Source organism: Vescimonas sp. (assembly GCF_057856985.1).
In genome coordinates, this window is sequence record NZ_DBLZXX010000009.1 from 1 (window position 1) to 55,717 (window position 55,717).

The window sequence follows — 55,717 nt, forward strand, 5'->3', positions numbered from 1 at the left end:
GCACAGCTTGAGGCGACGCAGTATTTCGCCGCCGTCTGCAAGGGAACACTGCTGAATTTTGCGATGGATAGTAAGGAAACCGGCAGCATCGCGCTTTAAGGAGCGGGGGAGGTTCACCTATCTTCGCAGGACCGTGCGGAGTGAGCAGGCCATGAGTATTTTCCCCAAAATGAAGGATATGCCGCCGGAGGAGCAAGCCAAGGCGCGGCATGACCTGCTGAAATACTGCGAGTTGGACACCTTTGCGATGGTAAAGGCGTGGCAGGCACTGTGCGAGGCAGCGGAATGAATTAGAAGGAGAGGACGATAACGTAATACATTCCCTTTCGCGGGAAAATCAGCTGCTTTAATATGGAAATGCAAGCGGCTGCTTGCCTTTGGCTCCACAGGCCTGTCCTTTAATTATGGCTCTGCTGCTGAGCAATTTTGCGATAAGCTGCCGGCGTGCAAAGAAACTGCTTATGGAAGCAATGAATAAAATAAGAGATGTTGTTAAAGCCACAATTTAAGGCGACTTCTGTAACACTTTGAGATGACTCCTGCAGTAGTTTTGTGGCATAGTCGAGACGATGCTGTAGAATAAACTGGTTACAGGTAATGCCTGTGTTCTGTTTAAACACCTTCATAAAATGGCTGGGACTGTATTTGCTGATTGCCGCCAGCTTTTCGATGGACAAATTCTCGGATAGATGGTCGGAAATGTAATCCAATACATTTCGGATCACTTCTTCGTTTTTTGGGTCGCTATCACCCTCTCCGGGAGTTTGCAAATAATTGTTATCCAGCAAAAGATAAAATAGGTATAGCATGTGTTTTTTAAAAAGGATTTCCCAATAGCGAATACGATTATTATAGCAGCTGATCGCGGAGGAAACACAAGAGAATATCTGCGCATAGGCAGGATCTCCCGGTCGAATCAGGGTCTTAAACCGGCGCTTCTGTGCAATAATTGGCAGAAACAACTGATAGATGGCACCCTCAGTAGCAGCGGAACAGAACATGTGCAAATCACAAACAATGCTCTCTGTCTTGCAGGCTACCCTCGGCAACTTTCTGGCTCCATGCAGCACGCATGGGGAAATAATGAGAATATCACCTTCATGCGCCAAAAATTCAATACCGCCAACTTGATATGAAGTTTTTCCGCTGCAAATCAATGTAACTTCAATCTCTTGATGCCAGTGCGAAAGAATACTTGTCAACTTCTCTGAAAAGCTGCAGGAATAAATCTTAACCGGCATTTGCCCCTCGCTGTGACGGACATTTTCTCTTAACTGCTGTTCTTCTTCCTTGCGGTGATACATATTGCAATACCCCAATCCGCTAAATAGAATTTTGTTATTATGTGCGTGTCTTTATGTTAGAATTATCCGTAATTAAATATTATATTAATGTTAAAGGAATTGCAAGAGGTTGTCGATCAGATTAGAGTCCTACGAATAACAGCCAAAAGCAGAAAAACGCCCCGTAAATCTAACGAGGCTGAAAAGGGTACGGTATCTCAAGCCAGAGCGGGGGCAGCTTACCCGCCGGAATAGATATAAGTTGTTAAGAATTTGGGATGAAAAAAGGTGTGGCTGGCTGCCACGTCTTACATCATAGCTTTACCGTAGGAGGAATTCGCATGCACAAACAATGGTGGAAAGAGGCAGTTGTATATCAGATTTATCCGCAGAGCTTTCAGGATTCAAACGGCGATGGTTTTGGTGATTTGAACGGAATCATAACCAGACTGGATTACTTAAAAGAACTCGGTGTGGATGTTCTCTGGCTGTGTCCCATTTTCGACTCCCCTATGTTCGACAACGGGTATGATGTCAAGGACTACTATGGCATTATGGAGAAGTTCGGCACGCTGGAAGATTTTGAGAGACTGCTGTGCCGCGCCCACGAAAAAGGGCTGCGCGTGGTTCTGGACGCCGTATTCAACCACACCTCCGATCAGCATCCGTGGTTTGTGGAGAGTCGTAGGCGAGATAGTAAATATCGGGACTATTATGTGTGGGCTGATCCTGTAGATGGACATGAGCCAAACAATTGGATGAGTATTTTCGGCGGTTCTGCGTGGGAGCATGATTCGGTCTCAGACGCGTACTATATGCATCTCTTCTTCAAACAACAGCCCGATTTGAACTGGGAAAACCCTGCCGTGCGCCGGGAATTGCGGAAAATTTTGGAGTTTTGGTGCGAAAAGGGCGTGGATGGTTTTCGGTTTGATGCCATTAATCTATTCTCCAAGCCAGAGGATATGTCCGACTGGCCTGACCCTTATCGCATCGGAGATTATGCAAACGGAAAACATACCCACCCCTATCTTCAGGAGCTGCTCAAAGGATTAGACGATAAATACAATATCATGCTGGTTGGCCAGACCGACAATGTTCGCCCAGAGGACGCCCTATTGTTCGCTGGCTTTGATCGGGGCGAGTTTCAGATGATTTTCCAGTATGAATTGGACAACTACCGAAACAACGGCCCCACTTTTAAGTGGCATACCCAAGTGCCTTCTGTACTGGAAATCAAGGAGATTTTCACCAAGTGGCAGCAAGTGCTGGCAGACAAAGCGTGGAATACAGTTTGCCTTGGCAGCCACGATATGCCCCGATCTGTCTCCCGATACGGAAATGACCAGATATTTCATAAGGAGTCAGCCAAAATGCTGGCCACGTTCCAAATGTCGTTACAAGGAACACCTTTCCTCTATCAGGGAGATGAGTTGGGTATGACTAACACAGTGTTTGACACTGTGGACGATTTTTTAGATGATGAAGCAAGAAACTTCTATCATGATTTTGTGGACTCCGGAAAAATATCAAATGATGAGTTTATGAAGGCGGCCAGATTCCGGGCACGTGATAATGCCAGAACACCCATGCAGTGGGATGCTACGGAAAACGCTGGTTTTACCAACGGTATTCCTTGGATGCGGGTAAATCCAAACTACCTCACCATCAATGCAGCGGCACAGATGGCGGACGAAAACTCGATTTTGTCATATTATAAGCAGCTGCTTTCCATCCGTAAGCAGCATGATGTTTTCGTTTATGGGCGCTATGAATTAACAGACGCATCCAACCCCGCAGTCTACTCGTTCCTCCGGATACTCGAGGATGAGGAACTGCTGGTCCTGTGCAATTTCACTGCCCAAGAGGCAAAAGTGGCTGTGCCAGCGGATTTTCTGAAATCCGGCGTTTCACTGCTGCTGGGCAATTATTCAACACATCCCGAGCCACTGAAGGCAGAAATATCTATCCGCCCCTATGAAGCCCGGATTTATCTGCGCAAAAAAGACATCGAGAAGGAAGAAACATCTGTATCGAAAAATGGAGCTTCCGTATGAAAACGAACAAACCACGACTCTGGGTTCACGGGCTCTTTTTAGGCCCATCAATATTGGTATTTTCTATTGGTATCGTTGCACCATTTCTCGTCAGCTGCTTCTATTCACTGACGGATTGGAATGGCGTTTCCCGTAAGTTGACTTTTATTGGGCTGCAGAACTTCGTGGATATTTTTACCGGAAAGACCTCGTTTCTCGATGCTCTTTCGTTCACGGTAACGCTCTCTGTGTTCAACATCATCCTGGTGGTGGTCTTGGGAACTTTGGTCGCGTTGTTGGTAACTTCCAAAATCCCATTACGTAACGTCACCAAAACCATCTTCTATCTCCCTTATACCATTGGTGGTATGGTGCTTGGTTTTGTATGGCAGTATGTGTTTTTGGAAGCACTGCCTTCCATCGGTAAACTGCTTCATATTTCAGCCTTAACCATTCCTTGGCTGGGATATGAGAATACCGCCTTTTTTGCGCTGGGAATCGTATTTGTCTGGCAGAATTTGGGTTATGTGATGGTTATTATCTCATCCGGCCTGATTTCTATCTCGAAGGAAGTGCTGGAATCTGCTAAAATTGACGGAGCCGGTTCTATCACAACGTTTTTCAAGATCAAGGTACCACAGATCATCCCCTATATATCTACCTGTGTTTTCTGGACGACGGCCTGTGCGTTTAAAATGTTTGAACTTAGTCTGGCTATGACAAAAGGCGGTCCCTACGGATCAACACGGACACTGGCGCTCAACATTTATTATGAAGCCTTTTCGAATAATATGTACGGGATGGCAACGGCAGAATCTCTTATTTTCATCCTGATCATGTCGGTGATTGTGCTCACGCAGCGCATTGTGACAAACAGATTGGAGAAAAAATGGTTATGAGAAATAGAAGAACTATAATCAGAACTATTTTGCTTGCTATTGCCTTGCTTCTCCTGCTTGCAATCTTTGTCTACCCTATCATCATAGTTTTCATCAATTCCATAAAGCCTGTTGGAGAAATTCTCGGCGCACCTTTAAGTTTGCCAAAGACAGTGCAGCTGTCAAATTTTATTCAGGCATGGAAAATCACATCCATGGGAAAGCTTCTGCGCAACTCGGCAATTCTAACCATCTGCAGTGTGTCTGCCGTTGTGGTGTTTTCTGCAATGAGTGCCTACTGGTGCCACCGTTACCGGAACGCTGTAACGCGGACATTCACCGCACTTCTTATGGTGTCTATGCTGATCCCCTTCGCATCCCTGATGATTCCGTTGGTGAAAATCACAACCGTTCTGCACATCAACAATACGCTTCCCGGTGCAATAATCGTTTTTGCCGGCGTAGGTCTTGCCTTTGGTTTCTTTATGATGCAAAGCGCTGTAAAAACATTGCCCCGGGAACTGGAAGAAGCTGCGGCGCTGGATGGTTGTGGGCCGGTTCGAACATTTTTCTGCATTGTGTTTCCGCTCATGAAAAATACGGTATTTAGTTTGATCGCCATGGATTTGTTCTGGGTATGGAATGACTTCATGATACCGCAAACGCTCCTAAATAGCACGAAATATGACACGATTCAAGTTGGCATCAATAAGCTGTTCGGTATGTATGCCAGCAAGTGGGATATTGCCCTAGCCGCGCTTGTCATGTCAATGATCCCCACGATTATCGCGTTTTTGTTACTGCAAAAACAGATTTTAGGTGGTGTGTCAGACGGCGCAACTAAGGGTTAATATAATCAAAATTTGAGGAGGGCCACCAATGAAAAAAAGTAAGAAGTTTTTGCCGTTGATCATTGCACTTGCACTGATGTTTAGCTTGTGCGCCTGCGGGAATCGTGAAGACTCCGCATCTGACAATGAGGAAGATGCCGTCAAGGTCACGATCCTGAATAACAAAATCGAAATTGAGTCTGGGTTGCTCAATGCCACAAAGGCTTACCAAAATACACACCCGAATGTGGAATTTGAAATTGTCTCCTTGGTAGCCGAGCCCTACAACGCGGAATTGAAAACGCGTTTCGCCGGCGGTGAGAAACCGGATATTTTTGCCCTGAGCGGTTACTCTGACATGGTACTTTGGAAGGATTAGCTGGAAGATCTTTCCGATCAGCCTTGGACAAACGACATGGTCGACATCGCCTACAACAGCATCGACTTGGGCGGTATTTATGGTATGCCGCTCTGTGTAGAGGGCGGTGCTTATATGTACAACAAGACCATGTTTGAAAATGCTGGTATTGAGAGCGTTCCGACCACCTATTCGGAACTGCTTGCCTGCATGAAAAAGTTAGAGGCAGCCGGCTATACGCCTCTGATCAATGACGGCAGCTCGTATGGCCGCGCTTACTATGGCGTAAATTATGTCATCGCGATGCAGAAAGATCCTCTCGCGTTTATGGCCGGTCTCGCTGATGGAACGACCTCGTTTGCCACTGCACCACTGGCTAAGGAAATTATGGAATATTGGCAGTGGGAGAGCACGCAGATCGAGAATATGCTGTCAATTGACTTTTTAACGCAGGTCTCCAAGTTTGCCAATGAGGAGGTTGCAATTACCTTCGGCGGCAACTGGAATCAAGCATCCTTTGATGAGCTTAATCCCAATCTCAAAGTAGGCATGTTCCCTGTACCTATGTTCGAAGATGCATCAAAGAATGACTTTATGCTGGCGGGTGTTACCACCTATTGGGGTGTTAACAAAGAATCGGCGGTAAAGGATGTGGCGAAAGACTTCATGTCCTGGCTCGTGACCAGTGAGGAGGGGCAGAAGTTTATCACCAGCGAGATGCTGCTGATACCGGCCTTCACCAATTTCTCTGCTACAGCCGAGGAAATCGGGCCGTTGGGCTCCGACTTGGCTGAATATATTTCTGCGGGCAAGGTAAAAAATTTCTATGCAGCCTTTTATCCCGAAGGCGGTATGCAGACCTTTGGCGAGGATATGCAGAAGATGCTGGCAGGTGCTGCAACAGTGGATGAGTTGTTGGTTACTTTGGACAACGACTGGAAGCGTCTTGCAGGCTAAAATTCATGTGAGAGACGGACGCACAGGCTTCGGCTTGTGCGTCCGTTCTTTTGCTTGTCAAAGGTAAGCGTCAAACCTAACCGCGAAATCGGAGGATAATCTATAATTGTCGATAAATAAGGGACATTAAAGAAGGGCGCTGCCTGCGATTATCCCCTACTCCATTATCGCATCCCAATAAGGCTTTTAGCTCTTATTAATGACGGTAGTTTTAGGTATTGTGGAATTCAGCCACATAAGTTGGTATCCTACATCTGTACTTATTAGATCGTGATTCTTTTCAGGACTTTATGAAATGTGAGCCAGTAAGGTAAATAATAGTTACACGCCAAGAAGTGTAACCGGAATAAGAAGCGTTTTGATTTGACGGGTTCAAATCAGAACGCGCTTTTTTGTCCAAATACCATGTGAATGGGCTTGAGAATATTTTTGAAAGGTGGAATATCAAAATGACGGAAAGCAGAGTGTTTGCGGATAGTTACAGCCGCAAATTCAGCGATTTTAGGGAATTTCTCTCATTTTTGACTGAGCGAGAGCAAAACAGCCGGTGGGTAATGTCCTCATCAAAAAAACTCGAATTTGAGCCGATTGAGAAGGACTCACCCATGGGAAACCTGTACATGCAGATCTATGACGGTAATGGAAAGGCAGAGATACTGGAAGACACGATGGAGAATACCAGCTTGCTGATGCGGGTAAACGGAGAGACAATTCCCGTTCGGTCCTGTGCGATCAAGACAGCGCTGGAACGGGCGAGGATCTCGGGTAACGCTCTAAGTAAGGTGTCAAAAGCTGTCTTTGCCGAAATCCTGAATTACTGTATTCTAACGAGGCTGCAATCCCTTGTATAAACCATTTCACAAAAGGAAATACTTGGATTAAGGAGTGATTGCTATTATGGAAATCAATGTTGACAAGGAAAAGAAGATGGTTGACATCTGGCTTACCAAGGCCGAGAAGAATGACGAAAAACTCAAAGAATCCCTGAAGGAAGTATACAAGAAGTACAGCGAGCAAAAGTACATGGTTGCTGTCTTCATGTCGGGAGAGCAGGATCTGTATGAGAATACGCGAGACCTGCTGCTTTACAATCGACGTCGTATGGCGGAAAAGGAAGTGCAAGCCGAGCGCATCGCACGTAGTGCGGTGTAGGTGTAAAGCGACCGGAGAGGGCAATCATTGCCTTCTCCGGTTTTCTTTTTCGTGTTGCATTTTCAAAGCGTATGACGTACAATATTATCTGTGAATAGTTCTGCGCGAGAGAATGTAATTGGAAACGGAGGAATATATGGGAACTTGCTTCAATCGAGAGGTGGTGAGTCGGGATGACTGAACACATTGATATTGCCGGTTACTGCCGCATTTCAGTAGACGAAGAACTGGACCGGGATAATGTGTCCATTGAAAACCAAAAAGCGATCATCACCGACTTTGTTAAACATCGCTTTCCGGACAGTACATTGACATTCTACGAGGATCGCGATCGCTCCGGCTATACATTCGAGCAGCGGGAGGGCTATCAGGCCATGCGGCACGGACTGATGGATCACAGGTATGACGTTCTCATCGTCAAGGACTTCTCCCGATTCTCTCGCCGCAACAGTCGTGGCTTGGTGGAGCTGGAGGATCTGCGCGACGCAGGTGTCCGCATTATTTCCATCGGCGACGGCATTGACTTCCCCAATGATGACGATTGGCTGAAGATCCAATTTCAGTTCCTGATCAACGAGATGCCCGTGACGGATACCTCCAAAAAGGTTCGCAATGTTATCAAGCGGCGGCAGGCGGATGGTCAATGGATCTGTGCAGCACCGTATGGGTATCGTATCAACAAGTACAAGGAATTCGAGATCGTCCCTACGGAGGCAGACATTGTACGCCTTATCTTCAATCTCTACAACAACGAAGGGTGGGGCTACAAGCGAATCTCCAATTACCTCACAGAGCAGGGGGTCCCAACCCCCAGAATGTCCGAGCAGATGCGGAAAGAGGCCGAAGGCGAAGCGTGTAAGCGCATAGCGAAGGCGACTTGGGCGATTGTGACGGTACAGGGGATTTTGGACAATGACTTCTACATTGGTACCCTGCGCCAGGGAAAATACACGCGGGTGAAGATCAATGGAAAAGAGGTAAAGCGAAACGATGGAGAGCATGTGGTCATTGAAAACCACCATCAGGCCATCATTGATTACCGCACCTTTGCCACGACCCGCGCATTACGGGAAAAACGCACCCGTTCCCACTACCGCGGAATAAAAAAATACGACAATTTCTACTCAGGTTATCTTGTTTGCGGAGATTGCGGTGCGCCGATGTTCTCCATGAGCAGAAACGATTTGAAGCCTGCCTATACATGCGGCACATATCATCGCAGAGGGCTTGCCGGCTGCACATCTCACCATATTCGTGTGGACAAGCTGGATGAACTCCTGAAGAAATATGTGCGTAAGGTGAAGGAATGCTCCGCGGAAATGCTTGCAAAACTAAACGAGGATCTGCGCCAGGAGGAAAGCAATGTGGTGGAGACAGAGCAGTCTGCGGACCATCTCGCTGAAATCCTGGAGGATCTGCGGAAGGAATTAAAAGCAACGAAGCGTCAGAGGATCCGCGACATCCTGAAGCATCCCGATCAGGAGTCGTTGCTTGAGGAGACATATGACGAGTTGGAAAGTGACCTCCAGAAAAGAATTGAAGGACTGACACACCAGATCGATTTGCTATCTGACAAGCGAAATACCATTATTCAGGTAAATCGAGCAGCAAAGACGGCGATGGATGTTTTTGACGATATTCTGAACAAGGAGAAGCTGGAACGCAACGATCTGGAGCTGCTTGTAGATGAAATACGGGTCTTCGAAGACCGGCTTGAGTTAAAGCTACAGCCGGATGTTGACAGCATTCTTCAATGCAGCACGATGGAGCGCACCATAAATTTTCCTGATGGCACGGGAGATATCTCATCTATTTCTATTGTCCAGAGCGCAAAACAGCGCCCAGACAAGGTCTTCCGTGCCAATGTCATCAACAACGGGTCGCCCTCGCGGATACGCATGGTGCGGCGGATCTCCTTGGGGATGACAACGCGTCCCAGATCGTCGATCCGGCGCACGATCCCTGTTGCTTTCATCTATAATTTCCTCCAGTCAAAGCAAAATTTACAAAGGTAGTATCCGCGCGGCACCAAGTGAATATGCACATCCGCCGCGCCGCCATTTTTTACCGCCCACCATGGAAAAAGCGGAAACTGTAGCATTTATCACTGAAAAAATCCCGCAAAATGCATATACTGTCCGCAGGAGACCATAAGACTGAGAGGAGAGTATGACCATGAAACAGACGAAATACGCAGGTACTCAGACCGAGAAAAATCTGCTGGCGGCCTTTGCCGGCGAATCCGAGGCCCGCAACAAATACACTTTCTTCGCCTCCAAGGCCAGGAAGGAGGGCTACGAGCAGATCGCGGCCCTGTTCCTCAAAACGGCGGAGAACGAGAAGGAGCACGCCAAGCTCTGGTTCAAGGAGCTGGAGGGTATCGGCGACACCGCCGAGAATCTGCAGGCTGCCGCCGAGGGCGAGAACTACGAATGGACGGACATGTACGAGGACTTCGCCAAAACCGCCGAGGCCGAAGGCTTTACCGAACTGGCTCACCGCTTCCGTCTGGTGGCCGCCATCGAGAAGCACCACGAGGAGCGCTACCGCGCCCTGCTGCACAATGTGGAGATGGCGGAGGTGTTTGCCAAGAGTGAGGTGAAGGTGTGGGAGTGTCGAAACTGCGGCCACATCGTCATCGGCACCAGCGCGCCGGAGGTGTGTCCCACCTGCAACCACCCCCAGAGCTACTTCGAGGTCCGCGAGGAAAACTACTGAGCATAAAAAGAGACACCCGAGAGGGTGTCTCTTTTTATGCACGTTACACCTGCGTCAGCGCCCGGGCCTTCCGGATGCTGTACGCACCCTCAATGGCTACCAGCAGCACCCAGCCCGCTGCCACCGCCGTGCAGATGCCGTAGATGCCCCACACGGGGATCAGCAGGTAGGACAACACCACCCGCAGCAGCACCTGCAAAAGCGATGCCACCATGGTCAGCCGCAGCTGCCCCAGCCCGCGGAAGAAGCCCTGGATGACCTCTCCCAGATAGGCGAACACGTACAGATATGCCATGGTCCCCGTGTACTTCGCCCCTGCGGCGATGACCTGCGGGTTGTGGGAGAAGATGCCCACGATGCGCTCCGGCAGCAGGAAGCACACTGTGGCCAGCACGGCAATGAGCGCCAGCTCCGCGCAGACGCTGACCCGATAGAACCGGCGGGCCCGGGGCTTGTCGCCGTGCCCCAGATTCTGGGACAGGCACACCACCATGGCGGCGCTGATGCCCTGGGAGAAGCAGAACAGGAACTGCTCCGTGCGCAGCGACATGTTATAGCCCGTGACGGTGCTGGTGCCCAGCGGCGTCAGCATACCCTGCACCAGCAGCCGTCCGATGCACACCACAGCTTGCTGCAGCGCCGCCGCCCAGGCGTAGGACAGCACCATGCCGCCGGTCTGGCGGTGGAAGCGCAGGTCGCCGCGCCGCAGTACCAGCGGCGGGCAGCGCCGCTGGGCGTACACGATGCAGGCCGCCGCGGAGAAGGCCTGGCACAGCACCGTGGACAGCGCCACGCCCCGTATGCCCCAGCCCAGCACACCTGCAAACAGCAGATCCAGCGCGGCGTGGAGCGTGGAGGACAGCAGCAGGATGACGAACGGCGTGCGGGAGTTGCCACAGGAGCGGAGCATGGCGGCATAGTAGTTGTAGAGGAAACAGAAGATAAGCCCCGCGAACACCAGCTGGAGGTACACCGCCGCCTGCTGGCACACGGCTTCCTCCGTGCCCTGGGCCCGCAGCAGCAGGGGGGACAGAAGGATGCCCGCCGCAGAGATGAGCGCCGTCAGCACCGCGCCGCCGATAAGGGACGTGGCATTGAGCCGCCGCATCCGGTCCCAGTCCTCCGCGCCGCAGAAGTGGGCGCACAGCACACCGGCGCCGATCGTGCCGCCGATGATGAGTGCATTGGCCACGTCCACGATGGGGGAGGCCACGCTGATGCCGGACAGCGGCAGGTCGCCCAGAAATTTCCCCACCACCACGGCGTCCACGATGCTGTATAGCTGCTGAAAGATGTTGCCCAGAATGATGGGCAGCGCGAAGTAGAGCAGCGTCGGAAGCGGTGCGCCGGACAGCAGCGCCTCGTGGCTGCCGGACCTGTTGTACATCCTACCACCTGCTTTCCTGAATTTACCACCGGTAAGCCTACCACATATCCCGCCGTTTGTCCACATCCATTCCTGTTTGTCCGCGGGAGAGCAGCGGCGGAGACCGCGTGCTTCCACCACCGGCGGACGCTCCGCGGTTTGCCCGAATTCTGGACGCGGAGATCTGCCGGATTTGGCAAAAACTGCATTGACCGCGGGAAAAACGTCCTCTATAATAAGTCCCAGGAACAAATTAGCGCGAAGGAGAACTACGCATGAACGAGATCTATGTTACCGGACACCGCAATCCGGACACGGACTCCATCGTGGCCGCCATGTCCTATGCCGCCCTGAAAAACGCACTGGGCGAGAAGGAGTACGTGGCGGTACACCTGGGGACCATCAGCGATGAGACCAACCGTATGCTGGAGCGGTTCCATTTCAAGCCGCCCCGCTGCATCCAGAATGTCCGCACTCAGGTGCAGGATCTGGATTTCGACCGCCCGCCCTGCCTGGACGCCTCCGTCACCATGGACCGCGCCTGGAAGCTGATGCGGGACCAGAAGATATCCGCCATCCCCGTGGTCAATGAGGACGGTACACTCTATGGTATGCTGTCCGCCGGCGACATTGCCACCTTCAGCCTGAACACCGTGGGCGACCCGAAGGTGGAGGAGATCCCCCTTTTCAACCTGCTCAGCGTCATTGAGGGCCGCATTATGGGCGACGGCGGCGAGCTGGTGGACAGCGTCAGCGGCACCGTGTCCATCGCCCTGCCCCAGAACTGTGAGAACCTGCTGTTCGACAGCGCGGACAGCATCGTTCTCTGCGGCAGCCAGCCGGACATGATCCGCCGTGCTCTGGATAGACAGGTGGACTGCCTGATTTTGTGCCAGACCGATGTGGAGCCGGAGTGGCTGGAGAACGCGGGGAAGACCTGCGTCATCTCCACGCCGCTGGATGCCAGCCGCGTCCACCGCCTGATCTATCAGGCCACGCCCATCAGCCGCCCCTGCGCCACGGACGACCTGATCTCCTTCCACATGGACGATTATATCGACGATGTCCGCGAGGTGGTGCTGAAGAGCCGCTACCGCTGCTACCCCGTGCTGGACGCGGAGGAGAAGGTGGTGGGCACCCTGTCCCGCTATCACCTGCTGAAGCCTCGCCGCAAGCAGGTGGTACTGGTGGACCACAACGAGCTGGCCCAGACCGTCCCGGGCATCGAGCAGGCGGAGATCCTGGGCATCATCGACCACCACCGTCTGGCGGACATCCAGACCCGCCAGCCCATCTCTGTCCGCAACGAGCCGGTGGGCAGCACCAACACCATCATCACCTCCATGTACCAGGAGCACGGCGTCACGCCCTCGCCCCACATGGCGGGCCTGATGGCCTCGGCCATCCTGTCCGACACGGTCATGTTCAAGTCCCCCACCTGCACCAAGCGCGACATCGCCATGGCCGAGCGCCTGGCCCGCATCGCCAAGGTGTCTCTGAAGGATCTGGGCCGCGAGCTGTTCAGCGGCAGCAACGACAGCAAGTCCGCCGAGGAGCTGCTGCGCAGCGACTTTAAGGAGTTCCACATCTCCGAGCAGGTGCTGGGCGTGGGGCAGATCACCTGTATTGACTCCCAGAAGCTGATGGGGCGCAAGGAGGAGCTGCTGGACGCCATGCGCAAGGTCTGCCGTACCCACAGCTACGACATGGTGATTTTGATGCTCACCGACGTGCTGCAGGAGGGCAGCCAGCTGCTGTATATCGGCAGCGACGATACCATCCGCAACGCCTTCGCCGTGGAGCCCAAGGACAACACGGTGTTCCTGCCCGGCGTCATGTCCCGCAAGAAGCAGGTCATCCCCATGCTCACTACCCTGTGGGGCTGATTCGTCCCCAACCGTACATCGCAGTCCCTCCGGCCCTGTGCCGGAGGGACTGTTTTTCACAAAAAATATCCCACGCCCCACCGTGGGATATTTTTTGTGAAAAACAGGTGCGTTCCGCCGCGCCCTGTGGTATACTGCGCATAAAGGCGTCGCGGCGTGGCCGGACGCGGAGAGGAGCAACGCCATGGAATTCTGGAAGATGAACGGCGCGGGCAACGACTTTATCGTGGTGGATGACCGGCGGAACGCCGTGCCGGACCACCGCTGGCCGGAGCTGGCCCGCACCCTGTGCCAGCGGCATCTGTCCATCGGGGCCGACGGCCTCATGGTGGTGAAGCCGCCTGTCTGCGGCGGCGATTATCGGATGCTGTTCTTCAACTCCGACGGCTCCATGGGGGAGATGTGCGGCAACGGCGCCCGCTGTATCTGCCGCTACGGCTACGAAAACGGCCTGGCCGGCGATGTGCAGCGGGTGGAGACCACCGCGGGCCTTGTCACCGGCTGGCGCATGGATCAGCGGCAGTATCGGGTGCGGCTCAACGACCCCTGCCATATCCGCCTGGACGGCAGGGCGGAGGTGGATGGCCGCACCTACGACTATGCCTATCTGGAGCTGGGCGACCCGGGCATCCCCCACGCGGCGGTGCCCATGGCGGGCTTGCGGGGCTGCGATCAGGCGGCGCTGTTCCATCTGGGCCGTCAGCTCCGGTACTACAAGGACTTTCCCAAGGGCGCCAACGTCAACTTTTACGAGCTCATCGGCCCAGACCACGTGTACGAGCGCACCTACGAGCGGGGTGTGGAGGACTTCACCTACGCCTGCGGCACCGGCACCGGCTCCGTGGTGACGGTGCTGACGCTGCTGGGCAAGGTGTCCGGCAAAAACGTACAGGTGGACATGACCGGCGGGCGGCTCGTCATCGACGTGGAGCGCGACGCCGCGGGCCGCGTTGCCGACCTGTACCTCACCGGCCCCACCAACATCGTCTGCAAGGGCCGGGTCACCGATGAGACGCTGCCGCCGGACAGCGATACCTGATGCGGGCCGGCTGCCGTACTGTCATAGTGCCAAAGCCGCCAAACAGCCGTACTTTTCTGGATATAAAAACAGAGCAGTTCGCAGAACTGCCCTGTTTTTTGCGCTTTTTCAGCAGCTTTCCCCGTTCTGGGGATTGGGGATATTCACGGCGATGCCGTTGACCTCTACGCCCTCGTCGGCGGGGATGAGGATGTATTTCCGCCCATCGATGACCCGTGCCTCGATCATGGCACTGTACTCCGGCGACACGGAGATCTTCACCTCCGGCGTAGTGATCTGAAACTTGCCGCTTTCCATCAGGTTCCTGGCGTCCAGCGCCGCGTCGTCGCCGTACTGGCGGCGGCACTCCTCCTGAAAGGCCTCGGCCTGCCGGACGGTAGCGCCGCTGCCCGCCAGCATGTCACCCACCTCGTGGAGCGTCAGCGTCAGGGGCTGGGGGTCGCGGCTCTCCTTGTGCTCCACAATGCGCTGGCGCAGCTGCTCGTGGACGGACTGCACCACATCGTAGCTGCAATCCTGCTGCAGCGTGTCGCCCAGCGCCGTACCGAAGGCATTTTTCTGCTCCTCGGCGGACAGCGGCGGCGTCACGCGGAATACCGCGTCGATGACCTCCTGATGGATCTCAGCGGCGCTTTTGCTGTAAAACAGGGCGTTGTAGATGTTGGCGGCGCGGTCATCAAAGGCGGGGAACAGGAATCCCAGCTCCGGCGGCAGCGCGATGTGACCGGTGGACGCGCTGTGGAAGCCGCTGTTCTCATTGTTGTATTTCAGCTCCAGCGTCGGGGCTTTTACAGGACAGATGCTGCACAGAAAGTACTGGAACACCGTGTCGGAGCCGTCGGAAAACGTCTCGTCGTCGCGGCCCTTATAGGGCACATCGTAGGTGTCGGCAGCCAGTAGGATGAGATAGTTGGTCTCGCCCATGTCCATGGCGTCGATGATGCGGCGGTACAGGGCCTCCCGGGCGTCCTTATCCTGCGCGCTGCTCTGCCGCACGGCCTGAAGCAGGCGGTGCTCGTCGCTGCCGGCCACCTGCGCCGTGGAAAATTCGATGTTGATGAGGTTTCGGCCCAGCCCGCCGGACAGGGCCTTTTTCAGCAGCCCCAGGTACATCTCCTGCTCCTCCTGGGACATGAGTCCCATGGATTCGTCGATATAGGCGATGATCTCGCGGCTGCTGTTGACGTAGCAGCCGTAGATACGGCTGATGGAATTTTTATCCAGCTTGAAGCGCCGGCGTATCTCGTTGAGCTCTTTCTGATTCATAGATGCCTCCTTACCATCAGTTGACAAGGGCAAACGCGGTTTTGACGGGCCGAAATGCGCCCATACAGCGTCAAGCCCCTTGGCAATCCACCAGTATTCCCTGCGGGCCTTTTCTTGTCTGGACACATTTCTGCTCCGGCCAAACTGCTTCGCACCTGTCAGCGATGGTTTTTCGAGTGATTTTTGGTTTTTGAGACGCAGGCTTGCTGGCGCAAGCCAAGGCGAAAAGGGAAAAAAGCGCCGAAAAGGCGCGGTGACAGGCGTGTTTGCCCTTGTTAACTGATGGTACCGATGACGGGGGATATTGTACCACATCGCGGCGCGGCAGGCAACCGGCGGGAGATGTCTTTTTCACCCCACTCGAAATTCCGATCATACCAAACAAAGGAGCGGTGGAGCGGCTGCCGGCGGTGAACATACGGGAGAAGCGGGAGCTCCTCACCGTGGGAAAGAGGGAAGGCGGACAAGTGTATGTGCTGCCGCGTGTGACGTACATAAAAACAAAGACAGCCCCTTCGGCGCATGCCGGAGGGGCTGTCTGATATTGGTGTCAGGCTTCGCGGTAGCCCAGGGCGGCGGAGATCGTGGCGGCGGTGGCGCAGACCTGCTCCACTGCGCTGCGGAACTCGTCGGAATGGGTGCTGCGGAACATGCCGATAACGCCCACGGTGTAGCGCACGGTGCGGTCCACCGTGTAGACCGGCGCGGAGATGGACCGCAGGCCGATCTTGTACTCGCCGTTTTCGATGGCGAAGCCGTTGGTGCGGCAGGCGTCCACCTCCTGCAGCAGGGCGGATACGTCCGTGATGGTGTGGGGGGTGAACTGAGTCATGCTCTGGCGGCGCAGCAGCTTCTCCGCCTGGGCGCGGGGCATATGGGCCAGAAAGACCTTGCCCTGGGACGTACAGTAGATGGGCAGGCGGGCGCCGGCGTCCGACACGATGCGCAGCTTGTCCCGGGCTTCCACCTGGTCCAGGGTGATGACGCTGCCGCCCTCGCAGATGGAGAGCATCACCGATGCGCCGGTGCGCTGGGACAGATGCTCCATGTAGGGGCGGGCCACGCGGGAGATGTCCCACTTGCGCTCCACCTGGCGGCCGTACTCAAACAGGCGCAGGCCCAGGGCGTACTTGCCCTCCGGCGTCTGGGTGATGACATCATAGGCCCGCATGGTGGTCAGCAGGCCGAACACCGTGCTCTTGGGGTAGCCGGAGCACTCCGTCAGCTCCGTCAGGGTCAGGGGCTTTTCCGCCCGGCTCAGGGCCTGCAGCAGCTCCATGGCCTTGGCCACGGACAGTATGATGTTGCCGTCCACCATGATGCGTCACCTTCTTTCCCCTGTATCATAGCGCACGGCGGCGGAGGCTGTCAAGGCGGAAACGCGCTTGTCAAGGGGGGGAGGAGTGTGCTATATACTACGGATAACTTTCCAAGTAAGGAGAACGCACCATGGCGGAGATCATCATGGCCTTTGCGCCCCTTGTGTTCCTGATCGTCTATGCCCTCAAGACCCGCAAAATGGCGGACGCCATGATATTGGCCACGCTGCTGGCATGGTGCTGCTGCACCGGCAGCACTTTCTCACCGGCGCCATCGACGCGCTGTACGGTGCGCTGTCCAACTCGTCGTACCAGTTCGTGCTGTGCATCACCATCGGCTTCGGAGGCATGATCACCCTGTTTCAGGAGTCCGGCGCCCTCATGGGCTTCCGCGACCTGCTGCTGAAGGCGGCCAGAGGGCCCAAGCGGACGCTGGTGCTGGCGTGGGTCATGTCCGCGGTGATGTTCGTGGACGAGTACCTCAATGCTCTGGCGGTGACGTTCTCCATGCGGGAGATCACCGACCGGAACCGCATCCCCAGGGAGCATCTGGCCGTGCAGGCCAACGTCATGGCCTGCTGTCTGTGCATGACCGTCCCGTTTTCCAGCTGGACGGCCTTTACCGTGGGACTGGTGTCGGAGTACGGCCTGGGGTTCGGGGACTATCTCCGCGCCATCCCCGTGTTCGTGCCGCTGGCCCTGTCCATGGGCGTGACGGCGCCCGTCATCATCGCCGCCGTCATGAGCGGTATCGGTCTGGGATACAGCACCTGCTTCTACGCCAACGCAGTGTTTATGACCACAGCGGGCACCGGCGTGTCCAATATTACCATCATCAAGGCCACGCTGCCCTATGCCGCAGGCGCGGCGGCGGTGGCTGCGGCGGGGTTTCTGCTGTGCGGGATACTGGCGTGAGAGAGCCTGCGGGGCGCTTCCGGCGGGAAGCGCCCCTTCACATTCTTTACGGAGCCTTAACTTGGCGGGCGGCGGGGGATGTGCTATAATAAAACAACTATACAAAAAAGGAGGCATTGCACATCTATGGATACTGACGGCGGTGACTACCCCTATGACCACTTGAACTGCCATCTGTTTTTGCCGGCATATCTGCCCCGCGTCCTGCGGAGCGGACGTGCTTTTTTGCGCTTGTAGGGGCGCTTTTGCGGCGTAAAAAACAGAGACGACAGAAAAGGAGTTACATAGCTTGTCAACAACGACCTGTATCATCATGATGGCGGTATGCCTGGCGCTGTCCGCCTATTTTTCGGCCACGGAGACGGCCTTTTCCTCCGCCAACACCACGCGCCTGCGGGCTATGGCGGAGAAGGGCAGCAGGAACGCGGCGCTGGCGTGCCGCCTGCTGGAGAAGTACGACCGGCTGCTGTCCACCATCCTTATCGGCAACAATATCGTCAACATCGCCACTGCGTCCATCGGCACCGTGCTGTTCGTGCGGCACTACGGGGAAGCGGGAGCCACCATCTCCACCGTGGTGGTGACGGTGGTGGTGCTGATCTTCGGCGAGATCTCCCCCAAGAGCATCGCCAAGGACTGCGCGGAGAAATGCGCCGCGCTGTCGGCACCCATTCTGCAGGTGCTCATCTGGGTGCTGACGCCGCTGAACGCGATGTTCGCCCTGTGGAAGAAGCTGCTGAGCCGCGTGTTCCGGCTGAACGGCGACAGCAAAATGTCCCAGGAGGAGCTGCTGCTGTTGGTGGACGAGGTGCAGCAGGAGGGCAGTATCGACCGCGACGAGGGCGAGCTGCTGAAAAACGCCATCGGCTTTTCCGAGCAGACGGCGGAGGACATCCTCATCCATCGGGTGGATCTGACGGCGCTGCCCATCACCGCTGCGAAAGAGGAGGCGGCAGAGCTGTTCACCCGAACGAAATACTCCCGCCTGCTGGTGTATGAGGGGTCCATCGACCACATCTTGGGCACCATCCACCGCAAGGACTTCTACGTGGGCTGCGGCGTGACAGAGAAGCCGTTGGCGGACATCGTGATGCCGCCGGTATTTGCACTGGAGAGCGAGCCCATCCGGCAGCTGCTGAAAAAGCTGCAGCAAGCCAAGACCCACGTGGCGGTGGTGCTGGACGAGTACGGCGGCACCTGCGGCATCGTCACCATGGAGGACATTTTAGAGGAGCTGGTGGGCGAGATCTGGGACGAGCACGAGCAGGAGGAGACACCGGTGCGGCGGCTGGGGCCCGACAGCTGGGCCGTGGACGCGGGCATGGATCTGGAGGACTTCGCCGCGCAGTTCCACATCAAGACCGACTCGGAGATGGTGTCCGTCAGCGGCTGGGTCATGGAGCAGTTCGGACGGGTGCCGGAGCAGGGTGACAGCTTCGACTGCGGCGGCCTGCATGTGGAGGTCACGCAGGTGGAGAACCACCGCATCGGCGCGGTGCACGTCACGGCGCCGGCCGGACAGGACGCGCCGCAGCAGGCGGCGGGATAACAGAAAAAAGAGGAGCATGCGGGGCATGCTCCTTTTTTTGGCGGGACGCTCCCTCTTTTTTTGCAGAGGCATCAAAAAATTCGTCAGAATGGCAAAAAATATTTGAGATTGGCGGGGCGGACGTGGTATACTGTGTTTGATAAGCGCTCTCGGAGCGCTCTGCGCCGCGGGAAGCGCGGCGGGCAGAAGGAGGACCTACCATGCGAAAGATCCAGTCCAGCCAGCAGGCATTGTTCCAATTCCGCGGTATCCCGCCGGTGGGGATGGCCATCTCCATGGCATTGCAGCATCTGGTGGCCATGGTCGTGGGGTGCGTGACACCGGCCATCATCATCGCCCACGCCGCGGGCCTGCCCCAGAGCCAGCGGGTGCTCCTCATCCAGGCGTCGCTGGTGATGTCCGCCGTCACCACGCTGCTGCAGCTTTTTCCCATCGGGGGACGGTTCGGCGCGGGACTGCCGGTGATCTTCGGCGTCAGCTTCGCCTATCTGCCCAGCATGCAGGCCATCGTCTCCGGCCACGGCGGGCTGTCCGCGGTGGCGGGGGCCATGATCGTGGGCGGCGTCATCGCCACGCTGGTGGGCATCTTCATCAAGCCCATCCACAGGCTGTTCCCGCCGGTCATCACCGGCACGGTGGTGTTCACCATCGGCCTTTCCCTGTACCCCACGGCCATCAACTACATGGCCGGCGGCACCGGCAATACCTACGCCTCCGTGGTGGAGGAGCGGGGCCTTACCGAGGCGCTGGTCTATGGCTCGTGGCAGAACTGGGCCGTCGCGGCGTTCACGCTGACGGTGGTGCTGGTGCTGACCAACCACGGAAAGGGCATCTGCAGGCTGGCATCCATTCTGCTGGGCATCCTGGCGGGTTACGCAGCGGCGTTCATCGCGGGGATGGTGGACCTGTCCGGCATCGGCGAGGCGGCATGGTTCTCCCTGCCGCAGCTGCTGCCCTTCGGCATCACGTTCGAGCCATCCGGCTGTATCGCGCTGGGGCTGCTGTTCGCCATCAATTCCATCCAGGCCATCGGCGACCTGACGGCCACCACGGTGGGCGGCATGGATCGACAGCCCACGGACCGCGAATTGCAGGGCGGCATCGTGGCCTACGGCGTCAGCAATATCCTGACGGCGCTGCTGGGCGGTCTGCCCACGGCCACGTATTCCCAGAACGTGGGCATCGTGGCCACCAACAAGGTGGTGAACCGGTGGGTGTTCGCCCTCACCGGCGGATTCCTGCTGCTGGCGGGCGTGGTGCCCAAGTTCTCCGCCGTGCTGACCACCATCCCCCAGTGCGTGCTGGGCGGGGCCACGGTGGCGGTGTTCTCCACCATCGCCATGACCGGCATGAAGCTCATTGCGGCGGAGGGCATCACGGCGCGGAACACCACCATCGTGGGGCTGTCTGCGGCGCTGGGCGTGGGCATTTCCCAGGCATCTGCGGCGCTGGAGCAGTTCCCCGAGGCCGTCACCACCATCTTCGGCAAGTCGCCGGTGGTCATTGCCACGCTGATGGCGGTGCTGTTGAATCTGGTGCTGCCGCGGGAGGAAAAATAACGAAAAAAAGAGACGGCGCAGCCGTCTCTTTTTTATGCGTCGGTGAGCTCCAGTACCACGGGGCAGTGGTCGCTGCCGGTGATCTCCGGCCAGATGTCGGCGTTTTTGACGCGAGGCATCAGGCGCTGGGACACGATGAAGTAGTCGATGCGCCATCCGGCGTTGTTTTCCCGGGCGTGGAAGCGGTAGCTCCACCACGAATAGGCGCCGGTGCGGTCGGGGTACAGGGCGCGAAAGGTGTCCACAAAGCCGCTGGAGAGCAGACGGGTCATCTTGGCGCGCTCCTCGTCGGAGAAGCCGGGGTTCATGCGGTTGGATTTGGGATTCTTCAGGTCGATCTCCTGATGAGCCACGTTCAGGTCGCCGCAGTACACCACCGGCTTTTTGGCGTCCAGCTCCAGGAGGTAGTCGCGGATGTCATCCTCCCAGGCCATGCGGTAGTCCAGACGGGCCAGCTGGTCCTTGGAGTTGGGGGTGTAGCAGCAGACCAGATAGAAGTCCTCGAATTCCGCCGTGATGACCCGTCCCTCGTGGCGGTGTACGTCATCCCCGAAGTCGTAGGTCACGGACAAGGGCTGGCGGCGTGTGAACACGGCGGTGCCGGAGTAGCCGGCTTTGTCAGCGCTGTTCCAGAAGCGGTAGTAGCCCTCCAGCGGGAAATCGGCCTGCTCCGGCCGCATTTTCGTCTCCTGCAGGCAGATGACGTCGGCATCCGCCAGTGTGCAGAAATCCAGAAAGCCCTTATTCAGGCAGGCCCGCAGGCCGTTGACGTTCCATGAGATCAATCGCATGACGGAAGCTCCTTATCGTATCAGCCGGACGCAGGAGATGTCCGGCGGGAGGGCTGCGGCGAAGGTGTCGCCGTCGGACAGGCTGCCCACGATGCAGCCGTAGTGGGTGGGGACGGCAGCTTGCGGGCGGATGCAGGCGGCCAGCGCCGCCGCCTCCCGGGCCGTCATGGTGTAGGTGCCGCCCGCCGGCAGGAACGCCGCGTCGCACCGGACAGCCCGGGCCTCCGGCGTGTCGTCGGTGTCGCCGGCCACGTAGAACCGCAGACCGTCCACCGTCACCACGTAGCCCACCCAGTTGTTGGCGCGGGGGTGGAACTTTTTGTTCAGATTGTAGGCAGGCACCGTCTCGAAGGTCACGCCCCGTACCTCGTACCGCGCCCCGGGGCGCACCGGCATCAGCTGCCGGGCGGCGAAACCCGTATCCAGCGCTGCCTGGCGACAGCTCTCCGGCAGCACCAGCACGGCGTCCGGCTTCATGACGCGGCGGATGTCGTCGGGGGATAGGTGGTCACTGTGGCTGTGGGTGACGAAGATGACATCGCCGTCGTGGGGTTCCGCCGCTACGCGGTAGGGGTCGAACCACAGCACCGTGTCGCCGCCGCAGCGGATGCTGCTGTGGCAGTTGATGGAAAAACGCGCAAGCTGGTCCATAAAGCACCTCCTGAATGGCTTCTGGCACCATTGTAGCCTGCGGCGGAGCATCCGTCAACCGTTGCGGCGGGAAAAAAGAAACGGACGCTGTGCCGCGCCCGTCTCTTTTTAGGGGGATGTTACATGGCCACTGCCAGCTGGCCGATGTCGTAACCGGCCTGCCAGCGGGCGCAGTAGTCCTCGGTGCAGCGCTTGAAGCGGGTGAACAGCCGCTGGGCCCGCTCCTCGTCGCTGTATACCTTCCACAGCCCCGCACACTTGAAGTCGCAGGCGCGGTGGTCGATGAAGCCCTGCACGTCCTCCGGCGGGTAGCTGAGAAACAGTCCCACCTCGTGGGGGAACTCGCCACTTTCACGGAAGCGGCGGATGAGCTGGGCCACGCAGCGGCCGCAGCCGCCGCAGGCATAGCCCGCCTGGGTCAGGATGCGCTGGGCCAGACCGTCCTGCAGGTCGCGGTGCAGCACGGCGGGGCGGTAGAGGTACAGCAGGGCCTGCCCGTCCTTGAACCGGATGGGCAGCAGGCACAGGCCCTTGGGGACCAGCTGTCGGTTCAGCCGCCGCACATCCGTCAGCAGCGCCTCGCGGTCATCGCAGGGGCAGGGAAACAGACTGCCCGTCTTGATGCCCGCCAGCGTGGGCGCACCCTGCCTGATCAGGATCTCCTCTGACATACCGTTCCTCCTTTATCTCGCCGCGTACTGTTAGTGTGCCGCAGAATGTGCGGCCCATACGTGGTTAAAGTAATCTAACCGACGGGGCATGAAAAAACCTGCCGCACAGGAAGTTAAATGACTTTAACTGCATTGTACCATAGCGCGCTGCGGCTGTCAAGCCCGGGATGGTCGGCAGATCTTTGCGCGGTATGGTCCACACGTCCGGCGCAGGCAAAAGCGGGGCGCAGGGCGCGAAAAAGGAGCCTGCCGCAGGCAGGCTCCTTTTGGATACCGCTCAGAATTTGAACACGACGCCCACAACGGCGCTGGCCAGAATGAACCAAATGGGGTGCAGGTTTTTGGTGAATTTGACCCAATGGGTCAGTACCAGCAGTACGGCGGCCAAAGCGATGGCCTTCCAGTTGAAGAATGCCAGACCCGCCGCTCCGGTGTTCACCATGGCGATGAGCACCACGGAGATGCCCGCCGCCGCCACCAGCGCGGTAGAGGCGGGACGCAGGCCGTAAAACGCGGCGCTGACCCACTTGCTGTCGCGGAACGCCTTCAAAAACGCCGCCACGATGAGGATGACGATGACCGACGGCGTTACCAGACCCAGCGTGGCGATGAGCGCGCCGCCGGCGCCGCCGGTGGTGAACCCCACATAGGTGGCCATGTTGACGCCGATGGGGCCGGGGGTGGACTCGGACACCGCCAGCATATCCGCCAGTTGGGCGCGGGTGAACCAGCCGGTGCGGTCGGCCATATCCTGCAAAAAGGGGAGGGTGGCCAGTCCGCCGCCCACGGCGAAGAGACCAGTCTTGAAAAACTCCCAGAAAAGATGGAGGTACAGCATTATTTCTCCCTCCTTATCAAGTTCTGGATGACGATGCCGCACAGGGCGGCGGCCGCCACAAAGATCACGGGGGAGAGATTCGTGAACAGGGAGGCCGCCAGCACCGCGACGAAGATCACGGCGGCGGGCCAGTCCTTGACGGAGCCCTTCAGCAGTTTCAGCGTGGCATTGAAGATCAGCACGCACACGCACACGCGGATCCCGGCAAAGGCGTGCTGCACCCAGTCCAGATGGGAGAAGCTGTTAATGACGCCGGCCAGCACCGTGATAATGAGAAGGGAGGGGAACACGATGCCCAGCGTGGCCACGATGCCGCCCACGACGCCCCGCTGCTTCTGCCCCACGAAGGTGGCGGTATTGACGGCGATGATGCCCGGGGTACACTGGCCGATAGCGAAATAGTCCACCAGCTCCTCATCGGTGGCCCAGCCTTTGTTCTCCACCACCTCCCGCTGGAGGATGGGCAGCATGGCCATGCCGCCGCCGAATGTCATGACGCCCACCTTGGCGAAGGTAAGGAACAGTTCCCATAATAATTTCACAAGATCACCTCATTCAGAATATCCATAGAGTCCGCGGACCGATACCTCGCCGCCTCGCAGCGTCTCCTCCGAGCCGTCGTCATACCGTACCGTCAGGCCGTATTGCGGGTCGATCCCCTCCGCGACGGCGCCGCGAATCGCGCCGTCTCGTGTCAGGCGCACCCGCTGGCCGACGTTGACGCAGCGGGCGCAGTAGTCCTCCCGCCACAGGCTGGGGCAGGGGAGGGCGCTGTCGTGGAGCGCCGCCAGCTGCGCCGTCAGGGCCTGGGCCAGGGCGTCACGGGATACATCGCCCTTCAGCTCCATCCGCAGAGAGGTAGCGATGGCGGCTACGTCGGGGGAGAAATCGGCGGCGGTCTGGGAGACATTGACGCCGATGCCCACGATGACCCAGTCCGGCGTACCGTCGGGACGGAAGGCGGATTCCGTCAGGATGCCGCAGACCTTTTTGCCGCCCAGCAGCAGGTCGTTGGGCCATTTGATGCCGCAGTGCAGGCCGCAGACCTCCTCAATGGCGCGGCACACGGCCACTGCCGCCAGCGGCGTGACCATGGGCAGCGTGTCGGTGCGCAGGCCGGTGCGCCACAGGACGGACAGGTACAGGCCCAGCCCCGGGGGAGACTGGAAGCTGCGGCCCATGCGGCCGCGGCCCGCCGTCTGGCAGTCCGCTGTCACCACGGCATTGACGACGCCCTCCGCGGCCAGCCGCCTGCACTGGGTATTGGTGGAGTCCACCGCGTCGTAATGGTACACGGAAACGTCCATAGCACACCTCCTTATCCATGGTATAGTACCACGATTCGGCGCCGATGTAAATGGCGATACCCGCTGATGCCTGCCAGCAGCGGAGGCGACGGGTTTGTGAGATGTGACAAAGGAAAAGCGGGAATTTTGGCGGTTTCTTGGCAAAGAAATGTATTGCTTTTCGCCGGAGCGGCCCGTATAATAGGCGAGACGAACAGAGAGGAGGGACTGCCATGACCTGCAAGAATGTGACGAAGAAGCGGAAGGCGGCTCCCACTGTTTCCATTTTTAATTTTAATAGTGTTTCCTTTGACCGGTGATTTTTTCACCGGCCATTTTTTTGAGTTTGCAAGCAAGTGGAAATAAACGTAAGAAGAAAGAGAGGAACTGTCACATGAACAAAAAACTCGGACAAGATGCCATCTACGACGCTCGGGAGCTGGGCATCCCGCGGATGCTGCTGCTGGGCCTCCAGCACCTGTTCGCCATGTTCGGCGCCACGGTACTGGTCCCCATCCTGGTCAGCGGCTACGGCCTGCCCCTGTCCATCCAGACCACCCTGCTGTTTGCCGGTATCGGCACGCTGCTGTTCCACGTCTGCACCAAGTTTAAGGTACCCGCCTTCCTGGGTTCCTCCTTCGCCTTTCTGGGCGGCTTCCAGGCGGTAGCCAATCTGGACAGCGGCAAGTTCGCCGCCATGACCGGCGAGGAGAAGCTGCCCTACGCACTGGGCGGCGTGGTGGTCGCGGGTCTGTTGTATCTGGTGCTGGCACTGCTGTTCAAGCTGGTGGGCGCCAAGAAGGTCATGCGGTTCTTCCCCCCCATCGTCACCGGCCCCATCATCATCCTCATCGGTCTGAACCTGTCCGGCACCGCCGTGACCAACGCCTCCACCAACTGGTGGCTGGCACTGTGCGCCATCGCCATCATCATCGTCGCCAATATCTGGGGCAAGGGCATGATCAAGATCATCCCCATCCTGCTGGGTGTGGTGGGCAGCTACATCGTGGCGCTGATCTTCCATCAGGTGGACTTCACGGAGGTCGCCATCGCCGACTTTGTGGGCCTGCAGAAATTCGTCATCGCCAAGTTTGACATTACCTCCATCCTGGTGATGGCCCCCATCGCCATCGCCGCCATGATGGAGCACATCGGCGACATCTCCGCTATCTCCTCCACCACCGGCAAGAACTTCATCGAGGATCCCGGCCTGCACCGCACCCTGCTGGGCGACGGTCTTGCCACCGCCTTCGCCGGTATGTTCGGCGGCCCTGCCAACACCACCTACGGCGAGAACACCGGCGTGCTGGCACTGAGCCGCGTGTACGATCCCCGGGTCATCCGTCTGGCGGCGCTGTACGCCATCATCCTCAGCTTCTCCCCCAAGTTTGACGCGCTGGTCAACTCCATCCCCACTGCCATCGTGGGCGGCGTCAGCTTCGTCCTCTACGGTATGATCTCCGCCGTCGGCGTCCGCAACGTGGTGGAAAACCGCGTTGACCTCACCAAGTCCCGCAACCTCATCATCGCCGCCGTCATCTTCGTGTGCGGTCTGGGCTTCGCCTCCACCGGCGGCATCACCTTCACCGTGGGCAGCGCCGACATCACCCTGACCGGTCTGGCTATTGCCGCTCTGGCGGGCGTCATCCTGAACGCCATCCTGCCCGGCAACGACTACGAGTTCGGCAAGAGCGTCGAGGGCGACGCCAGCGCCGACCTGGGCAGCTATTAAGAAACTGCGCGGAAGCAATACATACAAAAAAGGACCGGCTCGCGGAGCCGGTCCTTTTTTGCGCGCAGACAGAAATAGCCAGACAGCGAAACAGCCGCCGTCCGAAGACCGGACGGCGGCTGCTGCCGTTGAGTTTATTCGGCGCTCTCCTCCGGCTCCGCCGGACGGTCGGTACGACCATACAGCACGGTCATGCGGCGGATGCGCTCCGCCAGCTCCGGCGTCAGCTCGCCGGGCAGCAGACGCCACTGCCAGTTGCCGCTCTGGGTGCCGGGGGTGTTCATGCGGTGCCCCTCGCCAAGGCCCAAATAGTCCTGCATCTGGGCCACGAACAGCTCCGCGACGCTGCTCATGCCGCCGCGGATGACGCCCCAGTGGAAGCCCTCCTGCTCCGTCAGGGCCAGGTAATCCCGGGCGTAGGCGATGTCCTCCGGCTTGGCCTCCTGCCGCCACAAGGTCAGGGGGCTGTTGTCGTGGGTACCGGTGTAGCAGATGCAGTGCTCCGTGTAGGTGTGGGGCAGGTAGTTGCTGGTGTCGCGGGAGTCGAAGGCAAACTCCAGCACCTTCATCCCGGGCCAACCGGATTCGTGCAGCAGCTGCTGGACGCTGGGGGTGGGGTAGCCCAGATCCTCGGCGATGAACTCCAGCTGGGGGAACCAACCGTTGAGACGGCCCACCAGATCCATGCCCGGGCCCTTGACCCATTTACCGTTCTTGGCCGTGGTCTCGCCGTAGGGCACCGCCCAGTAGCTGTCGAAGCCGCGGAAGTGGTCGATGCGGATGACATCGAACAGCTTGCCGCTGCCGTCGATGCGACGTATCCACCAGCCGAAGCCGTCCTCGCGCATGCGGTCCCAGTTGTACAGCGGGTTGCCCCACAACTGGCCATCGGCGCTGAAGTAGTCTGGCGGTACGCCGGACACCGCCTTGGGAACCAACGTGTCATCCAGCTGGAAAAACTCCGTCTCTGCCCACACGTCGGCGGAGTCCATGGCCACGTAGATAGGCAAATCGCCGATGATGCGGATGTTCAGCCCGTGGACGTAGTCCCGCAGGCGATCCCACTGCTGGAAGAACAGATATTGCAGGTAGGTGAAGAAATCCACGTCCTCCTGCAGCAGCGCACGGTACTTCTCCGGCGCGCCCTCCTGCCGCAGGCGGATGTCGTCAGGCCACTCCGTCCACGCCTTCATGCCGAAATGGCGCTTGCAGGCCATGAACAGGGCGTAGTCCGGCAGCCAGCGGGCATTGGCCGCGGCAAAGGCGGCCACCGCCTCGCTGTCCCGCTTCCAGCCCCGCTGGAACGCCTTATGCAGCAGATCAAACCGCTTCTCGTAGATGCGGCCGTAGTCCACGTGGCGGGCGTCGCCGCCCCACTTGCAGCGGCTGCACTCACTCTTGGTCAGCAGGCCGTCGGCGATGAGCAGCTCGGGGTCGATGAAATAGGGATTGCCCGCGTAGGCGGAAAAGCTCTGGTACGGCGAATCGCCATAGCTGGTGGGCCCCAGCGGCAGCATCTGCCAGTAGCGCTGGCCCGCTGCCTGCAGGAAGTCCGCGAAGTCGTAGGCCGCCTGTCCCAGCGTGCCGATCCCGTAGGGGGAGGGCAGGGAGGAGATGGCCATCAGAATACCACTGGAACGTTTCATAGCAGTACGTCACTTTCTTTCAGAGATAAGCAGAGTTACGCGGGGCGGGCGAAATGCCCGCCCCGTTGTTCATGGTTTTTAGCCCTTGACGGCGCCGGCGGCCACACCCTTGATGATGTGCTTCTGGCACAGCAGGTAGAACACGATGACCGGCAGGATGCTCAGCAGGATCAGCGCCATGGTAGCGCCCATATCCACCTGACCGTAGCTGCCCTTCAGGTGCTGGATGACGATGGGGATGGTCATATACTTGGTGCGGTCCAGTACCAGGTACGGCAGCAGGAAGTCGTTCCACACCCACATGATCTCCAGCACGCCCACGGAGATGAACGTAGGCTTCATCATGGGCAGCACCACCAGGAAGAAGGTGCGCAGCGGGCCGCAGCCGTCAATGACAGCGGCCTCCTCGATCTCCAGCGGGATGGACTTCACGAAGCCGGAGAACATGAACACCGCCAGACCCGCGCCGAAGCCCAGATAGATAACAGGGATGGTCCACGGCGTGTCCAGGTGCAGCTTGTTGGCGGTACGGGACAGGGTGAACATCACCATCTGGAACGGTACCACCATGGAGAACACGCACAGGTAGTACACGATCTTGCTGACCAGACTGCCCACGCGGGAGACGTACCACGCCGCCATAGAGGTACACAGCAAAATCAGCGCCGAGGATACCAGCGTAATGAACAGGCTGTAAAACACGGCCTTAACGAAGGGGTAGTTGCCGAAGGTCATGCCCTTGACGTAGTTCTGGAAGCCCACAAAGCTGTCAGCATTGGGGAGGGCAAACGTCTCCGTATTCACGGCGGCGTTGCTCTTGAAGGAGTTCATCAGCACGATGAGGATAGGCAGCAGGTAGACGATGCAGATGACTGCGAACGCCACGGTCATCGCCATTTTGCCGCGCTCGTGCTTTTTGGAAAGACTGGTCTGCATTACTGCTGCACCTCCTTCTTACGGGTCGCCTGGAGCTGGATGAGGCCGATCACGGCTACCAGAATGAAGAATACCACGGCCTTGGCCTGCCCCACGCCGCGGTTGTTGCCGCCGCCGGAGTAGAATGCGTTGTAGATGTTCAGGGCCAGCATCTCCGTGGTCTTGATGACGCTGCCGTCCGGCTGCTGCAGGAACGGGCGGCCGCCGGTGAGGGCCAGGTTCTGGTCGAACAGCTTGAAGCCATTGGTCAGGGTCAGGAAGATGCAGATGGTGAAGGAGCTCATCATGTTGGGGATGGTGACCTTCCACAGCGTCTGCCAGCTGTTGGCGCCGTCGATGCGGGCGGCCTCCAGCATGTCCTCGGGGATAGACTGCAGACCGGCGATGTAGATGATCATCATATAGCCCACCTGCTGCCAGCACATCAGGATGATGAGGCCCCAGAAGCCGTATTTGCTCTCCAGCACCACGGAGGTGTTGTACTTCACCAGAATGCCGTCGAAAATCATGGACCAGATATAGCCCAGCACGATGCCGCCGATGAGGTTGGGCATGAAGAATACCGTGCGGAACAGGTTGGAGCCCTTGATGCCCTTGGTCAGGAAGTACGCCACCGTAAAGGCCAGCACGTTGATGAACGCCACCGACACGAGGGCGAACAGTGCCGTGTACCAGAAGGCGTGGAGGAAGCTGCTGTCGGAGAAGGCCTTCACATAGTTGTCAAACCCCACCCATGTCCACTGGCTGGTGAGCTTGAACTTGCAGAAGGACAAAAACGCACCTTTCAGGAAGGGGTACAGGAACCCGATGCAAAAGGCGGCGAAGGTGGGCAGCAGAAAAAGCCACACCATCCGTTGAATGGGCCGACGGATCAGACGGCTGCTGAGTGCGGCCGCGTCACGCTTTCGATGTAATCGCTTCATTCTTTCAACTCCTGTTCTGCTGTTCTGCGGTTATTGTCATGGCGAAAGCTCTTGCCCGACCGCGTCGGACAACAGCTCACGCCACCACGGAGAAAGCGCAGGCGGGACGGGCGTAACGCCCGCCCCGCCTGTATTGTGCTGCCTCTGCGTCACAGGGACGCGGGGAACTTAGTGCTCGTTGGCGTACTGAGTTGCCCAGCCCTCCACGAAGGCGGTCTTGACATCGTCCCAGCTGCCGTTGCCGGTGGTGTACTTGCTCAGAGCGTCCACGACGGCGGCGCGCCAATCGTCAACAGCGGGAGTCCAGTTGAAGGCCCAAGTGACGGTGTAGTTGCCGTTGGCAACATACTCGTTGGCCTGTGCGAAGAACACGTTCTCGGGAGTCTTGGCGTTCTTGAAGGGGCAGGGACCAAACTGCTCGGCCAGCATGGTGGTGCCGGCGTCAGAGGTGACGACCCAGTTCATGAAGTCCAGAGTGGCCTTGATGTCCTCCTCGGAGGCGTTCTTGTTGACAGCCCAGCAGTTCTCAGTGCCGCAGCACAGACCGGCCTTGTCCTCGCCGTCCACACCGCAGTAGATGGGGATCATGGCCAGATCATCGGGGTTCATGGCGAACTTGTCAGCAGCGGTCAGGTTGCTGAACTCCCAGGTGCCGTTCTGATAGAACACGGCCTTGCCTTCGCCGAACTCAGCCTCAGCCTGATCGCCGGTAGCGGTCAGCAGGGCAGCGCCGGTGGTGGCGGAATCAGTGGTATACAGATCCCAGATGGCCTTGTAGTTGTCCAGATAAGTACCCTTGATGGTGGCGGGCTGAGCGGTGACGTTGTCATCGCGGAACTCGTAGTACAGGGGCATGTTGGCCAGATGGCCGGAGAAACGCCAGGAGGAAGAGCCGTCCAGGCCGGCGGAGGTGAAGGCATCGAAGCCCAGCTCGGAAGCACGGGCATGGATGTCATCGGCAACAGCCTTCAGGGACTCAAAGTTGGTGATCTCGTCCAGGGAGTGGCCGGCCTGCTCCAGCAGAGCCTTGTTGACAATGATGCCGAAGGCCTCATAGCAGTAACCGATGGACACGGTCTCGCCGTCGGCGTTCTTCAGATCGAAGTCATGGGTGGTCATCTGGTTGTACACGTCGGTGCCTTCCAGATTGTAGCAGAACTCACCGTAGCTGTTGACAGCGCCCAGGTTGCCCACCTGGAACATGGTGGGAGCGGTGTCCTTATCCATCTCGGCGGTCAGGGTGGTGTCGTACTGGCCGGAAGCGGCGGTGACGACCTTGACGGGCACGCCGGTCTCCGCGGTGTAAGCGGCGGCCAGGGTCTGCCAAGCGGCATCGGACTCGGGCTTAAAGTTCAGATAGTACACGCTGCCGGTGGCAGTGGTATCGCCGTCGCCATCACCAGTGTTGGCATCGGGCTGCTTCTGCTCACCGCAGGCTACCAGGGACAGAGCCATCACAAGAGCCAGAAGCATGCAAAGAAACTTCTTCATGTTTGATTACTCCTTCAAAAAAATTATTTTCACGCCGTTTCCGGCACAAAAACCGCATCAAATATCCTGTACGGAGCCGCCCTGCCGCAGCTGGGTAGGCAGCACCTCGCAGCAGTGGGCGCCGTGGCCATGGATAAGACCCAGCAGGATCTGGGCGCTGCGCTGTCCCATCGCCTCCATGGGCTGGCACAGGGTGGTCAGCGGCGGCTCGATGTAGGCGGACAACTCCAGCCCATCGATAGCAATGACGGAGCAGTCCTGCGGCACGGCGCGTCCCTCGTCCCGCAGGGCCCGCATGGCGCCGATGGCCATGGAGTCGGCTATGGCAAACAGCGCCGTGAATTCCGCACCCTGCCGCAGCTTTTCGCAGACGGCGTCGTAGGCGTCCCGGATGTCAAAGCTGCCGGCGCACATCACCAGTTCAGGGTCCAGGGGGATGCCGTGGGCGGCCAGGGCCTTGCAGTAGCCCTGATACCGCAGCTGGCTGATGGACTGGTCGTCCGGCCGGCAGATCAGCGCCGCAATGCGTCGGTGCCCGTGGTCGTAGAGGTGATCCACAGCCTGCTGGGCCGCTTCCTCATCGGCGATGGACACGGCGGAGTACTCGCCGATGCGCAGGGTGCCGTATTGATTGGAGTAGGAGCAGCATACATAGGGCACGTTCAGCATAGCCAGATCCTCGGGGGAGTAATCCAGCCGCCCGCCCAGAAAAATGATGCCCCGCAGCCGCTTTTCCCGCTCCATGACGGCGGCGCGCTGTACCTCATCGCCGCAGGAGGGGATCTGCTGCATCACCAGAGAAAAGCCGGCGTCGGTGACGGTCTTTTCAATGGCCTGAATGATGTCCGTGTAGAACGGATTGGATACGCCGCGGACCACCAGCCCGATGGACTCGGATTTGGTCCGGACCAGATCCCGGGCGCTGTTATTGGGAATGTAGTTGCTGTCCTTAATGGCGGCCCGGACCTTCCGGCGCACCTCATCGCTGACGTCCGGACGGTCATTGAGCACGCGGGATACGGTGCTGACGCTGACGCTGCACTGTTTAGCGATGTCCTTGATCGTCATGCCGATGGTCCTTCCTGTCGTACTGTGGCAAAAAGCGGTGTTTTCGGTAACCTTCCCGGAAACGTTACCGCTTCGATATTGCCATCTTAGCGGCTTTGCCCGCGAAAGTCAATCGTTTTTTGTATTTTTGACGAAACGCACATAGAAAATGCGTCTTTTCTTGTGAAAATCACGAGAGGCGCGCCGCGCGGCACGCCTCCTGAACGTATCTGCTATTGTGTACTGCCCAATTCTTCCAGCAGGCTTGCCAGTTGACTCTCGCCCAGTACGCGGACGCCGTGCCGCCGCAGCAGTGCCGCCGCCGTGCCCCAGCCCTCCGTCACCGTACCGGTGAATGTGCCGTCGTAGATAGCCCCGCTGCCGCAGGAGGGACTGCGCTCCTTCAGCACCGCCGTGGTGCAGCCGTACAGCTCCGCCAGACGCAGGGCCTCCTCCGCGCCGCGTCGGTACTGGGCCGTCACGTCCGCGCCCAGGGAGCTCACCACCCGCTCCCCCTGCCGCTCCGAGGGGGCACGGGGCGTGGGCAGCCCGCCCAGCTGCTCCGGACAGACAGGCACTGCCAGACCCTGCCGCGCCAGCTCCTGCGCCAGCGGGTGGGGCTTGCTTTTCCCGTCGTAGCGGCAGGCGCAGCCCAACAGGCACGCGCTGATCAGGATCATACCGCCAGCTCCTTTCCGTCCAGCGCCGCATAGACCAGCGTCTCGCCCTGATATTGCAGCTTCAGGGAGAAAAACGGTGTGTCCGGACGGCGGATAAGGTCCAGAAAGATCTTGTCCCCCGCCCACTGGGGCAGCGCCGCCAGCGCGTCCTTGTGCAGCCATTCCAGTACGCCCTCGTTGCACTCCTGTACCGTACCGGCCCAGCCGGTGGCGGTGAACAGGTGCATGTACTCGCCCTCCCATCGGTCGGACACGAAGGTGACCAGACCGCGGTAGCGGTAGTCCGTCAGTGTCAGGCCCGTCTCCTCCAGCGTCTCGCGGCAGACGCATTCCTCGGGGCTCTCGTCTTCCTCGCACTTGCCGCCCACGCCGATCCACTTGTCGCGGTTCAGATCGTTCTCCTTCTTGACGCGGTGGAGCATCAGGTATTCCCCCTGTGGGTTCTCAATATAGCAAAGTGTGGTGTTTTTCATGGTTCCTCCTGAAATACGATCTCGTCGTAGCCCGTCTCATCGTCCTGCTCTACGCCGCAGCGCCAGCCGTCCGGCTCCAGCAGCACCAGCTCGCAGGTGGTGTTGATGATCGTGCCCTCCATCAGATGCCCACCCAGGGTGGACAGATCCTCCCGCGCCAGAGCAATGTGCAGGTGGCACCGCGCCGCGCTGACCGTCCCGTTGAGGGACACGATCTCGCAGGGCTCGGCGATGTGCCGCACGGTGACGCCGGAGGCATCCCGCACCCGCGCCTCCGTGACGCAGCCTACGCCGGACAGCACTACGGCGCAGCGCAGGCCCTCCCGCGCCGCCAACTGCCGGATGGACAGCAGCAGATCGTCGCCCCGCCGCAGCCGCAGGCAGATACTTCGCATACAGCATTCCTCCCGTTTACTTCTGACGCATCATAGTATATAATGTCGGGGGGCACAATGCAACCCATACCTGCGGAGGAGATGTTATGTCAACTATAAAACCCGGGCGCTACCGCCATTTCAAGGGCATGGAATACCAGGTCATCGGCACGGCCCGCCACTCCGAGACGCTGGAGGAGATGGTGGTGTACCGCGCTCTGTACGGCGACGGCGGCCTTTGGGTGCGGCCCGCCGCCATGTGGTCGGAGCAGGTGGAGCGGGACGGCTATCGCGGCCCCCGCTTTGCGCCGGTGGAGGAGGACGCATGACGGACTACACGGTGATCCGTTCCCACCGCCGCACCATGGCGCTGGAGGTGACGCGGGAGGGCGCGGCGCTGGTTCGGGCGCCCTACGGCGCATCGGACGCGGCCATCGCCCGCTTCGCGGCGCAGCACCAGGCGTGGCTGGAAAGCCACATGGCCCGCCGTCAGGCGTATCTGGCGGCCCACCCCGTCCCATCGCCCCAGCAGGTGGAGGCGTGGCGGCAGCAGGCGAAGGCGGTGCTGCCGCAGCGGGTGGCCTATTGGGCCCGGCGCATGGACGTACAGCCCGCAGGCATCACCATCACCGCCGCCCGTACGCGGTTCGGCAGCTGCTCCGGCAAGAACCGGCTCAGCTTCTCACTGTACCTGATGGCCTATCCGGCGGCGGCCATCGAGTATGTGGTGGTCCATGAGCTGGCCCACATCCGGCACCACGACCACTCGCCGGCGTTCTACGCGGAGGTGGAGCGCTATCTCCCCGACTGGCGCGCCAGACGGGAACTGCTGAAAAACTAAAATAGAGAGAAGCCCTGCGCAGCAGGGCTTCTCTCTATTTTTGCGTGTCGGACAGATACAGTTCCTCCGCTTGCTGCTGTGCGGCAGCCAGCTGGACCATGGTCTGTTGGACCGCTCCGGCGGAGAGGTCTTGCAGCGCGTCGGTGATGGCGTTGAACAGCAGCGTATACATCTTTTGATAGGACATTCTGGACCTCATGATGCGTCAAAACTTCGTCATTCGCACATAAAAGTATAATATGCCGCTATTATTTTGTCAATACTTCGTCATGGAGGCGGCAATATGAAGGACCACCTGAGCCGATACACGCTGCGCGTGGAGCAGATCCTGCTGGACAAACTGGGCTATATCGCGGAATACGAGGGCCGCACCAAGAACCGCGAGTTGGAGCAGATGATCAAAAAGCGTATTGCGGACTTTGAAAAGGAGCACGGCGAGATCCGTCCGGAATGACCAAAAAAGAGCCCCATCCGTCGGGATGGGGCTCTTTGCCGTCCTGTTACCACTCCAGATTCTTTTCCGTCTCCTTGCTGAACACGTGGGCCACATTGCCGCCGAAGATCATGTTGACCTCACTGCCCATGGGGAAGTGGGCGGCGTTGCCGTTGGTGGGCACGATGACCACCACGTCATGGCCGTTGGTGGAGATGTGCAGGTGTACGGACGAGCCCATCAGCTCGCTGACATCCACCTTGCCCCTGACGCCATCGGCGCACAGCATGATATGGTCGGGGCGGACACCCAGCACCACGTCCTGCTCCGCTACATCCTTGGCGGCGAGGCGGGCCTGCTTGTCCTCGGCCAGCTCCACGGTGATGCCGTCCAGCGTCACGGCGTACTTGCCGTTCTGCTTGATGAGCCGCGCATCGAACAGGTTCATCTGGGGCGTACCGATAAAGCCGGCCACGAACAGGTTGGCGGGGTGATCGAACACCTCCTGGGGCGTACCGATCTGCTGGATGAAGCCGTCCTTCATGATGACGATGCGGTCGCCCAGCGTCATGGCCTCGGTCTGGTCGTGGGTCACGTAGACAAATGTGGTGTCGATGCGCTGGCGCAGCTTGATGATCTCGGCGCGCATCTGATTGCGGAGCTTGGCGTCCAGGTTGGACAGCGGCTCGTCCATCAGGAACACGGCGGGGTCGCGGACGATGGCGCGGCCGATGGCCACACGCTGGCGCTGGCCGCCGGACAGGGCCTTGGGCTTGCGGTCCAGATACTGGGTGATGTCCAGGATCTCCGCAGCCTCGCGGACCTTCTTGTCGATCTCATCCTTGGGGGCCTTCTTCAGCTTCAGGGAGAAGGCCATGTTCTCATACACGGTCATGTGGGGATACAGGGCATAGTTCTGGAACACCATGGCGATGTTGCGGTCCTTGGGTTCCACATCGTTCATCAGCTTGTCGCCGATCCACAGCTCGCCGGAGGTGATGTCCTCCAGACCCGCGATCATCCGCAGGGTGGTGGACTTGCCGCAGCCGGAGGGGCCCACCAGCACGATGAACTCCTTGTCGGCGATCTCCAGATTGAACTGCTGGACCGCCACAACGCCCTCATCGGTGATCTGGAGGTTGCTCTTCTTCTCCGGCTCCTCGCCCTTCTTGGCCTTTTTCTTCTTCTCGGTGTTGGGGTAGACCTTCTTCAGGTCCTTCAGGATGACCTTTGCCATACATTCCTGGCTGTAACTGTCCTGCCTCCGCAATGACAGCCTCACGCAGGGCGGAATGTCCCATGCGCCTTACGACAAGTCTCCACATTGCCGCACCGCCAGCCACAGCGGCTCATTCTCCTTTTCTTTTGCCGCCGCGGCGCAAGAAGTGGAGTGCGCCGTGGCGGTAGGAATACGGTGAGTATACCCGATAACGTTTCCGATTGCAAGAGTTTTTTGTGTAAAATGCAAAAAACAGTGCCTGCCGTTGGCAGACACTGTATCGGGCACATATTTCCGCCGTCCGCCGTACGGCCGGCAGCGGCTGTGCAGAGAAGGGGCGCTGCCCCTTCCGCCGTCTTTTTACAGCTCCACCACCATAGGCTCGTGTCCCGCGGCGGGCAGGAGCTTGTCCAGCACATCGGCGGTTTTCAGCCGCAGGGTGCTGGTGCAGATGCAGGGGTGGCAGGAGAAATACGGCGCATTGTACACCTCACGGTCAATGAGCAGCTGCACGCGGCGCTCCGTGTCGTTGGCAAGGCCCAGCACGGTGGCGGAGCCGGGGGTGCAGTGCAGCAGCTCCCACAGCAGCTCCTCCGGCGCGAAGCTCAGGCGGGTGGAGTGGATCTGGGCGCTGAGGTCCTTGGTGTGGAACGGCTTGTCCGGCATCATGCACAGCAGATAGAACTGGGTTTTCTGCCGGTTGCACAGAAACAGGTTCTTGCACACGCTGACACCCAGCGCGCGCCCCACCTCGGCGCACAGCTCCATGTTGAAGGCGGCATCGTGGCTGACGCGGTCGTATTCGATGCCCAGCCGGTCCAGCAGATCGAAGGCTGCCGCCTCCTGGGGCAGCAGCTCACCATCGGGACGGCTGTTGTGATAAACAGGGGAGAGATTCATTCCGCGTCACCCCGGTTCAGAAGCATTTCACCGGCGCGGTAGATGTCGCCCGCACCCACGGTGATGATCATGTCCCCGGGCTGGGCCAGTCTGGCCAGCTCCTCCGTCACCTGCTCCAGCGTGGAGCAGTACACGGCGCCGGGGATCTGGGCCGCCAGATCGCGGGAGGAGATGCCCAGCTCGTTTTTCTCGCGGGCGGCGTAGATCTCTGCCAGCACCACCTTGTCCGGCATCCGCAGCACCCGCACGAAATCGTCGAACAGCGCGGCGGTGCGGGTGTAGGTGTGGGGCTGGAACGCACAGATCAGCCGCTGGTGGGGCAGGGGCCGCGCCGCATTCAGCAGGGCCTCTACCTCATCGGGATGGTGGGCGTAGTCGTCGTACACCTCCGCCCCGTGATAGGTACCCTTGTACTCGAAGCGCCGTCCCGCGCCGGTAAACGCGGCAAGGCCCTCCTCCACGGCCTTGCCGTCCACCCCCAGCAGATACGCGGCGGCTGCGGCGGCCAGCGCATTGGACACGTTGTGGCTCCCGGGGACGTGCAGCGTCACGTGGGCATAGCGCTGCCCGAGGATCATTACGTCGAACTCACCGCACCCGTCGAACATGGACACGTTATCGGCATAGCAGCTGGCGCTGTGATCCCTGACACTGTACGTGAACAGAGGACGGTCCAGCCCCGCCACGGCGGCACGGGCGCCCGCATCGTCCAGATTGGCCACCACGCGGCCGGTGCCCTCCGGCACCAGCTCCGCAAACCGGTGGAAGGATTGCTCGATATCCGCCAGATCCTTGAAGAAGTCCAGATGGTCGGCGTGTACGTTGAGGATCACCGCCACGGTGGGGAAGAAGTTCAGGAAGGAGTTGCAGTATTCGCAGCTCTCCAGAATGATGGTGTCGCCCTGTCCCACCCGATAGCCGCCGTGCAGCAGGGGCAGCGTGCCGCCGATCATGACGGTGGGGTCCTTCTGTGCGGCCATGAAGATGTGCGTAGCCATGGACGTGGTGGTGGTCTTACCGTGGGTGCCGGAGATGCACAGGGCGTTGCGGTAGCTCCGCATAATGCCGCCCCAGGCTTGGGCCCGCTCGTACACGGGGATGCCCCGGGCGATGGCGCCGGCGATCTCGGGATTGCCGTCGTGGATGGCGGCGGTGCGGATCACGGCGTCGCAGTTTTTCAGATTCTTGGCGGAGTGGCCGATGGCCACCTCCATGCCCAGGGACCGCAGGTGCCGGACGGTGTCGCTGTCCGTCATGTCGGAGCCCTGCACCACAAGGCCCATGCCCTGCAGTACCTCGGCCAGCGCGCACATGGATACGCCGCCGATACCGGCCAGATGGACGCGCTTGCCGGGCTGTAACAGTGTGCGGATGTCCGCAGCGGGATGCATCATAGAAAAGACCTCCAAACGGCGCGGTGCGCCGGAAAGTGTGGTATGAAAATTGACAATTCCAGAAATCATGCTAATATCTAATTATAGTACACAGACCCCTGAAGTGCAACTGGCTTTTTTGCCGACTTCTGGCACTGCGGGACGAAGGGAGGCGACACATATGTTCCCAGCGCAGGTCAGCGCCGTTCTGGAGAGGCTGGAGCAGGCGGGCTTCGCGGCCTATGCCGTGGGCGGCTGTGTGCGGGACACGCTGCTGGGCCGCGTACCCCAGGACTGGGATGTTGCCACCTCCGCCCGACCGGAGCAGACCGCCGCCCTGTTCGCGGGCCGCAGCATCCCCACGGGATTGCAGCACGGCACCGTCACTGTCCGGCAGGAGGGCCTTTCCGTAGAGGTCACCACCTTCCGCGCCGATGGCCCCTACTCCGACCATCGCCGCCCCGACGCGGTGTATTTCTCCGACTCGCTGGCGGAGGACCTGTGCCGCCGCGACCTGACGGTGAACGCCATGGCCATGGACCGCCGCGGCGTCCTCACCGACCTCCACGGCGGCAGGGAGGACCTGCGCCGCGGCCTCCTGCGCTGCGTGGGGGAGCCGGACCGCCGCTTTGACGAGGACGCCCTGCGCATCATGCGGACGCTGCGCTTCGCATCGGTGCTGGGTTTCACTGTGGAGGAGCGCACCGCCGCCGCGCTGCACCGCCGCGCCCCGCTGCTGGGCAGCATCGCCGCGGAGCGGCTGCTGTCGGAGATGGACCGCCTGCTGTGCGGCCGGTACGTGCTGCCGGTGCTGCTGGCGTACCCCGACGTACTGGGCGTATTCCTGCCAGAGCTGCTGCCCTGCGTGGGCCTTGACCAGCGGAACCGCCACCATCTCTACGATGTGTGGGGCCATACGTCCCGCGCCGTGGCCGCCGTCCCGCCGGAGCCGGTGCTGCGCTGGACCATGCTGCTCCACGACGTGGGCAAGCCCCCCTGTTTCACCGTGGACGATCGGGGCGTGGGCCATTTCTACGGCCACCCCAAGGTATCGGCGGAGCTGGCGGAGACCGCCTGCCGCCGACTGCGGATGGACAAGCGCACCGCCCATCAGGTGGTGACGCTGGTGCAGTGGCACGATCGGGACATCCCGCGGACGGAGAAGGCCATCGCACGCGCCGTCCACCAGCTGGGGGAGGGCACGTTCCGGCAGCTGCTGGCGGTAAAGCGGGCGGACAATCTGGCCCAGCATCCCGACTACCGCTATCGTCTGGCGGACATTGACCGCGCGGAGGAGATACTGAACACCCTGCTGGAAAAGCAGGCATGCTTCTCCCTCCGCGACCTGGCGGTGAACGGTCGGGACCTGACGGCCCTGGGCCTGCGCGGCCCCGCCATCGGGCAAACGCTGAACGCCCTGCTGGCACAGGTGATGGACGGTGCGCTGCCCAACCAGCGGGACGCCCTGCTGAACGCCGCGCGGCATACCATAGGATGAGAGGAAAACGGAGGAGACGTGAGTCTCCTCCGTTTCGTTATGCGTTTTCCTTCACCCACGCCTTGGCGAACTCCGCGAACTGCCGGGCGGCGGGGCCGGTCTCCACGCTGCCCATGGTCAGCGCGATGGTGCGGTAAGCCGGCGGGTCCAGCGGCCGCAGCTCCACGCCCTCATTGTTGCCCCGCAGCAGCAGAGACGGCATGATGCTGACGCCCAGCCCCTGCCGCACCATGGCAATGACGGCGTAGTCGTCCTTGGTGCGGAACCGGATATCCGGCTTGGCACCCACGGCGTCCAGTGCCCGCCGCACATCGTGGTTGGAGGTTTCCAGCAGGGAGATGATGGGCTCCTTGGCGATCTCCGCCGCAGGGCACACCGGCAGACTGCACAGTCGGTGCCCCTTGGGCAGCACGGCCACCAGCTCGTCGCGGTACAGCGGCACGCACCGGCTGTCCGCCTCGGCGGGCAGGGCCACGAAGGCCAGATCCACGCTGCCGTCCGCCAGCCACCGGTCCACATCGTGGTAGTCGCCGTTGAACAGCTCGAACTCCACCTGGGGGTGCTCCTGCTGGAACCGCATCATCATGGCCGGCAGCCAGTGGGTGGCCACGCTGGTGAACGTGCCTACCCGCACCTTGCCCGCCGCCAGCGTGTGCAGCTCCTCCGCCGTCTGGTGCAGCAGCCGCTCCTCCGCCACGATGGCGCGGATGTGGGGCATGAGGCGCTCACCCTCCGGCGTCAGCCGTGCGCCGGTGCGGGTGCGCTTCAGGAGCGGCAGACCCAGCTCCGCTTCCACCGCAGCCACAATGTGGCTGACGCCGGACTGGGTGAGGCCCAGCTCCTCCGCCGCCTTGGTCAGCGACGCCCGCTCCACGACTTTTTCGACAACAGCATACTTTTTTGTGTCCATTTTGTGAATTTACCCCTTGCATTTTTGAATGCGTGGTGCTATGATACGCCCATGTATTCAAAATCTTTATGAGACACATTATAAATCTTCATGTGTCGGCTGTCAAGGAGGATTTTTTCCATGGATGGAGCAAACATTCAGCACCTGCTGGCTATGATCCTGTATATGCTGGCGGTGATCGCCATCGGCATCGTGTTCGCCCGCCGCGCCAACAAGGACGCAGAGTCGTATTTTCTGGGCGGCCGCAGTCTGGGCCCCTGGGTCACGGCTTTCAGCGCCGAAGCGTCGGACATGTCCGGCTACCTGCTGATGGGCCTGCCGGGCCTTGCCTACTGGACGGGTCTTGCCGACGCGGGCTGGACCTGCATCGGCCTTGCCCTAGGTACCTACCTGAACTTCCTCATCACCTCCCGCCGTCTGCGGCGGTACAGCATCGCGGTAGACGCCTTCACCGTGCCTGACTTCTTCTCTAAGCGCTATCATGAGGGCAGGCACAAGACCCTGATGGTGCTGTCCTCCCTGATTATCATTATCTTCTTCTCTGTCTACGCGGCCCAGTGCCTCAGCACCTGCGGCAAGCTGTTTGCCAACCTGTTCGGCCTGTCCTACCAGAGCATGATGATCGTGGCGGCGGCCTTCGTGCTGATCTACACGTTCCTGGGCGGCTTCCTGGCGGAGAGCGCCTCCGATTTCATGCAGGCCGTGGTGATGGTGACGGTGCTGGTGCTGATCCTCATCATGTCCGTGGGCGCTGCCGGCGGCCTGTCTGCGGCCATTCAGCACGCCGAGGGCATCGACGGCTTCTTCTCCCTGGTCCAGTCCGCTGCCCCCTCTGCCACAGAGGTGGACGTGTTCGGCGCCGCCAAGCCCTACGGCGTACTGTCCATCGTGTCCTGCCTGGCCTGGGGCCTGGGCTACTTCGGCATGCCCCAGGTGCTGCTGCGGTTCATGGGCATCCGCTCTGAGAAGGAGCTGAAGCTCTCCCGCCGTGTGGCCATCGTCTGGGTGGTCATCTCCATGGCGGCCGCCGTGTTCATCGGCATCGTGGGCCGCAGCATCGCGGGTCTGGACTACCTGTCCAACAGCGATGCCGAGAACATCTTTGTGGACGCGGCCATCATGTTCCTGCCTCCCGTGCTGGCGGGCTTTGCCTGCGCCGGCGTGCTGGCGGCGGCCATTTCCTCCTCCGACTCCTACCTGCTGATCACGGCCAGCGCCGTCAGCCAGAACCTCTATCGCGGTATTGTAAAGAAGGATGCCACGGAGAAGCAGGTCATGTGGTGCTCCCGCATTACGCTGATGCTCATCACGCTGGTGGCCATGGCCATCGCCTGGAACTCCAACTCCACCATCTTCGGCATCACCGCCTTTGCCTGGGCGGGCTTCGGCGCGGCCTTCGGCCCCCTGATGCTGTTCTCCCTGTTCTGGAAACGTACCACCCGCGCCGGCGCCATCGCCGGTATGGTGGCCGGCGGCGCCATGGTATTCTTCTGGCGCGGCGTGCTGAAGCCGATGGGCGGTGTGTGGGGCATCTACGAGCTGCTGCCCGCCTTCCTGTTCAGCGCACTGGTCATCGTGGTGGTCTCCCTGCTGACCCGGAAGCCCAGCGCCGACATGGACAGCGAGTTTGACCGCATCAAGGCCGGTCAGGTGTAAAAACGCAAGAAAAGAAAGCCCTCCGCCTGTGCGGAGGGTTTTCTTTTCTGCCCCGCGGAGGGCATTTTCCTGTCTGAGCGCCGCCCTGCGCTATTTTTACCGACCCCACTTGACAGAGAGGCGGCGTTGTGCTATTTTTAATTCAAATTTGAACAATACAAAGTTGAAGTAAAGGAGATGGCACATATGCACGCCAATGTGGAGTTCGCCCAGAAGGTCGCCCTGGCCTACGGCGCGGTATGCAAGCCGCTGTGCCGTGAGCTGGGCCTGACACAGACAGCCTTCGACATCCTGCTGTTCCTGGCCAACAACCCATCCTACCGGACGGCGCGGGACATTGTGGAGGTGCGGCACATCAAGGCAAATCTGGTGTCCGTCAACGTGGACAAGCTGGTGCAGGAGGGATACCTGACGCGGCAGCCGGTGGCGGGAGACCGCCGCAAGACGGCGCTGGCATGCACCCCCAGGGCGCAGGAGGTCATCCGCCGCGGACGGCAGCTGCAAACAGCGTTCTTCGACAGCCTGTTCCGCGGCATGGAGCCGCCGCTGCGGACGGCGTTCATTGACGCCATGCAGATCATTGACAGCAATCTGGATCAGCTGCTGCGGGAGGAGCGATAGTATGCAGATATGGATCACGATCTTAGTCACGTTTTTCGCCGGTATGGGCGCGGGCCTAGGCACCGGCTTTGCCGGTATGAGCGCTGCGGCGGTGATCAGCCCCATGCTCATCACATTTCTGGGTATGGACCCCTATATGGCGGTGGGCATCGCCCTGTCCTCCGACGTGCTGGCCAGCGCCGTCTCGGCCTATACGTACCATAAGAACGGCAATCTGGACGTGAAAAACGGCCTTATCATGATGGGCAGCGTGCTGGCATTCACCGTGGTGGGCAGCTACGTTGCCAGTCTGGTGCCTTCTGCCACCATGGGGAATTTCTCCGTGTTCATGACGTTCCTGCTGGGTATCAAGTTCATCGTCCGCCCGGTGATGACCACCAAGGAGTCCATGCAGAGCGTGTCGGCGAAGAAGCGGGTGGTTCAGTCGCTGGTCTGCGGCATGCTCATCGGCTTCATCTGCGGCTTCATCGGCGCAGGCGGCGGCATGATGATGCTCCTGATCCTTACCACCGTGCTGGGCTACGAGCTGAAAACGGCGGTGGGCACCAGCGTCTTTATCATGACCTTCACGGCCCTCACCGGCGCGGTATCCCATTTCGCCATCGGGGGCACGCCGGACTGGCTGGTGTGGACACTCTGCGTCATCTTCACACTGGTGTGGGCCCGCATCGCCGCGGTGTTCGCCAATATGGCACAGCCCAAGACGCTGAACCGCGCTACCGGCATCGTACTGGTGGTGCTTGGCGCGGTCATCATGGGCGTAGGTATTCTGAAATAAGCGCCCTATAAAAGCAGCCCTCCGCACTGAATGTGAAGCGGAGGGCTGCTTTTATACGTTTTTCAGCCGGAAGCTGCTGCGGTAGAATTCCAGCAGCCCCTCCCGCTGCATCCGTCCCAGCTCACGGGACAGGGCGCTGCGGTTGACGCCCAGTACCTCCGCCATCTCCTGACGGGAGTAGGGCACGCGGAAGTAGTCGCTGCCCGCCGCCTCCCGCCGGTCCCGCAGGAACAGCAGGATGCGCCGCCGCAGCTGGGGCTCCGTGAGATAGGCCACCCGCTGCCGCAGGCCCCAGAATTTGCTGGCCGTCTCCGCCAGCAGATTCCGCCGCAGCGCCACGTGGCAGGCGCAGCCCCGCCCGCAGTCGGACAGAATACCCTCCAGCGGCAGGAACAGCACCGCCGCTCCCTCCGCCGACGCCACCAGTGACAGGGGGCTGGCCTGCCCGGCTGCCATCAGCAGGTCGCCGAACACACCGCCCTTCTCCTGCCGCGCCGTCAGCACCGCGCCGCCGTCCTCACCGTACTGCACCGCATCCACGCAGCCCTCCAGCACGATGCCCGCCATGGGCACCGCGTCGCCGGCATGCCACAGAAACTCGCCCCGCCCGTATCGCCGCACCGGACAGTGCAGGCAGTCCAGCAGCCGCCGGATGTCCCCGTCCTCCATGTCCTGAAACAGGCCCGTCCGCCGCAGCAGCGCCGTATCGATATCCATGCGCATCCTCCTTTTTGTTGCTGTGGCAACGTAAACTTCTCCCGGACATGCTATCATAAAGGAAAAGAAAAAGAAAGAGGTTTCCGCATGAAAAATAAAACTTTCTGGATCGCTGAGACGGCGGTCATGATCGCGCTGCTGGTGGCGCTGCAGTGGGCTACCAAGGCTCTGGGCCAGTTCGTCACCGGCTCCTGCGTCAATCTGGTGCTGGGCGTGTCCACTCTGGTGGGCGGCGTATGGTGCGGCGCGGTGGTGGCTCTGGTCAGTCCCTTTTGCGCCTTCCTGGTGGGGGTAGGCCCCGCCAAGCTGGCCATCGTGCCCTTCATCGCCGTGGGAAATCTGGTACTGGTGCTGGTACTCCGCTTCATCGCCGGCGGCAAGCCCCTGGGCCTGCGCAGTTACCTGGCGGTGGCCGCGGCGGCCGTGTGCAAGTTCGTGGTGCTGTTCCTGCTGGTAACCAAGGTGGCCATCCCCGCCCTGAACCTGCCGGAGGCGGCAGCCTCCGCCATGTCCGCGTCCTTCTCCTGGCCTCAGCTGGTAACGGCGGCCATCGGCGGCGTCATCGCCGTCACCATCGCCCCCGCCATCCGCAAGGCTCTGAAGCGCTGAACCTGTATAAAAAAACATCCCGTGCATCGGCACGGGATGTTTTTTTGCTTCTCAGTGGCCGCTGGGCATCTTCCATCCGAAGTGGTCGGTGTGCAGCAGCATATGGGCCTTGTGACCCAGCGGCTGGCGCAGGTACTCCTTATACAGCGCCTGTACGTCCTTGTTCTCATGGGAGAAGCGCACCTTCGTATTCTTGTCGATATTCCACAGCACGTCGCCGCGGCTGGCTGCCATCTCCACACTGTCGTGGATGGGCTGTCCGCCGCCGCCGGCGCAGCCGCCGGGACACGCCATGACCTCCACGAAGTCATAGTCCACCTCACCGGCGTCGATGGCGTTCATCAGCTTCCGGGTCGCACCCAGACTGCTGACCACCGCCACGCGCACGTCGCCTGCGCCGGGGATGGTGAACTTCGCCTCCTTCCAGCTGTCCATTCCTCGGACGGCGTGGAAGGCGTCGGGATCGGGGTTTTTCCCCGTTACCAGATAATAGGCGCTGCGCAGAGCCGCGTCCATGACGCCGCCGGTGGCGCCGAATACCACGGCTGCGCCGGTGCCGGAGCCCAGAGGGCTGTCGAACGGCGTTTCCGACAGGACGGCGGGATTGATCTGCTCACCGCGGAACATGCGGACGATCTCGCGGGTGGTCAGCACCACGTCCACGTCGGGATCGCCCTCGGCGTTCCGCATGGTGGGCAGGCCCGCCTCCGCCTTCTTGGCGGTGCAGGGCATGATGGACACCACAAACAGCTTTTTGGGGTCCACGTTCAGCTGGTCGGCCAGATAGCTCTTGACCACAGCGCCGAACATCTGCTGAGGGCTCTTGGCCGTGGACAGGTTGCCGATGTAGGCGGGGAACTGGCTCTTGACGAACCGCACCCAGCCGGGGCAGCAGCTGGTGAACATGGGCCAGTGGTACTTGTTGCGGTGGGTAAAGCGCTCGATGAACTCGCTGCCCTCCTCCATGATGGTCAGGTCGGCGGTGAAATTGGTGTCGAATACATAGTCGAAGCCCATGGTTTTCAGGGCCGTCACCATTCGCTCCGCCGTGGCGTACTTGGGGTCCAGGTGGAAGAATTCCGCCCAGGCCGCCCGAACGGCGGGGGCCATCTGCACCACGGTGATGCGCTGGGGATCGGCCAGAGCGTCAAACACCTTGCCGGTGTCGTCGTGCTCCTGCAGACCGCCCACGGGACAGTGGGTGACGCACTGGCCGCAGAACGTGCAGTCGCTCTCGCCCAGCGTGCGGGTACGGGCCACGCCTACGGTGGTGTGGGAGCCGGTGCCCATCAGGTCCCAGATGCCCATGGTCTGCACCTTGTCGCAGATCTGGATGCAGCGCATGCACTTGACGCAGCGGTTCTCCAGCCGGATGACGGGGTTGGAGAAGTCGTCGGGGATGTTCCGAAGATCTTCGATGTAGTGCTCGCCCAGCAGGTTGTAGTCATTGGTGAGCTGCTGGAGCTTGCAGTTGCCGCTGCGGGTACACTTGGTGCATTTGGTGTCGTGCTGGCTCAGCAGCAGCCGCAGGTTTACGCGCCGCGCCTCGCGGACGCGGGGGGAGTTGGTGTGGACCACCATGCCCCGGGATACCACGTTGTCGCAGGCGGGGACCAGACGGGGCTGCCCCTCCACCTCCACGGTGCAGATGCGGCAGGCGCCGATCTCATTGATGCCCTTGAGATAGCACAGAGTGGGGATCTCGATATGGACGCTGCGGGCCGCCTCCAGAATGGTGGTGTCCTCCGGCACCGTGACGGCATGGCCGTCGATGGTCAGCGTTACCATTTGACATTCCTCCCTCCTCTGAAAATACCGTAGCCGAAGTGGTCGCAGCGCAGGCAGCGGGATGCCTCAGTGCGGGCGCCCTCCTCCGTCAGGCCGCACTCGATGTCCTCGAAGTCGCACCGGCGTTCGCAGGCCTCCCGCTCGGTGGTGTTGATGCGCCCGTGAGGGCCGCGGTTGTTCAGCCGCGGGGACGGGATGTCCACATCCACCTCGATCTCGTGCTGGAAGCCCAGATGTACATCGATGTTGGCCGCCGCCACCTTACCGGCGGCGATGGCGCGGATGGCTGTGGCGGGGCCGGTGACGCAGTCGCCTCCGGCAAACAGGTTGTCCATGTCGCCTACCTGGCCGGACAGCCCTGCCACGAATACGCCCCGCTTGATGGGTACACCGGCCTGCTCGAAGCCCTGGATCTCAATGCCCTGCCCGATGGCCACCACGATGATGTCCGCGGGGATGCGCACCTCCGGCAGGTCGGCCTTGTTGGGCCGGGGGCGACCGGACTTGTCGGCCTCGCCGATGATCTGGGGCTGGACCCACAGCGCTGCGGCGCAGCCGTCCTCATCAGCCTCAATGCGGACGGGGGCCATCAGGGTCTGGATCTCCGCGCCCTCGGCCATGGCGCCCGTCACCTCATCGGGCAGGGCCGTCATGTCCTCTATGCGGCGGCGGTAGACGCAGGTCACCTTGTCCGCCCCCAGACGGATGGAGCTGCGGGTCACGTCCATGGCCACATTGCCGCCGCCGATGACCACTACCTGCTTGCCGGAGAAGTCCGGCATCACGTCGTCGCCGATGGCGCGCAGCATCTCCACGGCGGACATCACATTTTTGCTGTCCTCCCCGGGGATGCCCACCTTCTTGTCCTGATGAGCGCCGATGGCGATATACAGACAGTCGTATTCCTTCTGCAGCTCCTCCACCCACACGTCCACGCCCACGGTGGTGCCGGTGTGTGCTTCGATGCCCAGAGAGAGGATGGATTCGATCTCCGCGTCCAGCAGCTGGCGGGGAAAACGATAGCTGGGAATGCCGTAGCGCAGCATGCCGCCCAGCTTCTCCCGCTCCTCGAACACCGTGACCTTATGGCCCATCAGCGCCAGATAGTAGGCGCAGCTCAGTCCGCTGGGCCCTCCTCCGATAATGGCCACCTTCTTGCCGGTAGGCGGCGCACAGGCGGGCTGGGGCACATCGCCTGCGTGGTCCACGGCGTAGCGCTTCAGGCCGCGGATGTTGATGGCGTCGTCGATCATGTTCCGGCGGCACCGCGCCTCGCAGGGGTGCTCGCAGATGTAAGCGCAGGCGGTGGGGAAGGGGTTGTCCTTTCGGATCAGGCGCACCGCGTCAGCGCAGCGGCCCTCGCCCACCAGCGCCATGTAGCCCGGCACATCCACGCCCGCGGGGCACAGCGCCACGCAGGGTACCGGCAGCTGCAGGCCCGCCAGACATCGATGGTGCTGGATGTGCTCCTCGTAGTCGTCGCGGAAGCCCTCCAGTCCGTCCAGCACCAGCCTGGCCGCATCGCGGCCGATGGCGCAGTCGGCGGTGTTCAGCGTGGTACGGGCGGTCTTTTCGATGATGTCGATAGTGCCCATGTCGGCGGTGCCGTCCAGCACCGTGGCGATGAGCTTGCTCAGCTGCCCCAGACCGATGCGGCAGGGCACGCACTTGCCGCAGGACTGTGCGTGGCACAGATGCAGGAACGCCAGCGACATGTCCACGGGGCACAGACCCGGGGGACTGGCGGCGATGCGGCGCTCTACATCGCGGTAGAGGTTATCTACCACGGTCTGTGCGCGGCTGGGACTCTTGATGTCAAGTCTGCTCAAGGCAGAGACCTCCTTTCATCTGAGCGGGGCACAGCGCCCTGCCCGGAACGATGCTAAAGTTGCATTTAGAATACCACAAAAAGTGAAAAAGTCAATTGAATCAAAAAAGTTGTTTAAGCAATGAAAAATTCTCAAAAAATGGCGCTTATTGTCTATAATAATTTTAACATACCTGCGCCGCAGTGCCAAAAAACGCGTACTTACACGAAACTTTTTCTTGTCGGGATGTTTTTTTCGCCCATCCTTGACAGGGGCACGGTGCGGATATATAATTTAAATGTATGCGGTCTGGACGGCCGCACCATACCATGTGAAAACAGGGCATCCCCGCCGCCCCGCAGTCAGAGGGGGGTGCCTGCTTTTGCCGCGCTTCGCCGCGGCTATGAGGAACTGCCATGAACTTTCGTTTGGTCGCAAATATCACCAGCTACGTGCTGTGGGTGGAGGCAGGCTTTCTGCTGCTGCCGCTGGCGGTGTCGGTGTTCTCCGGCGAGGCGTGGCTGCCGTTTTTCATCACGGCGGTGCTGTGCATCCTGATCGGCGGCGCGCTGCATCTGGTGCCGGTGAAAAACCGAAAGATGCACGGGCGGGACGGCTTTATGGCCGTGGCCCTGAGCTGGATCGCCCTGTCCCTGATGGGAGCGCTTCCCTACGTGCTCACCGGTGCGCTGGACAGCTACGTGGACGCTGTGTTTGAAACGGTGTCCGGCCTGACCACTACCGGCTCCACGGTGTTCCCTGAGGTGGAGCACCTGCCCTACAGCGTTCTGCTGTGGCGCTCCCTGACCCAATGGATGGGCGGCATGGGCGTTCTGGTGCTGTTTCTGGCGCTGATGCCCAAGCTGGGGGATGGCGCGGTGTACCTGATGCGGGCGGAGAGCCCGGGCCCCATCAAGTCCAAGCTGGTGCCCAAGGTGGGCAGCACCGCCAAGATCCTGTACTGCATCTACGTGGCGCTGACAGTGCTGGAGATGGCCTGCCTGCGCATCGCGGGGCTCAGCTGGTTCTCCGCGGTGAACCACGCCTTCACCACTATGGCCACCGGCGGCTTTTCCATCAACAACACCTCGCTGGCGGGCAGCAGTCCTGCGGTGATGTGGATCATTACCGTCTTTTCGTTTCTGGCGGGCGTCAACTTCTCCCTGCTGTTCCTGGCCGCCACCGGCAAGCTCCGTACCGCCCTGCGCAGCGAGGAGCTGCGGGTCTACACCACCATCGTGGTGAGTGTGACGCTGCTGATCTGCGTGTGCCTGCGTGTGCAGGCGGGGGTGCCGCTGGGCGAATCCGTGACGGACGCGGCGTTCCAGACCGTGACCATCATGACCACCACCGGCTTTGCCACCGTGGATTTCGCCCTGTGGCCCACGTTCTGCCGCATGGCGCTGCTGGTGCTGATGTTCACCGGCGGCTGCGCCGGCTCCACCTCCGGCGGTATGAAGCTGTCCCGTGTGCTGATCCTTTGGAAATCGCTGGTCCGTGAGCTAAAGCGCATGGTCCACCCCAACCACGTCAGCGTCATCACTGTGGACGGTCAGCCCGTGGAGGAGCGTGTCGTCTTGTCTACCGGCGCGTATATCATGGCCTATATGGCAGTGCTGCTGACCGGCGCGCTGGTGGTGAGCTGGGATAACTACGGCTTTCAGGAATCCTTCGCCGCGTCCCTGACCTGCATCAGCAACGTGGGACCCGGCCTGGGTATTCTTGGCCCTATGGAAAACTTTTCCATCCTGTCGCCGCTGAGCAAGCTGGTGCTGTCGCTGGAGATGCTTACCGGCCGTCTGGAGCTGATGCCCATGCTGGCCCTGATGACCCGCGGCGCGTGGAGCGACCGCTGAACTGGAAAAAAACGGGAGCGCCGCTCCCGTTTTTTCGTGTAAAACAATGGCATGATGAAGAAATAACCCAAATGGCCGGAAAAGTTCCAAATACTGTTATTTTGCAAAGTGACAAATGCAACAGATGAATGCGCGGCGGCGGGAGTATACTGACACTGCACAACACGAATAGGAGGGATCTGCATGATCCGGAGGATCATTCACATCGATGAGGAAAAGTGTAACGGCTGCGGCAAGTGTGTCCACGCCTGCCATGAGGGGGCCATCGACCTGGTGAACGGCAAGGCCAGACTGATGCGGGAGCACTACTGCGACGGGCTGGGAGACTGTCTGCCGTCCTGCCCCACCGGCGCCATCACCTTTGAGGAGCGGGAGGCTCCTGCCTACGACGAGGCGGCGGTGAAGGCGGCCCAGGCTGCCAAGCCCGCGGCTCACACCGGCTGTCCCGGCAGCCGCATCCGGCAGATGGCGGCGAAAGCCCCTGCGGCAGCGGGAGAGCCCGTGTCCGGGCAGCTCACCAACTGGCCGGTGCAGATCAAGCTGGCGCCCACGGCAGGCCCCACCTTTGCGGGCCGCGATCTGCTGATCGCCGCGGACTGCACCGCCTATACCTACGGCGACTTCCACCGCCGATTCCTCTCAGGCCGGACACTGCTCATCGGTTGTCCCAAGCTGGACATGGTGGATTACAGCGAGAAGCTCACCGCCATTTTCCGGGGAAATGACATCCGCTCCGTGACGCTGCTGCGGATGGAAGTGCCCTGCTGCGGCGGGCTGGAGCACGCAGTGAAAACGGCGCTGGCCGCCAGCGGCAAGGACATCCCGCTGACGGTGCAGGTGGTGAACATCGACGGCACGCTGGCGTAACAGAGTGGCCGAAAAAGTTGCAAAAAAGGGACGCAGCCGGTTCTCCGGCTGCGTCCCTTCTGTCATGTCATGAAATCAGCATCAGGCGTTGGCGGCGCAGTACGCCTCGTAGCGGCTCTGGAGCCACGCCTTCAGCGCCTCCACGCCGTCGTCGTCCCAGGGAAAATCCTGCTCTGCCACATCCGCAGCCAGCTCGTAGCACAGTTGGGAGTAGACAGCGGCGTGGATGACGTTCTCCTTGGCGTCGTTATTAAAGCGATAGCGGAACTCGCCAATGGAGCCGGTGTAGATAAAGGCCCGCTTGAACCAGCGGGGCGTCAGCTCGGTGAACTGAGGGTGCATAGCAGTCCGTCCTTTCGGAAAAAGTGGCGCGGCGCGCCTATGGACAGTATAGCACAGACAGCGGCGCTTGTCCAAGACTTTTGACGGCGGGGGCTGGCGGGCACCTCGGCGATAGCGGCGCCTGGCGGCGGCAGCAGGGAAGCATACAGTTTAAATATCGGAGCAGGGAACGCAGAAGAAAGCTCCCCTGTGCAGGGCGCGGGGCATAGCTGGCAACAAGAAGTCAGTCCCCTTGCCCCTCTGGGCGTTTCAGCCACACAGGAGAGCGATTCCGGTGTACCGCAGAGCGAGAGCGAATACAAGGGGCTGGACGAGCTTTTGGGCAAGGCAAAGCGGGACCGCGTGGGCCACCGGAATGGCGGCAGATCATGCAGGAACTGGAGCGGGAAGTGGAGCGGGACCGAGAACGCGGGAAGTAAACGACGGGCTGGGCGGCGCGGTGCTCCGCAGAATCATTTTCATGGGGCGCCGCAGTCCCGGAAGCGGCCGCAGTTCCGAATCATCTGACGGCGGCATATTTTGCAGTTGACCTTTTGGCTCACAGCAGGTATAGTGGTAGGACGATGACTGAGAGGAGTGGGTACGTGAAAAAAGACCTGCTGGCGGCGCTGCGGAACGGCGAAGAGCTGACACTGCGGCAGCAGACAACGATGGCATTGCAGCTGAGTATCCCCGCCATTCTGGCGCAGCTGTCGTCCATCGCGATGCAGTATATTGATTCATCCATGGTGGGGCATCTGGGCCGCGAGGCCAGCGCCGCCATCGGATTGGTAGCGTCCAGCACGTGGCTTCTGATGGGCCTGTGCCGTGCGCTGACGGTGGGTTTCTGCGTCCAGACGGCCCAGCGCATCGGCGCGGGGGAGGAGCGGGATGCCCGCAATCTGGTGAAGCAGAGCCTGCTGGTGGGAGTGGCCTTCGGACTGATACTGGCGCTGGTGGGCAGCGCCGTGTCCGGCAGTCTCCCCCGCTGGCTGGGTGCGGAGGAGAGCATCTGGCAAGGTGCGTCCGTGTATTTCCTGATCTTCGCCCTGTCCCTCCCCGCCCTGCAAATAAACGGTCTGGTGGCCGCGCTGCTGCAGGCCAGCGGTAATATGCGGACACCCAGCGCCCTGCTGGTGCTGATGTGCGGGCTGGATGTGGTGTTCAACCTGCTGCTCATCTTCCCCACCCGCCAGGTCGGAGGGTTCACATTACCGGGCGCCAATTTAGGCGTTGCCGGCGCTGCGCTGGGTACGGCGCTGGCGGAGGTGGTCGTGGCGGTCATCATGTGTGTGTGCCTGCTGCGCTCCCCCATGCTGGGTCTGCGGCGAGATGAGAAGCTTCGCTTTGTGCCGCAGCAGCTGAAACGTGCGGTGCGGCTGGGCATCCCCGTGGCCATTGAGCAGGCGGTCATGTCCGGCGGCCAGATCGTCACCACCGGCGTGATCGCCCCGCTGGGTACGGTGTCCATCGCCGCCAACTCCTTCGCCGTCACAGCGGAGGCTCTGTGCTATATGCCGGGCTGCGGCGTAGAAACCGCAGCGGTGACGCTGATCGGGCAGAGCGTGGGCGCCAGGCGGCGGGATCTGGTGACGCGGCTGGGCTGGGTGACGGTGCTGCTGGGTGTGGCCATTATGGCGGTGATGTCGGCAGCCATGTACTTTCTGGCGCCGTGGATCATCGGTATCCTCAGCCCTGACACGGAGGTGGTGGCGCTTGGCACAGAGGTGCTGCGGATCGTGGTGTTTGCCGAGCCGCTGTTCGGTGCGGCCATTGTGTGCGCCGGTGTGTTTCAGGGGGCAGGCAGCTCCCTGCTCAGCTCCGTGCTGAACTTCGCCAGTATGTGGGGCGTCCGTATCCCGCTGACGCTGCTGCTCACTTCCCGGCTGGGTCTGCACGGCGCGTGGGTCGCCATGTGCATAGAGCTGTGCTTCCGCGGGGCGCTGTTTTTGTTCTGCCTGTGGCGGAAATTCTGGCTGCCGAAGGACCTGCGGGAGCCGGTACAACGATAACTGAAGATCCCCCTGATGCCTTTGCATCGGGGGGAGCTTTGGGCTGCGTTACAGTAGTTGGAGCGGGGCTCCGGCGACAGGAGCAGCGCGAGAGGGACGGTACCGGAGAGGCGGTGTTTGAAAGCGTTAGAAAAGCGTTAGAAAATCAGGGGGCGTTTTCCGTTCGGGCAAAATAAAAAAGTCCCGAAACCCTTGCGGTTTCAGGACTTTTTTGTCATAACTCAACACTATAGATTTTTTGAAATTGCTTTCAAAAAATCGGTGTATGACAGCAAGAAAACTTGATGCGCAGAGTTCACTTGTCTTTTGATTCTTCAGTTGTGTCAGAGACTGCACCTTCCAGCAGGTCCGTCACGACCTGATTGAGCTGTGCAGCGTTCTTGGGTGTGATGACCGGCGTGTCTGACTGAGACTCAATGTCTTTTCTGGTTCGTCCTGCGACCTGGCCGCCCGCCTTGGCAACTGCCAGATTCTCTTGGAAGGTCGTCGGCTTGCGATCTTTTGAAAACTGAGTGGTGGTCGCCTCCGCCAGCATGTTCAGTACCAGCTCCAGCGTCGTCATGTTATCACGAAGGTTTTCTTTTTTCAAGCCCTTCAGATTCTTGTACTGCCGGGTGGACATGCCGGACCATGCACGGGAGATCTCGTCCGTGAGGATGGCGTACTCGACGCCCTTCTGCACACCACGGGCATCCCATTCATCTGTCAGTTCCTTGCGGACTTGAATAGCCTGCAGCCGCTGGTTGATCCACTCACGACTGTACCCCTTCTTGAGGTAGGTCTCCAACGCCCGGTCGATGGTCAGCTCCGGGTCGATAGTCTCCTCGATGCGCTCCCGACCGACCTGTGCCAGCCACAGC

General features: G+C 60.1%; 54 protein-coding genes and 2 pseudogenes (1 of these 56 cut by a window edge). 27 read left to right on the forward strand and 29 right to left on the reverse strand.

The window, feature by feature from the left end; genetic code table 11:
* Positions 1–151: 151 nt before the first annotated feature.
* The gene (locus ACZM22_RS07205) at positions 152–289 is read left to right on the forward strand and encodes a hypothetical protein (protein ID WP_489543587.1); all 138 of its coding nucleotides are present in this window, start codon (positions 152–154) and stop codon (positions 287–289) included.
* A gap of 109 nt (positions 290–398) precedes the next feature.
* Here ACZM22_RS07205 and ACZM22_RS07210 read toward each other — a convergent pair whose 3' ends face one another.
* Positions 399–1,304 carry a helix-turn-helix domain-containing protein gene (locus tag ACZM22_RS07210; protein ID WP_489543588.1) on the reverse strand — a complete coding sequence of 302 codons (906 nt, stop codon included), beginning with the start codon at positions 1,302–1,304 and terminating at the stop codon, positions 399–401.
* A gap of 320 nt (positions 1,305–1,624) precedes the next feature.
* Here ACZM22_RS07210 and ACZM22_RS07215 point away from each other — a divergent pair, with 320 nt between their 5' ends.
* The 8 genes and pseudogenes from ACZM22_RS07215 to ACZM22_RS07250 form a co-directional block, all read left to right on the forward strand.
* Positions 1,625–3,340: a glycoside hydrolase family 13 protein gene (locus ACZM22_RS07215; protein WP_489543589.1), complete on the forward strand. Its 1,716-nt coding sequence runs from the start codon at positions 1,625–1,627 to the stop codon at positions 3,338–3,340.
* Positions 3,337–4,218 (forward strand): carbohydrate ABC transporter permease, encoded by an 882-nt coding sequence (locus ACZM22_RS07220; RefSeq protein ID WP_484438472.1) that lies wholly within the window; start codon positions 3,337–3,339, stop codon positions 4,216–4,218. Before ACZM22_RS07215 ends, ACZM22_RS07220 begins: the two co-directional genes overlap by 4 nt.
* A complete protein-coding gene (locus tag ACZM22_RS07225) occupies positions 4,215–5,048 on the forward strand; it encodes a carbohydrate ABC transporter permease (protein WP_489543590.1) in 834 nt (277 codons plus the stop codon). Before ACZM22_RS07220 ends, ACZM22_RS07225 begins: the two co-directional genes overlap by 4 nt.
* Before the next feature lie 28 nt (positions 5,049–5,076).
* Positions 5,077–5,406, forward strand: a complete 330-nt coding sequence (locus ACZM22_RS07230; protein WP_489543591.1) for a hypothetical protein — start codon at positions 5,077–5,079, stop codon at positions 5,404–5,406.
* Positions 5,407–6,342, forward strand: coding sequence for an ABC transporter substrate-binding protein (locus tag ACZM22_RS07235; protein ID WP_489543621.1), 936 nt, complete (start codon positions 5,407–5,409; stop codon positions 6,340–6,342). It begins immediately after the preceding gene.
* 449 nt (positions 6,343–6,791) lie between these two features.
* Positions 6,792–7,193: a hypothetical protein gene (locus ACZM22_RS07240; RefSeq protein ID WP_489543592.1), complete on the forward strand. Its 402-nt coding sequence runs from the start codon at positions 6,792–6,794 to the stop codon at positions 7,191–7,193.
* Between the two features lie 46 nt (positions 7,194–7,239).
* Positions 7,240–7,494: a hypothetical protein gene (locus tag ACZM22_RS07245; protein WP_483273720.1), complete on the forward strand. Its 255-nt coding sequence runs from the start codon at positions 7,240–7,242 to the stop codon at positions 7,492–7,494.
* 173 nt (positions 7,495–7,667) lie between these two features.
* A pseudogene (locus tag ACZM22_RS07250) lies at positions 7,668–8,777 on the forward strand (recombinase family protein); the annotation flags it as partial.
* A 590-nt stretch (positions 8,778–9,367) separates the two neighbouring features.
* Here the strand turns inward: ACZM22_RS07250 and ACZM22_RS07255 are convergent.
* Positions 9,368–9,469, reverse strand: a pseudogene (locus ACZM22_RS07255) (AbrB/MazE/SpoVT family DNA-binding domain-containing protein); the annotation flags it as partial.
* Positions 9,470–9,669: 200 nt separating this feature from the next.
* Here ACZM22_RS07255 and rbr point away from each other — a divergent pair.
* The gene (gene rbr / locus ACZM22_RS07260) at positions 9,670–10,212 is read left to right on the forward strand and encodes a rubrerythrin (RefSeq protein WP_483269073.1); all 543 of its coding nucleotides are present in this window, start codon (positions 9,670–9,672) and stop codon (positions 10,210–10,212) included.
* A gap of 43 nt (positions 10,213–10,255) precedes the next feature.
* Here the strand turns inward: rbr and ACZM22_RS07265 are convergent, their stop codons facing one another.
* Positions 10,256–11,599 (reverse strand): MATE family efflux transporter, encoded by a 1,344-nt coding sequence (locus ACZM22_RS07265; RefSeq protein WP_489543593.1) that lies wholly within the window; start codon positions 11,597–11,599, stop codon positions 10,256–10,258.
* Between the two features lie 254 nt (positions 11,600–11,853).
* On the opposite strand from ACZM22_RS07265, the gene ACZM22_RS07270 reads away from it, so the two are divergent.
* Positions 11,854–13,464 (forward strand): putative manganese-dependent inorganic diphosphatase, encoded by a 1,611-nt coding sequence (locus ACZM22_RS07270; protein WP_489543594.1) that lies wholly within the window; start codon positions 11,854–11,856, stop codon positions 13,462–13,464.
* 184 nt (positions 13,465–13,648) lie between these two features.
* Entirely contained in the window at positions 13,649–14,503 is an 855-nt protein-coding gene (gene dapF / locus ACZM22_RS07275; RefSeq protein WP_489543595.1) for a diaminopimelate epimerase, read from the forward strand.
* 108 nt (positions 14,504–14,611) lie between these two features.
* On the opposite strand, the gene ACZM22_RS07280 is transcribed toward dapF, so the two are convergent.
* Together ACZM22_RS07280 and ACZM22_RS07285 are read right to left on the reverse strand one after the other, a co-directional pair.
* On the reverse strand, positions 14,612–15,769 hold the full coding sequence (locus tag ACZM22_RS07280) for a DUF4317 domain-containing protein (RefSeq protein ID WP_489543596.1): 1,158 nt from the start codon (positions 15,767–15,769) through the stop codon (positions 14,612–14,614).
* A 550-nt stretch (positions 15,770–16,319) separates the two neighbouring features.
* Positions 16,320–17,087, reverse strand: coding sequence for an IclR family transcriptional regulator (locus ACZM22_RS07285; protein ID WP_489543597.1), 768 nt, complete (start codon positions 17,085–17,087; stop codon positions 16,320–16,322).
* 235 nt (positions 17,088–17,322) lie between these two features.
* On the opposite strand from ACZM22_RS07285, the gene ACZM22_RS07290 reads away from it, so the two are divergent.
* From ACZM22_RS07290 to ACZM22_RS07300, 3 genes are all read left to right on the forward strand, one after another.
* Positions 17,323–18,003, forward strand: coding sequence for a hypothetical protein (locus ACZM22_RS07290; protein WP_489543598.1), 681 nt, complete (start codon positions 17,323–17,325; stop codon positions 18,001–18,003).
* Positions 18,004–18,292: 289 nt separating this feature from the next.
* On the forward strand, positions 18,293–19,552 hold the full coding sequence (locus tag ACZM22_RS07295; protein WP_489543599.1) for an HlyC/CorC family transporter: 1,260 nt from the start codon (positions 18,293–18,295) through the stop codon (positions 19,550–19,552).
* A 200-nt stretch (positions 19,553–19,752) separates the two neighbouring features.
* Positions 19,753–21,111: a uracil-xanthine permease family protein gene (locus tag ACZM22_RS07300; protein WP_483268650.1), complete on the forward strand. Its 1,359-nt coding sequence runs from the start codon at positions 19,753–19,755 to the stop codon at positions 21,109–21,111.
* A gap of 32 nt (positions 21,112–21,143) precedes the next feature.
* Here the strand turns inward: ACZM22_RS07300 and ACZM22_RS07305 are convergent, their stop codons facing one another.
* The 6 genes from ACZM22_RS07305 to ACZM22_RS07330 all read right to left on the reverse strand — a co-directional run bounded on the left by ACZM22_RS07305 (position 21,144) and on the right by ACZM22_RS07330 (position 25,369).
* On the reverse strand, positions 21,144–21,902 hold the full coding sequence (locus ACZM22_RS07305) for an exodeoxyribonuclease III (RefSeq protein WP_489543600.1): 759 nt from the start codon (positions 21,900–21,902) through the stop codon (positions 21,144–21,146).
* A 12-nt stretch (positions 21,903–21,914) separates the two neighbouring features.
* Positions 21,915–22,553, reverse strand: a complete 639-nt coding sequence (locus ACZM22_RS07310; RefSeq protein WP_483268652.1) for an MBL fold metallo-hydrolase — start codon at positions 22,551–22,553, stop codon at positions 21,915–21,917.
* A 119-nt stretch (positions 22,554–22,672) separates the two neighbouring features.
* The gene (locus tag ACZM22_RS07315) at positions 22,673–23,224 is read right to left on the reverse strand and encodes a DUF3793 family protein (RefSeq protein ID WP_489543601.1); all 552 of its coding nucleotides are present in this window, start codon (positions 23,222–23,224) and stop codon (positions 22,673–22,675) included.
* Positions 23,225–23,501: 277 nt separating this feature from the next.
* Positions 23,502–24,062, reverse strand: a complete 561-nt coding sequence (locus ACZM22_RS07320; RefSeq protein ID WP_489543602.1) for a chromate transporter — start codon at positions 24,060–24,062, stop codon at positions 23,502–23,504.
* Positions 24,062–24,604, reverse strand: a complete 543-nt coding sequence (locus ACZM22_RS07325) for a chromate transporter (RefSeq protein ID WP_489543603.1) — start codon at positions 24,602–24,604, stop codon at positions 24,062–24,064. Before ACZM22_RS07325 ends, ACZM22_RS07320 begins: the two co-directional genes overlap by 1 nt.
* A gap of 9 nt (positions 24,605–24,613) precedes the next feature.
* On the reverse strand, positions 24,614–25,369 hold the full coding sequence (locus ACZM22_RS07330; RefSeq protein ID WP_484424740.1) for a biotin--[acetyl-CoA-carboxylase] ligase: 756 nt from the start codon (positions 25,367–25,369) through the stop codon (positions 24,614–24,616).
* A gap of 373 nt (positions 25,370–25,742) precedes the next feature.
* On the opposite strand from ACZM22_RS07330, the gene ACZM22_RS07335 reads away from it, so the two are divergent.
* Positions 25,743–27,080, forward strand: a complete 1,338-nt coding sequence (locus ACZM22_RS07335; protein ID WP_489543604.1) for a uracil-xanthine permease family protein — start codon at positions 25,743–25,745, stop codon at positions 27,078–27,080.
* Positions 27,081–27,214: 134 nt separating this feature from the next.
* On the opposite strand, the gene malQ is transcribed toward ACZM22_RS07335, so the two are convergent.
* The 8 genes from malQ to ACZM22_RS07375 form a co-directional block, all read right to left on the reverse strand.
* On the reverse strand, positions 27,215–28,726 hold the full coding sequence (gene malQ, locus ACZM22_RS07340) for a 4-alpha-glucanotransferase (protein ID WP_484425144.1): 1,512 nt from the start codon (positions 28,724–28,726) through the stop codon (positions 27,215–27,217).
* A 78-nt stretch (positions 28,727–28,804) separates the two neighbouring features.
* Entirely contained in the window at positions 28,805–29,662 is an 858-nt protein-coding gene (locus tag ACZM22_RS07345; RefSeq protein WP_484425145.1) for a carbohydrate ABC transporter permease, read from the reverse strand.
* Entirely contained in the window at positions 29,662–30,534 is an 873-nt protein-coding gene (locus ACZM22_RS07350) for a carbohydrate ABC transporter permease (RefSeq protein WP_484425151.1), read from the reverse strand. Before ACZM22_RS07350 ends, ACZM22_RS07345 begins: the two co-directional genes overlap by 1 nt.
* A 219-nt stretch (positions 30,535–30,753) precedes the next feature.
* Positions 30,754–32,076 (reverse strand): ABC transporter substrate-binding protein, encoded by a 1,323-nt coding sequence (locus tag ACZM22_RS07355; protein WP_483268690.1) that lies wholly within the window; start codon positions 32,074–32,076, stop codon positions 30,754–30,756.
* Between the two features lie 57 nt (positions 32,077–32,133).
* Positions 32,134–33,144 (reverse strand): LacI family DNA-binding transcriptional regulator, encoded by a 1,011-nt coding sequence (locus ACZM22_RS07360; protein WP_484425146.1) that lies wholly within the window; start codon positions 33,142–33,144, stop codon positions 32,134–32,136.
* A gap of 212 nt (positions 33,145–33,356) precedes the next feature.
* Positions 33,357–33,803 carry a 2-thiouracil desulfurase family protein gene (locus ACZM22_RS07365; protein ID WP_483268692.1) on the reverse strand — a complete coding sequence of 149 codons (447 nt, stop codon included), beginning with the start codon at positions 33,801–33,803 and terminating at the stop codon, positions 33,357–33,359.
* Positions 33,800–34,276 (reverse strand): NUDIX hydrolase, encoded by a 477-nt coding sequence (locus tag ACZM22_RS07370; protein ID WP_489543605.1) that lies wholly within the window; start codon positions 34,274–34,276, stop codon positions 33,800–33,802. The genes ACZM22_RS07365 and ACZM22_RS07370 overlap by 4 nt, the downstream gene beginning before the upstream one ends.
* A complete protein-coding gene (locus tag ACZM22_RS07375; protein ID WP_483268694.1) occupies positions 34,273–34,671 on the reverse strand; it encodes a PPC domain-containing DNA-binding protein in 399 nt (132 codons plus the stop codon). Before ACZM22_RS07375 ends, ACZM22_RS07370 begins: the two co-directional genes overlap by 4 nt.
* Before the next feature lie 86 nt (positions 34,672–34,757).
* Between ACZM22_RS07375 and ACZM22_RS07380 the strand changes: the two genes are divergently transcribed.
* The gene (locus ACZM22_RS07380; protein WP_484425148.1) at positions 34,758–34,979 is read left to right on the forward strand and encodes a DUF1653 domain-containing protein; all 222 of its coding nucleotides are present in this window, start codon (positions 34,758–34,760) and stop codon (positions 34,977–34,979) included.
* Positions 34,976–35,491: a M48 family metallopeptidase gene (locus tag ACZM22_RS07385; protein WP_489543606.1), complete on the forward strand. Its 516-nt coding sequence runs from the start codon at positions 34,976–34,978 to the stop codon at positions 35,489–35,491. The genes ACZM22_RS07380 and ACZM22_RS07385 overlap by 4 nt, the downstream gene beginning before the upstream one ends.
* A gap of 34 nt (positions 35,492–35,525) precedes the next feature.
* On the opposite strand, the gene ACZM22_RS07390 is transcribed toward ACZM22_RS07385, so the two are convergent.
* The gene (locus tag ACZM22_RS07390) at positions 35,526–35,678 is read right to left on the reverse strand and encodes a hypothetical protein (RefSeq protein ID WP_489543607.1); all 153 of its coding nucleotides are present in this window, start codon (positions 35,676–35,678) and stop codon (positions 35,526–35,528) included.
* Between the two features lie 96 nt (positions 35,679–35,774).
* Between ACZM22_RS07390 and ACZM22_RS07395 the strand changes: the two genes are divergently transcribed.
* On the forward strand, positions 35,775–35,945 hold the full coding sequence (locus tag ACZM22_RS07395) for a hypothetical protein (RefSeq protein ID WP_483268698.1): 171 nt from the start codon (positions 35,775–35,777) through the stop codon (positions 35,943–35,945).
* A 46-nt stretch (positions 35,946–35,991) separates the two neighbouring features.
* Here the strand turns inward: ACZM22_RS07395 and ACZM22_RS07400 are convergent, their stop codons facing one another.
* From ACZM22_RS07400 to murC, 3 genes are all read right to left on the reverse strand, one after another.
* Positions 35,992–37,161 carry an ABC transporter ATP-binding protein gene (locus ACZM22_RS07400; RefSeq protein ID WP_489543608.1) on the reverse strand — a complete coding sequence of 390 codons (1,170 nt, stop codon included), beginning with the start codon at positions 37,159–37,161 and terminating at the stop codon, positions 35,992–35,994.
* Between the two features lie 342 nt (positions 37,162–37,503).
* Positions 37,504–38,043 (reverse strand): prolyl-tRNA synthetase associated domain-containing protein, encoded by a 540-nt coding sequence (locus ACZM22_RS07405; RefSeq protein ID WP_489543609.1) that lies wholly within the window; start codon positions 38,041–38,043, stop codon positions 37,504–37,506.
* Positions 38,040–39,437, reverse strand: a complete 1,398-nt coding sequence (murC, locus tag ACZM22_RS07410; protein ID WP_489543610.1) for a UDP-N-acetylmuramate--L-alanine ligase — start codon at positions 39,435–39,437, stop codon at positions 38,040–38,042. Before murC ends, ACZM22_RS07405 begins: the two co-directional genes overlap by 4 nt.
* A gap of 160 nt (positions 39,438–39,597) precedes the next feature.
* Between murC and ACZM22_RS07415 the strand changes: the two genes are divergently transcribed.
* Complete coding sequence (locus ACZM22_RS07415) at positions 39,598–40,914, forward strand: CCA tRNA nucleotidyltransferase (RefSeq protein ID WP_489543611.1); 1,317 nt, start codon at positions 39,598–39,600, stop codon at positions 40,912–40,914.
* Between the two features lie 37 nt (positions 40,915–40,951).
* Here ACZM22_RS07415 and ACZM22_RS07420 read toward each other — a convergent pair whose 3' ends face one another.
* On the reverse strand, positions 40,952–41,824 hold the full coding sequence (locus tag ACZM22_RS07420; protein ID WP_489543612.1) for a LysR family transcriptional regulator: 873 nt from the start codon (positions 41,822–41,824) through the stop codon (positions 40,952–40,954).
* Positions 41,825–41,944: 120 nt separating this feature from the next.
* Here ACZM22_RS07420 and ACZM22_RS07425 point away from each other — a divergent pair, with 120 nt between their 5' ends.
* From ACZM22_RS07425 to ACZM22_RS07435, 3 genes are all read left to right on the forward strand, one after another.
* Entirely contained in the window at positions 41,945–43,480 is a 1,536-nt protein-coding gene (locus ACZM22_RS07425; RefSeq protein ID WP_489543613.1) for a sodium/proline symporter, read from the forward strand.
* A 186-nt stretch (positions 43,481–43,666) separates the two neighbouring features.
* Positions 43,667–44,101 (forward strand): MarR family winged helix-turn-helix transcriptional regulator, encoded by a 435-nt coding sequence (locus ACZM22_RS07430; protein WP_483269229.1) that lies wholly within the window; start codon positions 43,667–43,669, stop codon positions 44,099–44,101.
* A gap of 1 nt (position 44,102) precedes the next feature.
* On the forward strand, positions 44,103–44,879 hold the full coding sequence (locus tag ACZM22_RS07435) for a sulfite exporter TauE/SafE family protein (RefSeq protein WP_484437514.1): 777 nt from the start codon (positions 44,103–44,105) through the stop codon (positions 44,877–44,879).
* 51 nt (positions 44,880–44,930) lie between these two features.
* On the opposite strand, the gene ACZM22_RS07440 is transcribed toward ACZM22_RS07435, so the two are convergent.
* Entirely contained in the window at positions 44,931–45,596 is a 666-nt protein-coding gene (locus ACZM22_RS07440) for a Crp/Fnr family transcriptional regulator (protein ID WP_489543614.1), read from the reverse strand.
* A gap of 87 nt (positions 45,597–45,683) precedes the next feature.
* Between ACZM22_RS07440 and ACZM22_RS07445 the strand changes: the two genes are divergently transcribed.
* Positions 45,684–46,205, forward strand: a complete 522-nt coding sequence (locus tag ACZM22_RS07445) for a hypothetical protein (RefSeq protein WP_489543615.1) — start codon at positions 45,684–45,686, stop codon at positions 46,203–46,205.
* Between the two features lie 51 nt (positions 46,206–46,256).
* Here the strand turns inward: ACZM22_RS07445 and ACZM22_RS07450 are convergent, their stop codons facing one another.
* Both ACZM22_RS07450 and ACZM22_RS07455 read right to left on the reverse strand, forming a co-directional pair.
* On the reverse strand, positions 46,257–47,993 hold the full coding sequence (locus tag ACZM22_RS07450; protein WP_489543616.1) for a [FeFe] hydrogenase, group A: 1,737 nt from the start codon (positions 47,991–47,993) through the stop codon (positions 46,257–46,259).
* A complete protein-coding gene (locus tag ACZM22_RS07455) occupies positions 47,987–49,822 on the reverse strand; it encodes an NAD(P)-binding protein (RefSeq protein WP_489543617.1) in 1,836 nt (611 codons plus the stop codon). The genes ACZM22_RS07450 and ACZM22_RS07455 overlap by 7 nt, the downstream gene beginning before the upstream one ends.
* Before the next feature lie 395 nt (positions 49,823–50,217).
* Here ACZM22_RS07455 and ACZM22_RS07460 point away from each other — a divergent pair, with 395 nt between their 5' ends.
* Both ACZM22_RS07460 and ACZM22_RS07465 read left to right on the forward strand, forming a co-directional pair.
* On the forward strand, positions 50,218–51,657 hold the full coding sequence (locus ACZM22_RS07460) for a TrkH family potassium uptake protein (RefSeq protein ID WP_489543618.1): 1,440 nt from the start codon (positions 50,218–50,220) through the stop codon (positions 51,655–51,657).
* A gap of 183 nt (positions 51,658–51,840) precedes the next feature.
* Entirely contained in the window at positions 51,841–52,524 is a 684-nt protein-coding gene (locus tag ACZM22_RS07465; RefSeq protein WP_489543619.1) for an ATP-binding protein, read from the forward strand.
* Between the two features lie 81 nt (positions 52,525–52,605).
* On the opposite strand, the gene ACZM22_RS07470 is transcribed toward ACZM22_RS07465, so the two are convergent.
* Positions 52,606–52,866, reverse strand: a complete 261-nt coding sequence (locus ACZM22_RS07470) for a hypothetical protein (RefSeq protein WP_483268555.1) — start codon at positions 52,864–52,866, stop codon at positions 52,606–52,608.
* 584 nt (positions 52,867–53,450) lie between these two features.
* On the opposite strand from ACZM22_RS07470, the gene ACZM22_RS07475 reads away from it, so the two are divergent.
* Complete coding sequence (locus tag ACZM22_RS07475) at positions 53,451–54,857, forward strand: MATE family efflux transporter (RefSeq protein ID WP_489543620.1); 1,407 nt, start codon at positions 53,451–53,453, stop codon at positions 54,855–54,857.
* Positions 54,858–55,152: 295 nt separating this feature from the next.
* On the opposite strand, the gene ACZM22_RS07480 is transcribed toward ACZM22_RS07475, so the two are convergent.
* On the reverse strand, positions 55,153–55,717 hold the 3' portion of the coding sequence (locus ACZM22_RS07480) for a BRO-N domain-containing protein (RefSeq protein ID WP_484443341.1). 320 nt of this gene lie beyond the right edge of the window; the window shows 565 of its 885 coding nt (coding positions 321–885); the start codon falls outside the window, past its right edge — the gene reads right to left on this strand; the stop codon is at positions 55,153–55,155.

What these genes read in the sequence shown, in the direction of transcription:
- ACZM22_RS07205 (WP_489543587.1), top strand. Translation starts at nt 152, where the DNA reads ATGAGTATTTTCCCCAAAATGAAGGATATGCCGCCGGAGGAGCAAGCC.
- ACZM22_RS07210 (WP_489543588.1), bottom strand. Translation starts at nt 1,304, where the DNA reads ATGTATCACCGCAAGGAAGAAGAACAGCAGTTAAGAGAAAATGTCCGT.
- ACZM22_RS07215 (WP_489543589.1), top strand. Translation starts at nt 1,625, where the DNA reads ATGCACAAACAATGGTGGAAAGAGGCAGTTGTATATCAGATTTATCCG.
- ACZM22_RS07220 (WP_484438472.1), top strand. Translation starts at nt 3,337, where the DNA reads ATGAAAACGAACAAACCACGACTCTGGGTTCACGGGCTCTTTTTAGGC.
- ACZM22_RS07225 (WP_489543590.1), top strand. Translation starts at nt 4,215, where the DNA reads ATGAGAAATAGAAGAACTATAATCAGAACTATTTTGCTTGCTATTGCC.
- ACZM22_RS07230 (WP_489543591.1), top strand. Translation starts at nt 5,077, where the DNA reads ATGAAAAAAAGTAAGAAGTTTTTGCCGTTGATCATTGCACTTGCACTG.
- ACZM22_RS07240 (WP_489543592.1), top strand. Translation starts at nt 6,792, where the DNA reads ATGACGGAAAGCAGAGTGTTTGCGGATAGTTACAGCCGCAAATTCAGC.
- ACZM22_RS07245 (WP_483273720.1), top strand. Translation starts at nt 7,240, where the DNA reads ATGGAAATCAATGTTGACAAGGAAAAGAAGATGGTTGACATCTGGCTT.
- rbr (WP_483269073.1), top strand. Translation starts at nt 9,670, where the DNA reads ATGAAACAGACGAAATACGCAGGTACTCAGACCGAGAAAAATCTGCTG.
- ACZM22_RS07265 (WP_489543593.1), bottom strand. Translation starts at nt 11,599, where the DNA reads ATGTACAACAGGTCCGGCAGCCACGAGGCGCTGCTGTCCGGCGCACCG.
- ACZM22_RS07270 (WP_489543594.1), top strand. Translation starts at nt 11,854, where the DNA reads ATGAACGAGATCTATGTTACCGGACACCGCAATCCGGACACGGACTCC.
- dapF (WP_489543595.1), top strand. Translation starts at nt 13,649, where the DNA reads ATGGAATTCTGGAAGATGAACGGCGCGGGCAACGACTTTATCGTGGTG.
- ACZM22_RS07280 (WP_489543596.1), bottom strand. Translation starts at nt 15,769, where the DNA reads ATGAATCAGAAAGAGCTCAACGAGATACGCCGGCGCTTCAAGCTGGAT.
- ACZM22_RS07285 (WP_489543597.1), bottom strand. Translation starts at nt 17,087, where the DNA reads ATGGTGGACGGCAACATCATACTGTCCGTGGCCAAGGCCATGGAGCTG.
- ACZM22_RS07290 (WP_489543598.1), top strand. Translation starts at nt 17,323, where the DNA reads ATGGTGCTGCTGCACCGGCAGCACTTTCTCACCGGCGCCATCGACGCG.
- ACZM22_RS07300 (WP_483268650.1), top strand. Translation starts at nt 19,753, where the DNA reads ATGCGAAAGATCCAGTCCAGCCAGCAGGCATTGTTCCAATTCCGCGGT.
- ACZM22_RS07305 (WP_489543600.1), bottom strand. Translation starts at nt 21,902, where the DNA reads ATGCGATTGATCTCATGGAACGTCAACGGCCTGCGGGCCTGCCTGAAT.
- ACZM22_RS07310 (WP_483268652.1), bottom strand. Translation starts at nt 22,553, where the DNA reads ATGGACCAGCTTGCGCGTTTTTCCATCAACTGCCACAGCAGCATCCGC.
- ACZM22_RS07315 (WP_489543601.1), bottom strand. Translation starts at nt 23,224, where the DNA reads ATGTCAGAGGAGATCCTGATCAGGCAGGGTGCGCCCACGCTGGCGGGC.
- ACZM22_RS07320 (WP_489543602.1), bottom strand. Translation starts at nt 24,062, where the DNA reads ATGCTGTACCTCCATCTTTTCTGGGAGTTTTTCAAGACTGGTCTCTTC.
- ACZM22_RS07330 (WP_484424740.1), bottom strand. Translation starts at nt 25,369, where the DNA reads ATGGACGTTTCCGTGTACCATTACGACGCGGTGGACTCCACCAATACC.
- ACZM22_RS07335 (WP_489543604.1), top strand. Translation starts at nt 25,743, where the DNA reads ATGAACAAAAAACTCGGACAAGATGCCATCTACGACGCTCGGGAGCTG.
- malQ (WP_484425144.1), bottom strand. Translation starts at nt 28,726, where the DNA reads ATGAAACGTTCCAGTGGTATTCTGATGGCCATCTCCTCCCTGCCCTCC.
- ACZM22_RS07345 (WP_484425145.1), bottom strand. Translation starts at nt 29,662, where the DNA reads ATGCAGACCAGTCTTTCCAAAAAGCACGAGCGCGGCAAAATGGCGATG.
- ACZM22_RS07355 (WP_483268690.1), bottom strand. Translation starts at nt 32,076, where the DNA reads ATGAAGAAGTTTCTTTGCATGCTTCTGGCTCTTGTGATGGCTCTGTCC.
- ACZM22_RS07360 (WP_484425146.1), bottom strand. Translation starts at nt 33,144, where the DNA reads ATGACGATCAAGGACATCGCTAAACAGTGCAGCGTCAGCGTCAGCACC.
- ACZM22_RS07365 (WP_483268692.1), bottom strand. Translation starts at nt 33,803, where the DNA reads ATGATCCTGATCAGCGCGTGCCTGTTGGGCTGCGCCTGCCGCTACGAC.
- ACZM22_RS07370 (WP_489543605.1), bottom strand. Translation starts at nt 34,276, where the DNA reads ATGAAAAACACCACACTTTGCTATATTGAGAACCCACAGGGGGAATAC.
- ACZM22_RS07375 (WP_483268694.1), bottom strand. Translation starts at nt 34,671, where the DNA reads ATGCGAAGTATCTGCCTGCGGCTGCGGCGGGGCGACGATCTGCTGCTG.
- ACZM22_RS07380 (WP_484425148.1), top strand. Translation starts at nt 34,758, where the DNA reads ATGTCAACTATAAAACCCGGGCGCTACCGCCATTTCAAGGGCATGGAA.
- ACZM22_RS07385 (WP_489543606.1), top strand. Translation starts at nt 34,976, where the DNA reads ATGACGGACTACACGGTGATCCGTTCCCACCGCCGCACCATGGCGCTG.
- ACZM22_RS07390 (WP_489543607.1), bottom strand. Translation starts at nt 35,678, where the DNA reads ATGTCCTATCAAAAGATGTATACGCTGCTGTTCAACGCCATCACCGAC.
- ACZM22_RS07395 (WP_483268698.1), top strand. Translation starts at nt 35,775, where the DNA reads ATGAAGGACCACCTGAGCCGATACACGCTGCGCGTGGAGCAGATCCTG.
- ACZM22_RS07400 (WP_489543608.1), bottom strand. Translation starts at nt 37,161, where the DNA reads ATGGCAAAGGTCATCCTGAAGGACCTGAAGAAGGTCTACCCCAACACC.
- ACZM22_RS07405 (WP_489543609.1), bottom strand. Translation starts at nt 38,043, where the DNA reads ATGAATCTCTCCCCTGTTTATCACAACAGCCGTCCCGATGGTGAGCTG.
- murC (WP_489543610.1), bottom strand. Translation starts at nt 39,437, where the DNA reads ATGATGCATCCCGCTGCGGACATCCGCACACTGTTACAGCCCGGCAAG.
- ACZM22_RS07415 (WP_489543611.1), top strand. Translation starts at nt 39,598, where the DNA reads ATGTTCCCAGCGCAGGTCAGCGCCGTTCTGGAGAGGCTGGAGCAGGCG.
- ACZM22_RS07420 (WP_489543612.1), bottom strand. Translation starts at nt 41,824, where the DNA reads ATGGACACAAAAAAGTATGCTGTTGTCGAAAAAGTCGTGGAGCGGGCG.
- ACZM22_RS07425 (WP_489543613.1), top strand. Translation starts at nt 41,945, where the DNA reads ATGGATGGAGCAAACATTCAGCACCTGCTGGCTATGATCCTGTATATG.
- ACZM22_RS07430 (WP_483269229.1), top strand. Translation starts at nt 43,667, where the DNA reads ATGCACGCCAATGTGGAGTTCGCCCAGAAGGTCGCCCTGGCCTACGGC.
- ACZM22_RS07435 (WP_484437514.1), top strand. Translation starts at nt 44,103, where the DNA reads ATGCAGATATGGATCACGATCTTAGTCACGTTTTTCGCCGGTATGGGC.
- ACZM22_RS07440 (WP_489543614.1), bottom strand. Translation starts at nt 45,596, where the DNA reads ATGGATATCGATACGGCGCTGCTGCGGCGGACGGGCCTGTTTCAGGAC.
- ACZM22_RS07445 (WP_489543615.1), top strand. Translation starts at nt 45,684, where the DNA reads ATGAAAAATAAAACTTTCTGGATCGCTGAGACGGCGGTCATGATCGCG.
- ACZM22_RS07450 (WP_489543616.1), bottom strand. Translation starts at nt 47,993, where the DNA reads ATGGTAACGCTGACCATCGACGGCCATGCCGTCACGGTGCCGGAGGAC.
- ACZM22_RS07460 (WP_489543618.1), top strand. Translation starts at nt 50,218, where the DNA reads ATGAACTTTCGTTTGGTCGCAAATATCACCAGCTACGTGCTGTGGGTG.
- ACZM22_RS07465 (WP_489543619.1), top strand. Translation starts at nt 51,841, where the DNA reads ATGATCCGGAGGATCATTCACATCGATGAGGAAAAGTGTAACGGCTGC.
- ACZM22_RS07470 (WP_483268555.1), bottom strand. Translation starts at nt 52,866, where the DNA reads ATGCACCCTCAGTTCACCGAGCTGACGCCCCGCTGGTTCAAGCGGGCC.